Genomic DNA, 55761 nt, shown 5'->3' with positions numbered 1-55761 from the left:
ACTGTTCGAACGAGCCCGATGCGTCCGACCAGAAGCCGAACGAATGCCGCAGTCCGCAGAGCACCCCGAGCCCGCCGCCCCGCACGACGAACCCGCGTCGGCGGCGGATCTCGCGGAGCGCACCGCACGGAGCCTGCGCGATCTGGCCGGCGGCCCGATCTCCCGGCTTCCGCAGCTGCTGGAGGCGATGGTCACCGTCGGCTCCGACCTGGACGTCCACCACGCGCTGGACCGGATCGCGGAGACCGCCGCCTCGCTCACCGGCGCCCGTTATGCCGCCGTGGGCGTCCTCAACGAGGAGGGCGACGGGCTGCGCGATCTCGTCACCCACGGCATCTCCCCCGAGGAGGCGCAGCGGATCGGACGCCTCCCGGACGGCCACAGCGGGATCATCGGCGCGCTGCTGCACGGCGCGGAGGCGGTCCGGATCACCGACGTCCGCAACGATCCGCGCACCTGCGGCACGCTCCCCGAGGGGCATCCGCCGATCCGCTCGTTCCTCGGCGTCCCGATCCAGGTGCAGGGCGAGCTGTTCGGCAATCTCTATCTGGCCGGGAAACCGGACGACGGGGAGTTCAGTGAGGTCGACTTCCATCTGGCGCGGGTGCTGGCCACCGAGGCCGGTATCGCCATGGGCAACGCCCGGATGCACGCAGCCGCCCGGCAGCGCCGGCACTGGATCGACGGCGCCGCGTCGCTCACCACGGCCCTGCTGGCCGGTCCCGAGACCCACTCCACGACGGAGCACGCGCTCACCGTCGTCGCCGAGAAGGGCCGGGAGCTCGCCGAGGCGGCGACCGGGGCGGTGCTGCTGCCGCACCCCGACGGCGGGATGGAGGTCGTGGCGATCTCCACGGTGCTGTCGGATGCCGTCCGGACCGAGGCGTTCGGCGGCACGATCCCGCCGGAGAGCCCGGTCCTGCACCAGATACACGCCGGACTCGCGGTCTTCTCCGACGACTTCGCCGGCGACCCCCGCTCGATCTCCCCGCTGTCCCGCCACTACGGCCCGACGATGCTGCTGCCGCTGCGCAGCAACGGGCGGGTGCTGGGCGCGCTGGCGCTGTGCCGGATGTCCGACGACCGGCGCTTCACGCATTCAGAGCGGACCCTGGGTACCCAGTTCGCGGCCCAGGCCGCGCTCGCCCTCGTGCTCGCCGACCGCCACCGCGACCGGCGACGGCTCGCGGTCTACGAGGACCGCGACCGGATAGCGCGCGATCTGCACGACCTGGTCATCCAGCGGCTGTTCGCCACCGGCATGATGCTGGAGAGCACCCAGCGGCGGGCCGTCGTCCCCGAGGTCCGGGAGAGCGTCGTCCAGGCCGTCGACGAGCTGGACGCGACGATCCAGGAGATCCGCACCGCGATCTTCGCGCTCCAGCAAGGGCCGCCGGAGGCACCACCGGGGCTCCGCACCCGTGTGCTGCGGGAGGCCCGCGCGGCCACCGGGGCGCTGGGCGGCCGGCCGTCCGTGCAGTTCGTGGGACCGGTGGACGCCCGGATCGGCGAGGAGACCGGACGGGCCCTGGTGAAGGCGCTGCGCGAAGCCCTGGCCGGGATGGCGGAACGGGCCGGGAAACCCGAGGAGGCCGGGTCGGCGGCACCGGCCCGGATCGTGGTGGACGCCACCGCCGCGCTGGCCGACGGCCGCGACGGCGTACGGCTGACGGTGGCGCGCGGGGACGGTGCCGGTGAGCCGGTGGTGTGGGAACGGCCGCTGTAGGCACGGCCGTTCGACCCTACGCCCCGCGCCTCTCGGGGCACGGTGGGCAGTGGCGCGCGGTCCACGGCGGCGCTCCCCTTCCCTACTCGGTGCGGCGCACGAACGGCAGGTCCCGGGCCGCCACCGCTGCGCGCGGGCCCGCCGCCCGTAGCACGGTGTCCAGCGCCGCCTCCGGATCCGCGGTGTAACGGCCATTCGCCCAGGCCGCGTTGGCCTCGACGACCACCCAACGGCCTCCCGTGGGGCCGATGTCGGAGACCAGGACGACGGTGCCGGGGTCGACGGCGTCGGGGCCGGGCACCCGGTGCCGTCGGCGTAGGCCATGGCCCGGATGCCCTTGTCGTGGGGCGACTTGGCGAAGACCGGGCGGCGCGGAGCGTAGGCGTCGCGGATCGTGAGCGGGCGGATCGTGAGCGCGCGGATCTCGTGGCGTACGAGGGCACGGGGCAGTTCGGCGAGGCAGTGCGGGGGTGCTTCGAGCGGGGCGATGTCCAGGGGGGTCGGCGACGGCGTCGGCGAAGGCCGGTCCGGCGTGCAGATGGGTGGCGCGCAGTCCATCGGGGACGGAGAAGGTGGGGAGTTGGACGGTGCGCAGGCCCCCGCCGGCGGGCGGTGTCGCGGTGCTCGGTGTTCGGTGGCGGTGGTGGTGGCGAAGGCGGAGACGGTCAGGCGCGGTGGCAGCAGCAGTGTCGCGGCTCCGGCCGCCGTCGTTCCGCCGGTGTCCGCGGTGCCGCCGCGGTCGCCCCCGCGTGGCACGGCGGTCATCGTAGTGAGGGGGTGGCAGGGCGCCCTCAGGGGTGATCGATCCGGAATTCCTTGACCTCAAGATTGGTTTAGGTTCTAGGTTCTTTCTTGTCGCCGGTCACGCACGGCGATCCCGTGACGACCCCGGCAATCAGGAGGCCCGCGATGGACATGGAAGTCACCGCCTGGCGTTCACTGCACAGCACGATGACCGCACAGCAGGGCAGGCGCCGCTTCTCCCGCGGGGCGCTGCGCCGTATCACGGCCTTCGCCCGCCCGCACCGCCGCAAGCTCGGCTGGTTCCTGGTGCTCAGCACGGTCACCGCGATGCTCGCGGTCGCCACCCCGCTGCTCGCCGGGCGGGTGGTGGACGCGATCGTCGGGGGCCGCTCGGCCGGTCTGGTCCTGGGGCTCTCCGGGCTGATCGCGGCCATCGCGCTCGCCGAGGCGGGCCTGGGGCTGCTGACCCGCTGGCTGTCGGCGAGCATCGGTGAGGGGCTGATCCTGGACCTGCGGACCACGGTCTACGACCACGTCCAGCGGATGCCGATCGCGTTCTTCACCCGGACCCGCACCGGGGCGCTGGTCAGCCGGCTCAACAACGATGTGATCGGCGCCCAGCGGGCGTTCAGCGACACCCTCTCCGGGGTCGTCAGCAACATCGTGACGCTGCTGCTCACCCTCGCGGTGATGCTCAGCCTGTCCTGGCAGATCACGCTGATCGCGCTGGTGCTGCTGCCGGTGTTCGTGCTGCCCGCCCGCAGGGTCGGCCGGCGGCTGGCGGATCTGCGGCGGGAGGGCGCCGACCACAACGCCGCGATGGGCACCCAGATGACCGAGCGGTTCTCCGCGCCGGGCGCCACGCTGGTCAAGCTGATGGGCCGGCCGTCCCGTGAGTCCGCCGAATTCGCCGCCCGGGCTCGGCGGGTGCGCGACATCGGCGTCCGCTCGGCGATGGTGCAGACGTACTTCGTCACCGCGCTCACCCTGGTCTCCGCACTGGCTCTGGCCGTGGTCTACGGCCTGGGCGGGTTCCTGGCACTGCGCGGGCAGCTGGCGGCCGGCTCGATCGTCTCGCTGGCGCTGCTGCTCACCCGGCTCTACGCCCCGCTGACCGCGCTCTCCGGCGCGCACATCGAGGTGATGAGCGCGCTGGTCAGCTTCGAGCGGGTCTTCGAGGTGCTGGACCTCAAGCCGCTGATCACCGAGAGGCCGGACGCCCGCGACGTTCCCGAGGGCCCGGTGTCGGTGGAGTTCGACTCCGTCCACTTCGGCTATCCCTCCGCGGACAAGGTCTCGCTGGCCTCCCTGGAGGAGGTCGCCACCCTCGACACCCGGGGCGGCGAAGAGGTCCTGCACGGCATCTCGTTCCGCGCCGAACCCGGCCAGATGGTCGCCCTGGTCGGCTCCTCGGGTGCCGGAAAGTCGACCATCGCCCAGCTGCTGCCGCGGCTGTACGACACCGACTCCGGGGCGGTCCGGCTGGCCGGCGAGGACGTCCGCGAGCTGACCGCCGCCTCGCTGCGCGACACCCTCGGCATGGTCACCCAGGACGGTCACCTCTTCCACGAATCCATCCGGCAGAACCTGCTGCTGGCCAAGCCGGAGGCGGCCGACGACGAGCTGTGGGACGCGCTGCGCCGCGCCCGTCTGGACGCGCTGATCGCCTCGCTGCCCGACGGCCTGGACACCGTCGTCGGCGAGCGCGGCTACCGCCTCTCCGGCGGCGAACGGCAGCGGCTGACCATCGCCCGGCTGCTGCTCGCCCACCCGCGGGTGGTGATCCTGGACGAGGCGACCGCCCACCTGGACAACACCTCCGAGGCGGCCGTCCAGGAGGCGCTGACCGAGGCGCTCGACGGGCGGACCGCGCTGGTGATCGCCCACCGGCTGTCGACCGTACGGGCCGCCGACCTGATCCTGGTCGTCGAGGGCGGCCGGATCGTCGAGCGGGGCACCCACGAGACGCTGCTGGCGCAGGACGGGCGGTACGCGGAGCTGTACCGCACGCAGTTCGCCGCCGCGGAGGCCGGCGCCACGAGCCCGGCCGGCTCCCCGGTGACCGTCGACTCCCCGGTGGACACCGCGCCGGAAGCCGGTCCGGACCTGGTCACCGGGGCACCGCTGGTCAACTGACGGCGCACCGGATGGCCCCCGCCCCTTGGCGGGGGCCTCCGCATGCCGAAAACTGAGGCGATGACGCAGCGCGCGGAACACTCGACCGTCATGGACCGCCTCGCGATCGACGACCTGGTCACCGGCTACGCCACCAGCGTGGACGACGGCGACTGGCCGGGCTACCTGGCCCTGTTCAGCCGGGACGGCCGGGCTGACTACCGCTCGGCGGGCGGCATCGAAGGCACCGTGGAGGAGGTCGCGGTCTGGCTCGCCCAGATGTTGCGCCTCTTCGCCATACGGCAGCACCTGATCGTCAACCGCCGCATCACCTTCGCCTCGCGGGACGGCTCCCCCGCCGACACCGCCACCGTCCAGGCCGACTACCTCAACCCGATGCGGGTGGCCGATCCCGACCCGGACGCCGCGGGCCCCACCGCCCCCGACTACACCTGCGGGGGCCGCTACCACTTCACGGCCCGCCGCACCCCCGATGGCTGGCGGCTGACCGGCGTCGTGGTGCACGAGAAGTGGCGGGAGGTGCTGACGCCTGACCACGCTTGACGGTGACAGCACATCACGGCGAGAGGTTCACCGCGGCAGCGACAGGCGACAGGGAGCGCAGATGGACACACCGCCCGGCGGCACGGTGCCCCGGTCCCGATCCCTCTGGGCGCGGGGCCCGGCCGCGGCGCTCGCGGGGGCGCTGCCGGCCCTCGCCTTCCCCGAGCCGTCCTGGTGGTGGTTCGCGTACGTCGCCCTCGTGCCGTGGTTGCTGCTGGTGCGTTCCGCGGCGACGCCGCGCCGGGCGGCGCTCTACGGATGGCTGGGCGGCGCCGGGTTCATGCTGGCGGTGCACCACTGGCTGCTGCCGAGCCTGCACGTCTTCATCCTCGTCCTGGCGCTGCTGCTCGGGGCGCTGTGGGCGCCCTGGGGGCTGCTGGTGCGGGCCCTGCTGGCCGGCACACCCGGGGCGGGGCGCTGCGCCGCGGCCCTGGTCCTGGTGCCGTCCGGCTGGCTGATGGTCGAACTGGTCCGCTCCTGGCAGTACTTGGGAGGACCATGGGGGCTGCTCGGCGCCAGCCAGTGGCAGGTGCCGCCCGCGCTCCGGCTGGCGTCGCTCGGCGGCGTATGGCTGCTGAGCCTGCTCATCGTGGCCGTGAACACCGCGTTGGCCGAGCTGATCGCCCTGCGCACCGCCCGGCTGCCCGCCGTCGCCGGACTGCTGGGGTGCGCCCTGGCGGGCACCGCTGCCTGGTACGGGGCGCCGCTTCCCCGGCCCGCCGGCACGGTCCGCATCGCGGTCGTCCAGCCGGGCCTCGGCGGCACGCCGACCCAGCGCCTGGCCCGCAGCGAAGCGCTCACCGGTGCGCTGGCGGGCCGTGGGGTGCGCCTGGTCGTCTGGGGCGAGAGCAGCCTCTACCAGGACCCGGCGGACCATCCCGTACTGGCCGGGCACCTGGCCGCGCTCGCCCGCCGGACCGGCGCCGACCTCCTCGTCAACGCCGACGCGACGAACGCCGACGGCCCCGGCATCTACAAGAGCGCGGTGCTCATCGGCCCGCGCGGACCGACCGGCGACCGCTACTCCAAGATGCGGCTGGTCCCGTTCGGCGAGTACATACCCGCCCGCTCGGTCCTCGGCTGGGCCACCCACGTCGGCAAGGCCGCCGCCACCGACCGCAAACGCGGCACCCACCAGGTCGTGATGCCGATCCCCACCGCGGGCGGGCTGCGGATCGGCCCCCTGGTCTGCTTCGAGACGGCCTTCCCCGACATGAGCCGGCACCTGGCCCGGGACGGCGCACAGGTGCTGGTCGCCCAGTCCTCGACCTCGACCTTCCAGGACAGCTGGGCCCCCGCCCAGCACGCGTCGCTCGCCGCGCTCCGCGCCGCGGAGACCTGGCGCCCCATGGTCCACGCCACCCTCACCGGCGTCAGCGCGGTCCACGGGCCCCGGGGCGAGCAGATCGGCGCACGCCTCGGCACGGACCAAAGCACGGCCGCCGTCTACGTTCTGCCCCTGGCCACCGGCACCAGCCCGTACACCCGTTTCGGCGACTGGGCGGTGTACGGGGCGATCGCCGCGCTGCTGCTCTTCGGCGCCCGGTCCGCCGTCCGGGCCCGCGTCAGGCGGACTGCGCGACCGCTTCCCTGACCACCCGCTCGCACAGCTCATGAGTCCGCAGCGCGTCCTGGGCGGACACCCGCCGCCCGGCGCGTACGTCGTCCAGGAACGCCTGCACGATCTGCTCGATCCCCCGCTGGCGGGCCACCGGGACCCAGTCACCGCGGCGCCGGATGGTGGGCTGCCCCTTGTGGTCGACGACCTCGGCCAGGTTGACCACAAGGCGCCGGGTGTCCTGACCGGAGATGTCCAGCAACTCCTCGGTGGAGCCGCTGAGGCGGTTCATCGTGCCGATGGCCGTGAACCCGTCACCGGAGAGCTGGAGCACGACATGCTCCATCAGCCCGTGGCGCACCCTGGCCCGCACATCGATGTGGTCGATGTCGCCCGGCACCAGGAACCGCAGCGTGTCGACGACGTGGATGAAGTCGTCGAGAACCGTCGTGCGCGGGTCCTCGGCCATCCCGACGCGGTTCTTCTGCATCAGGATCAGATCGCGCGGGTGCTCCCGGCACTGCGCGTACCCCGGCGCGAAGCGGCGGTTGAAGCCGACCGCGAGCCCCACCCCGCGGTCCTCGGCGAGCTGGACGATCCGCCGGGTGTCGGCGATGTCGTAGGCGATCGGCTTGTCCACGTAGGTCGGCACGCCGGCCTCGACCAGCCGGGTCACGATCTCGGGGTGCGCCACGGTCGCGGCGTGCACGAAGGCGGCGTCCAGGCCGACGCCGAGCAGCCTGTCCAGGTCCGTGTGCAGCTGCCGCCCGGTCAGCCGGTAGGTGTCGCCGACCCGTTGGAGGGTGGCCGGGTTCCGGGTCTGGAGATGCAGTTCGAGCCCCGGCCGGGTGCCCAGTACGGGCAGATACGCCTTCTGCGCGATGTCGCCGAGCCCGATGCAGCCGACCTTCACTCGCTCTCCTCTGATGCGTCTCGGGGGTGGTGCCGGTGTGGCGTGCCGGGGTGCGGTCCCGCCGGCCGGATGGCACCTGCGTACGCACCCCGGCCCACCGCACCGCACGCCGTACCGGAAAGCCTACGGGGCCGCCGGCGGACGCCAGTCGGCGATGCCGTCGAGGCCGCGCAGCACGAGGTCCGGTGCCAGCCGGGCGGTGGCCGCCATCGCCGCGCCGCGCAGCACGCAGGCGGGCCGGGAGCGCCAGGTCGTGAGCCTGCCGATCCGCTCGGCACGGCGTACCACGTCCATGGTGCGCGGCAGCCGCTGCCCGGTGTACGCGGCGAGTGCGGCGGACAGATCCGCGTCCGGGGCGGCCTCGTGGGAGAGGACGACGGCGTCCTCGATGGCCTGGCAGCCGCCCTGGCCGAGGTTGGGCGTCATCGGGTGGACGGCGTCGCCGAGCAGCGCCACCCGGCCCCGGTGGAAGGCGGGCGGTGCGGCAGCCGCGGTGTGCACGTCGTTCCGGAGCACCGCGGCCGGGTCGACGGCGGCCAGCAGGTCGGGCACGGGGCGGTGCCAGTCGCCGAACCGGTGCAGGAGTTCGGTCCGCTGATCGGCGTCGGTCCGCTCACCCGGCGGGACGGCGGCGGTGGCATAGGCGTAGACCCGTCCGTCGTGCAGCGGCACGGAACCCCAGACGCCGCCGGGGCCCCAGGTCTCGTGCGCGGCGTAGCGGCTCCCGGCGGTGGCGGCGGGGGCCGGGACGACGAAACGCCAGGCGGTGAAACCGGCGTAGCGGGGCTCGGGGTGACCGGGGAAGAGCGTGCGGCGGACGGCCGAGTGGATCCCGTCGGCGGCGACGACGAGGTCGGCGGTCAGCTCCTCGGCGCGGCCCTCGGAGGCGGTCCCCCCGCCCTCGGGCTCCGTCGTCCGGACGCGGGCCGGGCGGTCGTCCCGCAGCGGATCGCCCTCGTCCACGAGGTGGGCCCGGGCACCGGTCCGTACGGTGCCGCCGGGCAGCCGCGCGGTCAGCAGCGCGACCAGGTCGGCGCGGTGCGCGACCACGACCGGGCCGCCGAACCGCCGGACCGCCGCGGCGTTGTCCGTACGGGCCAGCAGCCGCCCGCTGGGCAGCCGCAGCTCGCCGGCCCGCTGCGAGGCGGCCATCGCGCGGACCGCGTCGCCCGCGCCGACGGTGTCCAGTGCGCGCTGGGCGTTGGGGGCGAGCCCGATGCCCGCGCCCACCGGCTCCAGAGCGGCGGCCCGCTCCAGGACGGTGACCGACCAGCCGCGGTGGTCCAGTGCCACCGCGGCGGTCAGCCCGCCGATGCCGCCGCCGATCACGATCGCGGTCCGCTGCCGCATGTCGCCCCCCTGGCGTCCCGCGGTAACTACAGCCGTAGTCCCGCACGTTCGTCCGCGGCCCCGCTTCCCGGAACCGCCTCGCGGAGACTACACCTGTAGTTTCCGCGCTATGCTCACCGGCATGAACGCCCGCAAAAACGCCGCCGCACACGACGGCACGCTCCTCCCCAGGCACCGGCTGATCGCCGATACGGCCCTGGCGCTGCTGGCCGAGCGCGGGATGCGCGGGCTGACCCACCGAGCGGTCGACGAGACGGCCGGCCTGCCGCAGGGGTCCACGTCGAATCTCGCGCGCACCCGAGCCGCACTGCTGGAGACCGCGGTCCGACGGCTGGCCGAGCGCGAGGCGGAGGTCCTCGTGGCGGGCGAGACGGCGGACATCACCGGGCGCGCGGGGGCCGGCGACCTCACCTCGGCGGACATCGCCGACGCGCTGTCCCTCGCCCTGCACCGCTATCTGGCCGGGCACCGCCGGCTGCTCGTCGCCCGCTACGAACTCGCTCTGGAGGCCACCCGCAGGCCCGAGTTGCGGGCGGTCTACGACCGGGCGGGGCGGGCCTTCCGGGCGCCGGTGGTGGCGATGCTGCGGGCGGCCGGCTCCGCCGCACCCGAACGGCATGCGCTCAGCATGGTCGCGTGGTGCGACGGTGTGCTGTTCACCTGCATCGCCGGCCAGTTCCACGCCGCCGTCCCCACCCGCGCGGCACTGCGCGCCTCGTGCGCGGAACTTCTCGACGGAATGCTGCGGGGGTGAGGATCACCTGAGGGCAGGGCCGGGCACGGTGCAGTCTCCCTGGAGGGGGCTGGTGCCGCGGCCTTTCCGGGACGTCAGCGCCACGGGCCCGCCGCGCCGCCGATCCGCAGCTCCAGCCGGTCGATCGCGTCCTTGAGGCTCTGGCGGTATTCGCCGTCGGCGAGGGCGTTGACGGACGCCCTCGCCCGGCGGAGCTGGGCGCGGGCGTCGGCCGGGCGGTCGAGTCCGGCGTAGTCGGCCGCGAGGTTGAGATGCAGCGAGGGGAAGAACGCCCGGAGCGCGACGAGGGGATGGCGGGGCCCCGGGCCGTCCGCGACGTCCGATGCGCCGGCGGCGCTGCCGGGCTCCGCGGGGCGCTCCGTGACGAAGCCCTCCGCCGCCTCCAGGGCCCGCAGATCCCAGTCCAGTTCGTCTCTCGGGTCGTCCTGGGTGTCGGCCATGTAGTGCGCGAGGGCGCAGCGGTGGAAGGCGTCTCCCTGCGGCCCGACCTCCCGCCAGAGGTCTCCGAGGCGGTTGCGCGCCTCTTCCCGGTCACCGGCCCGGTGCAGCATGATCGCCTGGCCGATCCGGGTCAGCACTCCGTCCTCGGGCGTCGCCGCCCGCCGATTCTCCGCCACCGCGCACTCCCCGCGTTCGCTCACCGCCACCACCGGGCTTGCCTCGACGCTAACGGCGCGCGACGCGCGCGACGCGCCGAGGGAGGCCGATCGGCCCAGGCCAAAGGCCCCACCCCGGCGCGACCGGGCGCGAGCGCCGGGCCTGCGCTCGTCGCGTACGGGCCGAAGGGCCTCGGCCCGTACGGGCGGAACGGAGGGGGCAGGTTCAGCCCAGGTCGGGGATGCGCCAGTCGATCGGGGTGTGCCCCTGCGCGGCGATCGCCTCGTTGATCTGGGTGAAGGGGCGGGATCCGAAGAACTTCTTCGCGGAGAGCGGCGAGGGGTGCGCGCCCTGCACCACGGCGTGCCGCTCCTCGTCGATCAGCGGCAGCTTCTTCTTGGCGTAGTTCCCCCAGAGCACGAAGACGGCCGGGTCCGGACGGGAGGCGACCGCGCGGATCACCGCGTCGGTGACCTTCTCCCAGCCCTTGCCCTTGTGCGAGTTGGCCTCGCCCTCGCGGACCGTGAGAACGGCGTTGAGCAGCAGCACGCCCTGCTCGGCCCAGGGCATCAGATAGCCGTTGTCCGGAACCGGGTGGCCCAGTTCCTCCTTCATCTCCTTGTAGATGTTCCGCAGCGACGGCGGCGTCCTGACGCCGGGCTGCACGGAGAAGCACAGCCCGTGGCCCTGCCCCGGGCCGTGGTACGGGTCCTGTCCGAGGACGAGCACCTTGACCCGGTCGTACGGCGTCGCCTTCAGCGCCGCGAAGACCTGCTCACGGGGCGGGTAGACAGGACCGTTGGCCCGCTCCTGCTCCACGAAGTCGGTGAGCTCCTTGAAGTAGGGCTTCGCCAACTCCTCGCCCAGGACCTCGCGCCAGGACTCGGGCAGCATGTCGGTGACCACGTCAACAACCTCCGGTGTGCGTTCCGTTCTCACTGACAGAACCTACCGGCGACCACTGACAATCACGGTCCCGGGCCGGAATCCGACGGCGGCGAGCACCCCGGTTCCCGCCCCGCCCCTCACGCCGTGTCCAGCCGGGCGCGCTGGTACGGGTCCAGTACGAGGTCCAGCGCGGCCAGGCACTCGTCGAGCTGGGCCACGGAACTGACGCCGATCACCGGCACCACCGGCACCGGACCGCCCATCAGCCACGCCAGCACCACCTGGTTCGCGGTGGCCCCGCACTCCGCGGCCACCTCCGCCAGCACCCGCAGCCGCACCACCGAGCCCGGATGGTCGTAGCGTTCCGGCAGCGGCCTGTCCTCGCGGGTGTAGGCGCCCTCCATCAGGGGCGAGTAGCCGAGCAGGGTCAGATCGGGGTGCGCGGCCGTGTAGTCGAGGAGTTCCCCGTCGGTCTCCTTCTGGAGGCCGGGCGGCAGGTCCCGGCGCGGACGCAGGTAGGTGTGCCGCTGCTGTACGGCCCGGAAGCCGGGCAGCCCGCGCCCGGCGGCGATCTGCCGGGCCTCGGCGAGCCGCCAGGTCGCGTGGTTGCTGGCTCCCAGGGTGCCCACGCGCCCGTCCCGGACGAACCCGGCGAGCGTCCCGACGATCTCCTCCAAGGGGACGCGGCGGTCCTCGATGTGCGCGTAGCAGAGATCGACCCGGTCGGTGCCCAGCCGGCGGAGGCTGCCCTCGACGGCGGTGCGCAGGGCGGTCGCGCCCAGTCCCTCGGCGTTGGCGGGCCACCGGGGGCCGCGGGCCGGGTCGGGCCGGGCTCCCGCCTTGGTGGCGACCACCGTACGATCCGCCGCGCGCCGGCTGCGCAACCATCGGCCGAGCAGCACCTCGCTCTCGTCACCGGTCGCGCCGGGCACCCAGCAGGCGTAGTTGTTCGCGGTGTCGACGAAGGTGCCGCCGGCCTCGGCGAAGCGGTCCAGGATGGCGAGGGAGGTCCGTTCGTCCACCGTGGTGCCGAAGGGCATCGCGCCGAGGCAGACGGCGCTGATCCGCGGCCCCTGATCGCCGCCGAGCGTGCGGTGGTACATGGCATGCCTCCCCGGCAGGTCCGCTGACGCACGTGGTGCCGGCCCCTGAGGGACCGGCACCACGGACTCTGCCTGTTGGAGCGCACGCGAAGGCAAGCGAGGGGCCGGCAGGCGAGCGCGGTCCCGCGCCGGGCGCGACGCCCGGCGCTCGCCGGCTCAGCCCCCGCGGCCCGCCCCACCGGCGGTCGGCGACCCCGCGGCCGACCGCCTCATCGCTCGGCCTCGGCCGGGCGCCGTCCTCACACCCCGGCGTTCAGGAACAGCCCGCCGTCGACGACGAGGGTCTGCCCGGTGATCCAGCCGGCCGCGTCGGACAGCAGGAAGGCCGCGGCCCCGCCGATGTCCTCCGGGACGCCCAGCCGCCCCATGGGGTAGCCGGCCGCCGCCTCCTCCTCGCGGTTCTCGTAGAGCGCCGACGCGAACTTGGTCTTGATCACCGCGGGTGCGATGGAGTTGACCCGCACCACCGGCGCGAACTCGTGCGCCAGCTGGAACGACAGATTCACCATCGCGGCCTTGCTCATCCCGTAGGCACCGAGGAACGGCGAGGCGCTGACCCCGGCGATCGACGCGATGTTGACGATCGCGCCGCCGTTGTCCTTCTGCCAGGCGTGCCAGGTGCGCTGCGCGAAGCCGAGCGCGGAGACCACGTTGGTCTCGTACACCTTGCGCGCCACGTTGAGGTCGATGTCGGCTATCGGGCCGAACACCGGGTTCGTACCGGCGTTGTTGACGAGGTAGTCGACCCGGCCGAAGGTCTCCATCGCCCGCTCGACGGCGTCGGCCTGGTGTGCCTCGTCGTGCGCCTTGCCGGCGACGGCGAGCACCCGGTCCGCGCCCAGCGTCCCGGCGGCCTCCTTGAGGGCGTCCTCGTTGCGGCCGGTGATGACGACCCGGTCCCCGCGGGCGATCAGGGCCTCGGCGACGCCGTACCCGATGCCGCGGCTGGCGCCGGTGACCAGTGCCACCTTGCCGGAGAGTGCGGGGCGTTCGCCGTCCCGCTCGGTCATGTCGGTCATATGTGGTTCCCCTGCTCCTGTACTTCTGCGGTGGATGCGGCGGTCAGCAGAGCGGGCCGCCGGCGACGTACAGGACCTGGCCGGAGACGAAGCCGGCGTCCTCGCCCGTGAAGAAGGCGATCGCGTTGGCGATGTCCTCGGGCCTGCCGACCCGCTGCACCGGGATCTGCGTGGCGGCGGCGGCCTGGAAGTCCTCGAAGCCCATGCCGACGCGCTCGGCGGTGGCGGCGGTCATCTCGGTGGCGATGAAGCCGGGGGCGACGGCGTTCGCGGTGACGCCGAACTTGCCGAGCTCGATGGCGAGGGTCTTGGTGAAGCCCTGGAGGCCGGCCTTGGCGGCTGAGTAGTTGACCTGGCCGCGGTTGCCCAGCGCCGAGCTGGAGGAGAGGTTGACGATCCGGCCGAACTTGGCGTCCACCATGTGCTTCTGGCAGGCCCGCGACATCAGGAACGCGCCCCGCAGATGCACGTTCATGACGGTGTCCCAGTCGGTGTCGCTCATCTTGAACAGCAGGTTGTCGCGGAGCACACCGGCGTTGTTGACCAGGACGGTCGGCGCGCCGAGCTCGGACGCGATCCGCTCGACGGCCGCCGCCACCTGTTCCGCGTCGGAGACGTCGCAGCCGACCGCGATGGCCTTGCCGCCGGCCGAGGTGATCTTGGCGACGGTGTCCTTGCAGGCCGCCTCGTCGAGGTCGAGCACGGCGACGGCGCGCCCCTCGGCGGCCAGGCGTACGGCGGTGGCCGCGCCGATACCGCGGGCCGCGCCCGTCACGATGGCGACGCGCTGTTCGGTGGTGGACATGCGGGTTCTCCTCACCCTCGAATCCTCGGAACCTCGAACACCTCGACCGGCGGCCCGCCCCCCGGAGCGGGTGAGCAACCGCTTAGTAGCCTCAGCAGGGCTGACGCTAGAAGCCCGGCCACCCGCTGTCAACGCCCCACCACCGACCGGTCCGGCACGTCGGCCGCGGGCGGGCCATCCCGTACGGAACGGGGACGGGCGCCCCACGGAAGGAAGCCCGCCCCACCTCACCCCATGTCACGCGTCACATCACCCCGCCTCGCCGCACCGGCAGCCCCGGCAGGCGCTCCACCTGGGCCACGGGGGCGGCGATCGGCCCGGTGAGCGCGGTGGCGTCGGCCGGCCCGGCGGCCGTGAAGCGACCCCGGGCCCGGCCCGGGTCACTCATCCGGAGGGCCCAGGTCCTGTCGCACGGCTGCCGGAGCGGGACCAGACTGGACGGCGGGGCGCCGGTCCGCCGGGCGCGAGCCCCGCGACGGAAGGACGCACCCATGACCTCGGACGACCGCCCCGGCCCGCTGCGGGTACTGGTCTTCGGCGCCGCGCTGCGGGCGGAGTCGGCCAACGCCCGCCTCGCCTCCCTCGTGGCCCGCCTGGTCGCCGACACGGGCGCCGCCGTCGACCACGCCGCCATGCGCGACTTCGCGATGCCGATGTACGACGGCGACGTGGAGGTCGCCGAAGGGCTGCCGCCGGGCGCCCTCGCGCTGCGCGACCGGCTGGAGCGGTGCGACGCCTTCGTCCTCTCCTCCCCCGAGTACAACGGCTCGGTACCGGGCGTGCTGAAGAACGCGATCGACTGGGTCTCGCGGGTCCGGCCGCAGCCGTTCAAGACCAAGCACGCGATGCTGGTCTCCGCCTCGCCGTCGCTGGTCGGCGGCAACCGCGGGCTGTGGGCGCTGCGGGTCCCGCTGGAGCACCTCGGCACCCGCGTCTATCCGGACATGTTCAGCCTCGCCAACTGCTACTCGGCCTTCGCCGAGGACGGCACGCTCCTCGACTCCGGACTGCGGGAGCGGCTGACCGAAACGGTGGCCGGTTTCCTCAGCCTGGTGGAAGCCGATGTGCGCTATGTCTGCCTGGAGCGCCGCTGGTACGAGTTCCTGGGCGACCGCACCGAGGCGGCCGTCACCCAGCGATCCGAGCAATAGGCGTGCGGGCGGCGGCGTTTCCGGGGTACTTTTTCCTCGACGTCGCGGCGATGAGCTGAACGCGAGCGCGACGCCCCGGCCGACGGCATCCCGTCCGTACGGCCTCCGCATTCCGGTAGGGCTCGTGCTCCGCGACCTGCGTACGGATGCGCGCTCCGCCTGTACTCCCGATGCCCAACGGCCCGATGCCGTTGGGCTTTCGCCTGCTCGAAAACGATCCACCGCCCCTAGGAGGACCACATCGTGGAACCGACCACCCGGACCACACAGCGCCCGCAAAGCGCCACCGGAACCGCCAACGCGGCGGAATTTCCCCGGCAGTTCGCCCGCACCCGCCGCTTCTCCCTCGGCGTGCCGCGGCAGTTCGGCATCTCCCCGGACGGCCGGCGGGTGCTCTTCGTCCGTACGGGGTCGGGCAGCGATCCCGTAGGACGGCTGTGGCAGTACGAGGACGGCGCGGAACGGCTGCTGGCCGATCCGGCGCTCCTGGTGGGCACGGGGTCCGAGGAGTTGCCCGAGGAGGAGCGGCTGCGGCGGGAGCGGGCCCGCGACCGCACCGCCGGCGTGGTGGGCTACGCGGCCGACGACGCCGCGCGCGTCGTCGCGTTCGCGCTGTCCGGGGCGCTGTGGGCGGTGCGGACGGACGGCGGCGCGCCGTTCCCGGTGCCGGCGGCCGGTCCGGTGGTCGATCCGCGCCCCTCCCCGGACGGCCGGCTGATCGCGTATGTGAGCAACCGGTCCGTCCATGTCGTCGGACTGGACGGCGGCGACCGGCAGTTGGCGCGGGCCGAGGGGCCGGAGGTCTCCTACGGGCTCGCCGAGTACGTCGCCGCCGAGTCGATGGGCCGCACGCGCGGCCACTGGTGGGCGCCGGACGGCCGCCGCCTCCTCGTCGCCAGGGTGGACACCTCACCCGTGGAACGGCGCTACCTCGCCGATCCGGCCGACCCGGCGCGGCCCCCGCAGGTGCTTCGCTACCCGTCGGCCGGCACCGCCAACGCGGAGGTCTCGCTGCACCTGCTCTCCGTGGACGGCGAGCGGACCGAGGTGATCTGGGACCGTGCGGCGTACGAGTACCTCGTCGACGCCCGGTGGGACGCGCACGGCCCGCTGATCGCCGTGCAGAGCCGTGACCAGCGCGTACTGCGGACGCTCGCGGTCGATCCGGCGACCGGCGGCACCGAGGTGCTGCACGAGCGGACGGATCCCGCCTGGGTGGAGATCGTGCCCGGCACCCCGGCCCGTACCGCCTCCGGCGCGCTGGTGCTCCCGGAGGACGACGGCGAGACCCGCCGGCTGACCGTCGGCGGCCGGCGGGTCACACCGGCCGGACTGCAACTGCGCGAGGTCCTCGGCGTCGAGGGGGAGAGCGTGCTGTTCAGCGCGAGCGAGGACCCCGAGGAGACCCATGTGTGGCGCCATGAGCCCGGCACCGGCAACCGGCGGCTGAGCCGGCTGCCGGGACGCCACACGGGGGCGGAGCGCGGCGGGACGGCCGTCGTGGCCGGGCTCACGCCGCGGGGCGACGAGGTCGTCGTCCTACGGGACGGCGCACCCGAGCCCGCCTCCTACGAGGGCATCGCCTCGCTCGCCGAGGATCCGGTGGTCGTCCCCCGCCCGGTCCATCTCGCCCTCGGTGAACGCGCGTTGCGCGCGGCCCTCTACCTCCCGTCGTGGCACAAGGAGGGCGGCGGGCGGCTGCCCGTACTGCTCGACCCCTACGGCGGCCCGGCGATGCAGCTCGCCATACGGGCCCGGGGGTGGTTCGCCTGTGTTTCCCAGTGGTTCGCCGAGCAGGGGTTCGCGGTCCTGGTGGCCGACGGGCGCGGTACTCCGGGGCGCGGCCCGGCCTGGGAGAAGGCCGTGCACGGCGATCTGCTGTGGCCCGCCCTGGAGGACCAGGTGGCGGCTCTGCAGGCCGCCGGGGCGCGCTTCCCCGATCTGGACCTGGAGCGGGTGGCGATCCGCGGCTGGTCGTTCGGCGGCTTCCTCGCGGCGGCGGCCGTACTGCACCGCCCCGACGTCTTCCACGCGGCGGTCGCCGGCGCCCCGCCCACCGACCAGCGGATGTACGACACCCACTGGAAGGAGCGCTTCCTGGGGCACCCCGGCGCCCACCCGGAGGACTACGCGCGCTCCTCCCTGGTCGGGCACGGCCATCTGCTGCGCCGTCCGCTGCTGCTCGTCCACGGCCTCGCGGACGACAACGTGGCCGCCGCGCACACCCTGCGCTTCTCCGCCGAACTGCTCGCCGCCGGCCGGCCGCACACCGTACTGCCGCTGCCCGGCGCCACCCATCTGCCGGCCGACGACGCGGTCACCGAGAACCTGCTCCGCGTGCAGCGGGACTTCCTCAAGGAAGCGCTGCGGGATCGGGAGCAGGAGGCGGGGAAGCGGTCCACCGGGGAGTGAGGACGGGGCGCCCCGGCGCGCGGCACGGCCGGCCGCTCGCCCGAGGGGCGCCGCCCTCCCTGGTCAGCGGGCGCGGCGCGGTCGCTGCCAGCAGCTGCGCACCTCGTCGGTCGTGGTGATCGTGGCCACCAGGGCGAGGGTGTTGCGGACCATCGCGGAGGTGTACTCGGCGGGCACCCCCGCGATGGCGTCCGCGGGCACCACCGCCACATAGCCGAGGTTGACCGCGTCGAACACCGCGTTGGGGATCGCCACATTCGCCGAGACCCCGGTCACGACGAGCGTGCGGCACCCGAAGTTGCGCAGCAGCGCGTCGACTTCGGTTCCGGCGATAGGTGAGAGACCGTGCAGTCTGCGCACCACCAGGTCGCCCTCCGACACCGGTATCGGGTCGGCGATCCGTACGGCGGTGGACCCGGTGAGCTGCTGCACGGGCAGCCGCTCGGCCGCCGTGAAGAGCCGGGCGTTGCGGCTGGCCCCGCGGCCGTCGGGGCGCCGTTCGGCGACCGCGTGCAGCACCTGGACACCGGCGTCGTGCGCCGCGGCCACCAGGCGGGCGGTGTTCGTCAGCGCTCCCGATGTGCGGGCCGCTTCGGCCAGTTCGGGCAGCGCGCTGTCCGTACCGACCACGCCGCGCTGGCACTCGACGGTGAGCAGCACCGTGGAGGCCGGGTCCAGCTGCTCGACGAGCCGGGCGTCCGAAGGCATTGCCAGTCCCCTCTGCGGACGCGCGCACCGACGTTCGGGTGTGCGTCGGCGTCGCGTCCACGGATGCGTTCAGGTCCGCGTCCACGGTGCGGGCGATCCTGCCCCGTCCGTCTCCGCGGCCGCGGCGGGTGGTCGAAGACGGGCGAGGCTATCCACCATTGCGCCCGTTAGGAAGAGCCCCCATGATTTCTGACACTCTTTCAGATGCAGTGGAGGGCAGTGGGGATGACCGACACACAGCGGCGCGGGCGCCGGATCAGGCTGACCCCCGCCGAACTGGACGCGTTCCTGGCGGCGCAGCGGACCTGCCGGGTCGCGACGGTCGGCGGGGACGGCGCGCCGCACGTAGGGGCGCTGTGGTTCGTCTGGGACGGGACGGCGCTATGGCTGTATTCGATCACCCGCAGCAAGCGGTGGGCGCAGCTGCGGAAGGATCCGCGGATCTCGGTGCTGGTCGACGACGGGCACGAGTACGGGGAGCTGCGCGGCGCCGAGCTGACCGGCCGCGCGGAGTTCGTCGGCGAGGCCCCGCGGCGCGGCGACCGCTGTCCGGAACTCGTCGCTCCGGAGCGGCTGTTCGCCGGGAAGTACTTCGGAATGACGGAGATGCCGCACGACGGGCGGCACGCCTGGCTGCGCCTGGCGCCGGAGTCCGTGATGTCCTGGGACTTCCGCAAGATCCCGGGCTGAGGGCGCACGGGAACCGCGCACCGGCCGTCCGTCGGCCCCGCGGCGATCGCGTTGTCGGTGGTCTCTGCGAGAGTGGGGTAGGTCAGCCCGCTCCGCTCGGCGACGTGTGCGGGGCGGGGCAGCTCCGGCCGCCGCGGCCGGGCGCCGACGAGGACGAAGGAGATCCGGTGAACGTGCTCTTCCCCGCGCTGCGCGACGGCTCGCCCGCCCCGGCGCTGCGCTTCGGCGACCGTGCGCTGAGCCACCGCCAACTGGCCGCGGTGGCCGGCCCCCTCGCTGACCGGATCGGCGAGCGCAGCCGGACGGGCGGCGCGACCCGCACCGCGATCTGGGCGACGCCGACGCTGGAGACCGCCGTCGGCGTGGTGGCCGCGCTGCTCGCCGGAGTCGCCGCGGTCCCGGTGAACCCCAAGATCGGCGAGCGCGAGCTGGCGCACATCGTGGCGGACAGCACGCCGTCCCTCGTGCTCGCCGAACCGGGCGCCGACCTGCCGGGCCCGCTCGCCGCGCTGCCCCGCCTCGACGTCGAGATCGCCGACTTCGCAGACTCCGCCGAGGAGGCCGTGCCGGGCCTGCTCCCGCCGGAGCCGGCCGACGAGACACCGGCGCTGATCGTCTACACCTCCGGCACGACCGGGCCGCCCAAGGGCGTCGTGCTCCCCCGGCGCGCCGTCGCGCACACCCTCGACGCCCTGGAGGACGCCTGGCAGTGGACCGCCGACGACGTCCTGGTGCACGCCCTGCCGTTGTTCCACGTCCACGGCCTGATCCTGGGCGTCCTCGGTCCCCTGCGGCGCGGCGGCAGCGTCCACCACCTCGGGCGCTTCAGCACCGCGGCGGTCGCCCGGGAGCTGTCCGCGGACGGCACGATGCTGTTCGGCGTACCGACGATGTACCACCGCCTGGCGCTCGACGCCGGCCGCGACCCGGTGCTCGCCAAGGCGCTGGGCCGTGCCCGGCTGCTGGTCTCCGGCTCCGCGGCGCTGCCGCTCACCGACCACGCGCGGATCACCGCCGCCACCGGACGGCGGGTGATCGAGCGCTACGGCATGACCGAGACGCTGATGAACACCAGCGTCCGGGCGGACGGCCCGGACGCCACGGGCACCGTCGGCGTGCCGCTCCCGGGGGTGTACGTCCGGCTCGTCGACGACGCGGGCCGCGCCATCGAGGCGCACGACGGTGAGACCGTCGGCGAAATCCAGGTCCGCGGCCCGAACCTCTTCACCGAGTACCTGAACCGCCCCGACGCCACCGACGCCGCGTTCGACGGCGGCTGGTTCCGCACGGGCGACATGGCCGTCCGTGACGCCGCCGGGAACTACCGCATCGTCGGCCGCAAGGCCACCGACCTGATCAAGAGCGGTGGTTACAAGATCGGCGCCGGCGAGATCGAGAACGCCCTCCTGGCGCACCCGGGAGTCGCCGAGGCCGCCGTCACCGGCGCCCCGGACGAGGACCTCGGCGAACGGATCGTCGCCTGGGTCGTCACCGAGAGCGGCCCGGACTCCGGCCCCCCGCCCACCGCCGAGGAGCTCGCCGACCACGTCGCCCGCCAGCTCGCCCCCCACAAACGACCGCGCACCGTCCACTTCGTGGCGGCGCTGCCCCGCAACGACATGGGCAAGGTGCTGAAGCGAGAACTCCATGCATGACAAGGCGGCAGCGCCCCCGCCCAGCCAGCGGCTGACGGCCCGTCAAGCCCTGGCGGCCGTCACGGATGCGTATGTGGACCTGGCCGCGGACGGCGGCGACGTCCCACGGGCACCCGGATCGTCCGGGACAGCCCCGGCACCCGCGGTAACGCAGCCGCCCGGCGCCCCGGAGCGCGTCCCGGAGGTGGACGGCCCGCTCGGCTGGCGCGGCTACGACGCCTCGCGGGAGCGCGCACGGGCCCGGACCGGCGAGGACGAGTCGGTGATCACCGCACGCGGCACGATAGGCGGCGCCGAAGCCATCGTGCTCTCCTTCGAGTTCGGCTTCCTGGGCGGCTCACTCGGCGAACGCACCGGCGACCGGCTGGAGGCCGCCTACACCCGGGCCCGCGAGCGGCGGCTGCCCCTCGTGTCGCTGATCGCCACGGGAGGCAGCCGCATGCAGGAAGGCATGCGCGCCCTGATACAACTCCAGCGCGTGGCCCGGCAGTCGGCGCTCAACCGCGCCGCGGGGCTCCCCCAGATCGCCGTACTGCGCGATCCGACGACCGGCGGCGGCTGGGCGACGCTCGGCGCCGGAGCCGATGTGATCCTGGCGCTGCCCAGAGCCCAGGTCGGCTTCGCCGGCTCACGGGTACGCCCCTCGGACGCCGACCCCGCCGCGTACTGTGCCGAGGGGCAGCTCGCCGCCGGCCAGGTCGACGCCGTGGTCCCCGCCGACCGGCTCCGTGCCACCCTGCGGCACTGGCTCCAACTCCTCGGCGGCACCTCAGGGTTGCCCGCAGAGCCCGCCGAACCGGCCCCCGTCCCGTACGCCCTGGGCACGGCGGGCCTCCCGGCCACCGGCTGGGACGCGGTGGGCCGGGCCCGCGACGCCCGCCGGCCGCGCGCCGAGTCGTATCTGGACGCGTACTTCGACGATCGGGAGGAGATCAGCGGCGACCGGTGCGGCGGACGCGACCCCGGCATACGGTGCGGATTCGGCCACCACGCCGGCCGGACCATCGCGTTCGCCGCCCAGTGCGGCACGGCCACCCGCCCGGCGGGCTTCCGTACCGCGACCCGGCTGGTCCAGCTCGCGGACCGGCTCGGCATCCCGGTCCTCACCCTGGTGGACACCCCGGGCGCCGCCAATGACGCGGACGCGGAGCGCGCGGGCGCCGGCGCGGCCATCGCCGACACGTTCGCGGCGCTGGCCTCCGCCCGTGTGCCGGTCACCTCGCTCCTCATCGGCGAGGGCGGATCGGGCGGCGCCCTGGCGCTCGCCGCGCCGGACCGCCTCTGGGCCACCCCGGACAGCTACTTCTCGGTGATCGCCCCGGAACTGGCCGCCGCCATCCTCAAACGCGGCACCGACCAGGTCCGGGAGACCGCCGACCAACTCCGCATCCGTCCCCAGGACCTGTTGGAACTGGGCGTCGTCCGCGGCATCGTCGGCGGGAGGTGAAGGGGAGGGGCGGATCCCGCTTCTCAGGAGTCTCCGTCACCCGTCCCCGCGCCTACGCCCTCCCCTGCCGCCCGCAGCGCTCGCACGGCGGCGCGGATCGAAGGGCGGCGGTCGGCGTCCGCGCGCCAGATGGCGTAGACGTGGCGGCGCATCGTATGCCGTACGGGCACCACGCTCACCCCCGCCGGCACCGGCCCACGCCCCAGCCTCGGGGCTACCGCGACGCCCAACCCAGCCGCGATCAGGGCGAGTTGAGTGTGATGCTCCTCGGCCAGATGCGCGATCCGCGGCTCGACTCCCCTGCCGCGCAGGGTGAACATCAGCCAGTCGTGGCAGAACTCCCCCTGCGGCCAGGAGATCCATTCATCGTCCGCGAAGTCCTCCAGCTCCACCGACCGCCGTCCGGCCAGCGGATGGTCCGACGGCATCGCCACATCGGCGGGGTCGTCGAGCAGCGGAGCCTTGGCCAGCCCGTCGGGCACGGACAGCGGCCGGTTGTACCAGTCCAGTACGACCGCCAGATCGAGGTCGCCGCGTACCACGCCCCGTACCGACTCATCCGGCTCCAGCTCCGTCAGCCGCGGACGGAGCTGCGGGTGTTCGGCGCGGAGCGAGACGAGGGCGGCGGGAAAGAGACCGCGCGCCGCGGTGGGGAAGGCGCCCAGCCGCAGCTCGCCCACCGCCTGGCCGCGATGCGCCTCCAGATCGGCCTGCGCCAGCTCGACCTGGGAGAGGATGCGCCCCGCGTGATCGGCGAGCAGCCGTCCGGCGTCGGTGAGCCGCACCCCGCGCCCGTTCCTGGCCAGCAGCTGCTGACCGGTCTCGCGTTCCAACTTGGCGATCTGCTGCGAGACCGCCGAGGTCGTCACATGCAATCCGTCGGCCGCCGCACTCACCGAACCGTGCCGGGCGATCGCGGACAACGTCCGGAGGCGATCAAGGTTCAACATATAAGCAATGCTAAGCGATACCTGCCACGAATTCTCGCTTGTGCTACGTATTTGTGCCCCGCATCGTAGACGCCATGAGCACCGCCGCCGGCATACCCACCGGCTCCAGCCGCACCCCCGCCCCTCCCGCCAGGGCCACCGCGACGCCCACACCCCCCGGGGCGACCGCCGTGTCCGCGACACCCACGGCACCGGAACCGGCCGCGTCGGCCGCGACGACCACACGGCACACGACGACCGGGGGCGTGGCGGTCAACCACACCCGAGCGGGCGCGGCAACTGCCGCCAACGCCGCCGCCCCTGGCGGTGAGCGCACCCGCCGGCCAGCCTTCGGCTGGCAGCTCCGCTTCGCCTTCCTCTGCCTGGTCTGGGGCTTCAGCTTCCTCTTCATCAAGGTGGGCACCGAGGGCTTCGCACCGCTGCAGGTCACACTGGGCCGTGTGGCATTCGGCGCGCTGGTGCTGCTGGCGATCCTGGTGATCAAGCGCGAACGGCTTCCGCGGTCGGCGCGAACCTGGGGCCATCTCACGGTCGCCGCGTTCCTCCTCAACGCGCTGCCGTTCTCCCTCTTCGCCTACTCCGAGCTGACCATCCCCTCCACACTGGCCAGCATCTGCAACGCCACCTCACCCCTGTGGGGCATGGCACTCTCGGTCGTCGCGCTCTCGGAGGACCGCCCCACGCGCCGCCGGGTCGCCGGACTGGGCATCGGCTTCCTGGGCGTACTCACCGTCCTCGGCGCGTGGCAGGGGTTCGCCGGCACGGATCTGACGGGCACCGCGATGGCGCTCGGCGCCTCCCTGAGCTACCCCATAGGCTGGATCTACGTCCGCCGCACCCTGGGCGGCGGCCGGCACTCGCACCTCGCCATGTCCAGCACCCAGCTGCTGCTCGCCACCCTCCAACTCGCCGTGGTCACCCTCCTGTTCACCCCGCTGCCGACGGCGTACCCGGTCGTCCCACTGCTCGCCGTCTTCGCCCTCGGCGCCCTGGGCACCGGTGTCGCGTTCCTCCTGCAGTACGGCCTGGTCGCCGAGGTCGGTCCCACCACCGCCCAGATGGTCACCTACTTCATCCCCGTCATCGCCGCCGCCTCAGGCGTGGCCCTGCTCAACGAGCACCTCGCCTGGAACACCCCCGTAGGCGCCCTCATCGTCCTCGCAGGCGCCGCCCTCACCCAGAGCAAGCCCCGCAGCACGTAGGAGGACGGCCCCACCAACCCCCAACTGCCAGGCATCAGGCGCCAGGAGACAGAAGGCATCTCACGGTCCCCCGGTCCCAGGCCCCAACCGCCGGGCATCACGCGTCAACGCGTCACGCGCCAGGCATCAGGCACAACGTGCGAACTCCCGGCGTCAGGCACCCCTTTCACTCATACCGCCGCGCCTCCCCCACCCCCGTCGCTGCGGCGACGGCGTCGGCGAGCGGGATGACGTCGTCGGTGGTGAGCCCGGAAACGGTGATGCGTATGCCGGGCGGCGAGTGCATACGGAAGCGCGCGCCCGGTGCGACCGCCCAGCCGGAGTGCAGGAGCCGCGCCACCGCACCCGTCTCGTCCGGGACCGGTACCCAGACGTTCATGCCGCTGCGCCCGCGCGCCCGCACTCCGCGCTCCTCCAGAGCCCGTACCAGCGCGTCACGCCGCTCGCCGTACGCGCCGGCCACCGTTGGCGAGTGAATCGCGGATGTCCGCCAGAGATGCACGACCACGTCCTGGAGGAGGTGGCTGACCCAGCCGGGACCGAGGCGCTGGCGTCCGCGCACCCGGTCGATGGTCACGGCGTCGCCCGTGAACACCGCCAGTCGCAGATCGGGGCCGTACGCCTTGGCCGTCGAGCGCACCAGCACCCAGTGGTCGGTGGTCCCGGAGAGCGAGTGCAACGGAAGGTCGACTATTCCGTGGCCGTGGTCGTCCTCGATGAGGAGCACATCGGGGTGTCCGGCCAGGAGCGTGCGGAGTTCGGCGGCACGGGGTCCGCTGATGGCGGCGCCCGTGGGGTTCTGCGCCCGGTCGGTGACGACGACCGCGCGGACACCCTCGGCGAGCGCCGGGGCCAGCCGCTCGGGCAACGGCCCGTCGTCATCCACGCCGACCGGTACGGGGCGGAGCCCCAGAGCCGGGATCAGGTCCAGCAGGCTGCCCCACCCGGGGTCCTCCACCGCCACCGCGTCACCGGGCCGCAGATGCGCGGCGAGCACGCGCTCGATGGCGTCGAGCGAACCGCTGGCGACGGCCACCGGCCCCTCGGCCACCCCGTCGCGGTCGAAGGCCGAGCGGGCCAGGGCCGCCAAGTCCTCGTCGACGGCGGGCATGCCGTAGAGCACGGGGCGCCGTGCGCTGCGCGCCGCGGCCTCCGCCAGCGGCCCTTCCAGCGAGGGGAACAGCCCCGGGTCGGGATTGCCGTCGGAGGCGTCCCGGACGCCCGGCGGCACCTCGACCCGCAGCGCCTCGCGTGAGGTGCTGGCGGGCCGTGGGCGCACCCGGCTGCCGCGCCGGCCCGCGGTTTCGATCACTCCGCGGTCGCGGAGCGTGCGATACGCGGCCGCGACCGTATTGGGATTGACCTCCAGATAGACCGCCAACTCCCTGAGTGGCGGCAGTACTTCTCCTGGTTGGAGCTCGCCCGCACCGACAGCTCGCTCGACACTGGCGGCAATCTCCGATGCGCGCCGCCCTTCGATCCGATACTCTCCTAGCACAAACTTGATTATGCACTAGTGCAATGGAGACCGCAATGACGCAGGCGAAGTCTTTTGCGCCGACCGAGCGCACCACGCCCACCCGCTCCCGTGAGCGCGCGGCGTACGACGAGGCCACGGTGCACGCGATCCTCGACGCGGGATACGTCTGCCACCTGGGCTTTGTGCGCGACGGTGCCCCCGTCGTCCTTCCCACGCTCTACGGCCGCGTCGGAGACCGTCTGTATCTGCACGGTTCGACCGGCTCGCGCCCGCTGCGGATGGCCGGCGGGACGGCGGAGTCGGACCCCGGCCTCGCGGTCTGCGTCACCGTCACGCACGTCGACGGCCTGGTCCTGGCCAAGTCCGCGTTCCACCACTCCGTCAACTACCGCAGCGTCGTGGTGCACGGCGTCGCCCACCAGGTCGTCGACGAGGACGAGAAGGCCGCCGCCCTCGACGCCCTGGTCGAGCACGTCGTGCCCGGCCGTGCCGCTGACTCCCGGCGGGCGAACGCGAAGGAGCTGGCCGCCACGGCCGTGATCCGCCTCGATCTGCGAGAGGTCTCCGCCAAGATCCGCACCGGCGGCCCGAACGACGACCCCGAGGACCTCGCGCTCCCCCACTGGACCGGTGTGCTGCCCGTCGCTCCCGTATACGGCGCCCCCATACCGGCCGACGACCTGGCTCCCGGCACCTCCGAGCCGGCCTACCTCTCCGCCCGCTGAGGAGCGCCGATGCTGATCCACCCGTGGGACGCACCGACCGACGACGCTGAGTGGCAGGAATGGCTCGCCGCCCATGACTTCGGCCAGCTCGCCGCCAACGGACTCCCCGGCGAGGCCCCGCTGCTGCAACCGCTGCACTTCGCCTACGATCCCGCCCGCCGCGAGGCTGTCACCCACCTCGCCTGCCCCAACCCCATATGGTCCGCGCTGGAGGAGCGCCCGACGGTCCTGCTGAGCGTGGTTGACGACTACACCTTCATCCCCGGCCCCTGGCAGGCGAACGAGGACCAGCCGCCCGAGCACGGCGTCCCCACCAGCTTCTACGCCGCGGTCCAGCTCACCTGCACCGCCCATGTCGTGGATGCGCCGGAAGCCAAGGCCCGGCTGCTGCAACGCCAGATGACGCACTTCCAGCCGGAGGGCGGCTCGGCCCCGGTCGCCGCGGGCGAGGCGCCGTACGGGCGCCTGCTGTCCGGCATCCGGGGCCTGCGCCTCGAAGTGCACGACGTCCACGCCAAGTTCAAGTACGGCGGCAAGCGGAGCGAGTCGGTCCAGCACCGCATATCCGAGCGTCTCGCCGAGCGCGACGGCCCGGGTGACGCATCGGCCCGCCGCCATCAGCAGCGCCGGCTGGCGGCCTCCCGCGGGTACGCGCCACGCGAAGGGGGCGCGCCGGCGAACTCTCCGTGGTGAGGCGCTGAACCGCCCGGCGAGGAGAGCCCGAGTCCGCCCACCGCCTCTGGCCGACCGGCGAGAAACCCGGGTCCGCCGGCGGCGGGTGGCAGGGCCTCCGGGTGGACGGAACCCCCGCTCACCCGGCTACCCCCTCACCCGGCTCCCCGTCGTCCCCGGCTCCCCCGTCAGTCGGCTCCCCCATCACGAGCCGGAGCCGTGGACCGCGTCGGAGCCCGCGCCGAAACCCACACCCGTACCGGTTCCGGTACCGACCGAAGCGGTCGAGTCGGGTGCGGCAGGCACCTCAGCCTCACCTGTCGCACCCGCCGCGTCCCCCACCATCGCCGAGACCGCCGGCGAGCCCGCCGGCGAGTGCGCCGACTCCCCCGCCCGGTGGGCCGCCACAGCGCACTCGGTCTCCTCCTCCACCAGGTCGTGGTTCATGGCGAACGCGGCCGCCGCCCCCATCCCGGCCGCCGTCACCACCTGCGCCCGCGGATCGGCGACGTTCCCCGCGGCCCACACCCCGCGCACGCCGGTCCGGCCGGACGCATCGGTGATCACCCAGCCGCCCTCGTCCCGTTCACAGCCCAGCTCCGTCAGCAAGGCGTCCCGCGGCACCATCCGCGGGAAGACGAACACCGCCGCGCGCGGCACCACCTGCCCCTCGGCGAGTTCCACGCCCCGCAGCCGGTCGTCCGCCGCCACCAGGCGCTCGACCACACCCTCCGCGATCCGCACACCGCGGGCCGCCAGCCGCTCCCGCTCCTCACCGGTCAGCTCCAGGGTGTGCGGGAAGAGCACCACGTCGTCCGACCACTGCCGCAGCAGCAGGGCATGGGCCACCGCGCCCGGATGGGTGCCCAGCACCCCGAGCGGCTGGTCACGAACCTCGTAGCCGTGGCAATACGGGCAGTGCAGCAGGTCCCGGCCCCACCGCTCCCGTACGCCGGGGACACCGGGGAGTTCGTCGCGCAGCCCGGTCGCCACCAGCACCCGGCGGGCCCGCAGCGCCGGACCACCGGCCAGATGCACGGTGAAGCCGGGAACGAGGCCCCCCGGCCGGTCCCCCATGCCCCGCCCCGCCGCGCCGCGGCCGCCGCCCCGGCCCTGGTCCCCGGCGCGCGCCGCCCGGCCGTGGTCCTCGATGTGGTCCACCTGCCCGTTGATCAACTCCACGCCGTACCCGGCGAGTTCCTCCCTTCCCACCTCCAGCAGGGCCGCCGGCGGCATCCCGTCGCGGGACAGAAAGCCGTGCATATGGGCGGCCGGCGCGTTCCGCGGCGCCCCGGCGTCCACCACCGCCACCGACCGGCGGGCCCGAGCCAGCACCAGCGCCGCGTTCAGCCCGGCCGCCCCCGCCCCGACGACCACCACGTCCGTGACACCGCGGAGACCGCCGACACCGCCCGCCTCCTTCGCGTCCGTCACGCCCTCCTTTTCCCTTGCGTCCTCCCTGTCCATCACGTCCTTCACGCCCGACACGTCCGTCACCTCCCGCACGTCGTTCCCGGCCCTCGACTCGCCCATCGCGCTCACCTCACCTGCCGCGTCTGAGTCGCCCATCGCGATCACCTCCACCCGCAGGCTGCGCCACCGGCTCCCCGGGCAGCAATCTTTGTTGCCGTTTCCGGGAAACCTGCGGTGCAATGGACACCGTGGAACACTCGCCCGCCATCACCCAGGCCCTCGCCGAGGTCGGCCCCCGCCTCAAGCGGCTGCGTACCGAGCGCGGGGTGACCCTGTCCGCGCTCGCCGAGGCCACCGGCGTCTCCAAGAGCACCCTGTCCCGCCTGGAGTCCGGCCAGCGGCGCCCCAGTCTGGAGCTGCTGCTGCCGATCGCCCAGGCTCATCAGGTGCCGCTGGACGAGTTGGTCGGCGCCCCCGAGGTCGGTGATCCCCGCGTCCGCCTCAAGCCGCAGCATGTGCACGGGAGCACCGTGCTGCCCCTGACCCGCCAGCCCGGCCCGCTCCAGGCGTTCAAAATGGTCATCCCGGTCTCCCGCAGCACCCCGGACCCGTGCACCCACGAGGGCTACGAGTGGCTGTACGTCCTCGCGGGACGGCTGCGCCTGGTCCTGGCCGATCACGATCTGGTCCTGGGGGCGGGCGAGGCAGCCGAGTTCGACACCCGGCTGCCCCACTGGTTCGGCAGCACCGGCGACGGGCCCGTCGAAGTCCTCAGCCTCTTCGGCCGGCAGGGCGAGCGCATGCACGTACGCGCCAAGCCCCGGTCCCGGTCGGCGAGTTCACCCGACCGCTGACCTCGCCGCGCACCGCACCGCCCCGGCCATCACCCGTCGGACAGGTCCTGGAAGCGGCTCACGCCCGCCGCGCCCCCGCCACGACGCCCCGCGCCTCGGTGACGGCGAGCGCGGCAACGGCCGTCAGCAGCACGGCCGTTCCGACGGCCGTGGCCGTCGTGAGCCGCTCCCCGAGGAACAGCACGGCGATGGCCGCTGCGGACACCGGCTCGATGAGGGAGATCACGGAGGCGGTCGCGGCCCGTACGGCGGCCAGGCCGGCGAAGTAGAGGCCGTAGGCCAGGGCCGTCGGTACGGCGGCGATGTAGGCGATCAGAACGAGGCTGCGGCTCAGGTCATGGGCGTGCGGCCACAGTCCCTCAGCCGCCGCGAGGGGCAGCAGGCACAGTGCGCCGACGGCGAACGCGCTGAGCGTGGAGGCGTACGGATCGCCGTCGCCGCCCTGGTTTCCCAGGCGGCGGGTGGTGAGGGTCATCGCGGCACAGCCGGCGGCGGACAGCAGGGCGTAGCCGACGCCGGCCGGGCGGACGGTGGCGGTACCGCTGTCGCCGAGGACGAGGATCAGCAGGCCGGCGAGTGCCCCGGTGACGGCCAGGATGCCGCCGGCGCCGAGCCGTTCGCCCATGAGGAGGCGTGCCCCGATGGCGATGAGGACGGGTCCTGCCCCCATGGTGATGACGGTGCCGACGGCGAGTCCGGTGGTTTCGACGGCCTCGAAGTAGGCGGCCTGGAAGACGGCGAGGGCGACGCCGGTCACCAGGATGCGGGGGACGGCGGTGCGCGTCGCGGCGGTGCGCAGGTCCGTGATCCGGGTGCGGCGGCGGCTCGTCTCCTGGGGACGCGGGGAGGGGGCAGCCATGCCGGCGGTGGCCGCGGTGGCGGTGCGGCGCCGCCGTACCGCGCGTACGGCGAGCAGGATCAGCAGACCGCCGACGGTGCGCCAGAAGGTGAGCGCGATCGGGCCGAGTCCGCTGCCGCGGTAGAGGAGGGCGGCGGCTGCCCCGGCGGTGCCCCAGGCGGTCGCGGCGAGGGTGACGTAGGCGAGCCCCCGGCCCACGGGCAGGGCGGAGGTAGGAGTGGTGTGCATGGGAGATGTGCTCCGGGAAATCCAGGACGGCGCACTGCGCCGCGGAAGGGTCGCGTGGTCCCGTGTGCAGACAGCGACGACCGGCTCGGGAGCCTTCCCGGGCCGGGGTTTCCTCGGAGGCCGCCGCCCGCCTTACGCGGCGGGAGGGGGCAGCACGGTCGCATGCATGATCGCGAGCCTACGGCGCGCGCGTACCGGCCGACAAGTCGTCTCCGGAGGCCGGTGCCGCACCGCCCTGCGCGGCACCGGCCGCGTCGTCCTGCGCCACCACCGCCGGCGCTCCCCCGGCCGCCACCGTGACCGTTTCACCGGGCTTCGCCGCCGGCTTGGCCGACTGCGCGATGAACGCGCCCACCAGGACCACGACTCCACCCCCGATCTGCGGTGCGGAGAGGTGCTCGCCGAGCAGCACCCAGGCCAGCACCGTCGCGATCACCGCCTCCAGGCACGCGACCACTCCGGCCACCTGCGGGGAGAGCCGCCGGATCGACACGACTCCGGTGAGATAGGCGGCCACCGTCGCGACCAGCACGATCCAGGCGAGCAGCAGGACGGCCGGGACGTGGCTGCCGTTCATGTCGGCGGTGCCGCGGAGCACCGACCAGCGCATGTCCCACGGGCGGGCGATGGCGGTGACGATGACCGCGCCGGTCAGCAGCCCGTAGGCGATCACGCCGAGCGGGTCGGCGGCGTCCTCGCCCTCGCCGTCGCTGCCGTGGTCGGAGAGGACGAAGTAGCCGACCTGGCAGCAGGCCGCGCCGAGCGCGAGGGCGAGGCCGATGGGGTCGAGACTCAGTCCGGACCAGACCTCGACGACGCAGGCCAGCCCGCCGACGGCCAGGACGACGCCGACGGCGGCGGCGCGGGTGACCGGTCGTTTCTGTACGAAGCGCACCCAGCCCAGGACGAGGGCCGGGGCGAGGTATTCGATGAGCAGCGCGACGCCGACGGGGATACGGGAGAGCGCGGCGAAGTAGCACGCCTGGACGCCGGCGACGGCCAGCAGGCCGAAGCCCAGCAGCAGGGCGGGCCGGCGCCGGGGCAGATCGCGGTGGCGCCAGGCGACGGGGAGCATGACCAGCGCGGCGCCGGCCACCCGCAGCCAGGTGACGTGCAGCGGTGCGAGTCCGGCGGCGATCAGGGGTTTGGCGGCGACGCCCGAGCCGCCGAACGCGAGGGCGGAGAGCAGTGCGATGCCGAGACCGGCGCCGCGCCCCCTGGGGGCGCCGTCGCGCTCCGGGCCGCGGGCCGTTGGCGGCCGCTGGGTCGCCAAGGCCCCGGGAGTTGCCTGGCCCGGTCCGGTCGTGTGACCTGCCGGGCTCCCCGAAGACGCGTGCATCGGGCCATCATGGCAGCCGAGGTCAGGGGCGTCACCCCTGCTTGCCCCTGTCTCAACTGGCGATACGGGCGGGCGCCCCGGCCCGCCGGGTCAGTCGCATACGGGGCGCTGTTCCCCGTCGAGGCGGGCGGCGAGCCGGGCGGTGTCGACGGAGGCGCGGCGCAGCACTTCGACGGCCCGGGATTCCGGGTCGTCGACCAGGGCGGCGAGGAGGTCGAGGCAGCCGGCGCGGGTGGCGTACCGGGCGTGCGCGCGGTCCAGGGCGCCGTCCATCGCGGCGGCCGCGGCCGGTGACCAGCCGGGGACACCGCCCTCGGCGACGACGGGGACGGAGCCGGAGTCCTCCACGGTGCCGTGCCACTGGAGGCCGTAGCCGATGCTGCGCTGGACGAGGTAGCCGAGCAGCCGGGCGACCTGGGGGCCGCCGTCGAAGGCTTCGCGTACCGCGGGGTCCCACTCCAGGAGGCCGTGCAGCAGATGGGCGGTGTCGACCTGCCGGTCGCCGTCCCGGGTGGCCCGCCTGCGGGCGGCGGAAACCACCGACGCGAGCTCCACGGTGAGCTGGGTGTCGAGGTCTTCCTGGGCGGATCCTTCGCCGCCGCTGTACGCAGTACGGTTTTGCACAGTCCCCACCCCACCAGTCCCTCAGAGCCGGAGCATCCCCGGCGGGAAGCATTTGCGCATCCCACCCTGGTTGGGGACACCCGCGGGGGATCTCATCCTTGCGGAGGATATGCGAAGGGATCATGGAGGGCGGGCATCCCCACGGAAACGGGTGCACACGGTACGGCTCCGCCGGTGTCGCCCCGCCCTGGTCACCGCACCGCGTCCCGGGGCAGGCACCAGTGCCGCACCGGGCCGCACCGCCGACCGGGGGCCGGCGCTCCGGTCACGTCGCCGCTCCCGTATCGCGCCCCGTACGGAAACCGGCGGCGCCCCACCGCACGTCCTCCCCGGCAAGCGCGATCCGGCCGCGCCCGCATGCCTCCCCAGCCGCCCCCCTGTTCACCGACCGCGCCCACTCCCACCCCCGCTCCTCCGTGGCGAAGGATCCCGATGGCCACCCGTCCGCTGCTCTTCCTCGACGTCGACGGCGTGCTGAACCCGGTACTGCCGTCGCCGGGTTTCACGGCGCACGATCTGCTCGACCACACCGTGCTGCTCTCCGCCGACCACGCCGGCTGGCTGCGCGAGCTGTCCGCCGCCTACGAGCTGGTGTGGGCCACGACGTGGGAGCACCACGCGAACACCCATATCGCGCCGCTGCTGGAGCTGCCCGCGCTGCCGGTCGTCGAGTTCAGCGGCTATCGCAGCCGGCCCGGCGATCCGCGGTTCGCGGGGCCGGAGAGCCTGCTGGCCCGGAAGTGGGCGCCACTGCTGCGGTACGCCGGCGGGCGGCCGTTCGCCTGGGTCGACGACGTCATGCCCGACAGCCTGGTGCGGCGCAGCCGACGGTGGGCGGACCGGCTGCTGGTCCCGGTCGATCCGGCGCGCGGGCTGCGCCGGCACCACGTGGACCAGCTGCTGACCGGCCCGCCGCGGCGGCGCCTCCGCCGGAATCTGACGAGACATCAGCGATGAGTGCGCCGCGGTATTGAACCTTCGCCCCCGTGCGGCTACCTTCCGCGGCACCGGCCGACGCCCCGCCCCGAGCGGCGACGGCAGCCGCACCGCGACCACCACCGGCCGGGGACCGCCGCGGCCGGCGAGGGAACGTCACCGAAGGGGTGATCGCATGGCCGAAGTCACCGCCCGGGCCCGTATCGAGGCACCGGCCGAGAAGATCTGGGACCGGCTCACCGACTTCGACTCCCACGGGCGGTGGAACGCCACCCACACCGACTTCCCCGACGGCGGCCCGCGGCCACTGGAGGTGGGCGCGGCCTACGCGGAGAACATGAAGCTGATGGGCTTCCCGGCGGAGGTGACCTGGACCGTACGGGAACTGACGCCGGGCCGACTGCTCGACATCGCGGGCAGGGGCCCGATGGGCGTCAGCCTCGGGATGCGCTACGAGCTCACCCCCGACGGCGGAGCGACCGCGGTCCGGATCGACGGGACGTTCACCGGTGCCGCGGTCTCCCTGATGGCGGCCAAGCTGAAGGACTCGGCGAGCGGCGCGCTGAACGAGTCCCTGCGCAGGCTCGCCGGGCTGGTGGTCTGAAGCGGCAGGCGCGACCGCACCCCGCTCGGCCACGCCGCTCCGCCCCGACCTCGACTGCCCTCAGCCGGCGCCGTTCCACTCGGCGCCTCAGTCCTCCTCGGCGAGGATCAGATACAGCTCCTTGCGGGCCTTGTTGACCACCGCCATGGCCTTCTCCCGCTGTTCGGGACTGCCGGTGGCCCACACCTGGCGGAACGCCTCGACCAGGCCGCCGCCCGCCTTGCGTATCTCGTTCATCGCCTCCCAGTCGACACCGCGGCCGGCGTCCTCCCAGGGGGCGTCGGAGCCGCTGTCGGCTTCGGCGCGGCCGGCGTCGGTCAGCGAGAACAGCTTCTTGCCGCCCTCGCTGGCGCTGGTGATCAGCCCCTCGTCCTCCAGCAGTTGCAGGGTCGGGTAGACCGAGCCGGGGCTGGGCTTCCAGGCGCCGCCACTGCGCTCGGCGATCTCCTGGATCATTTCGTAACCGTGCATCGGGCGGTCCTTGAGGAGCGCCAGTATCGAGGCCCGCACATCGCCGCGCCGTGCCCGGCCGCGCGGTCCGCCGCGCCCCCGGCCGCCACCGAAGGGCGGGCCCCCGAAGGGCGGGCCGAAGCCGCCGAAGGCGGAGCGCCGGCGCTCGAAGCCGCCGCCGAACTCCCCCCGGCCGCCGCGCCCTTCGGGACCGCAGTACTCGTGCCGACGCTCGTGGCCGTGTTCGTGTCCTTGGGAACGCATGATGACGTCCCCCCTCTCTGTCCGTTGATCGTTCACTTACTATCGCTCGCGATCGTTGACCGATCGCGATGCCTCAACGATATATCGGGACTGTTCGCCGAGCAAGGCTTCGGGTCCAGTTTTTCGAGATTGGCCTTGGCCTGCGGCTTTGCGCCGCTCCTACGCTCCCGGCCATGAGGATTCGCATCGTCGACGCCTTCAGTGAGCGTCCGTTCACCGGCAACCCCGCGGGAGTCGTCCTGCTCGACTCCGACGCCTTCCCGGACGACACCTGGCTCCAGCAGGTCGCCACCGAGGTCAATCTCTCCGAGACCGCCTTCGCTCATCCGCTGCCCCAAGGCGGCGACGCCGACTGGGCGTTGCGCTGGCTCACCCCCGCCGCCGAGGTCGACATGTGCGGCCACGCCACCCTGGCCACCGCGCACGTCCTGCACACCGCCGGCACGGCCACCGGCACCGTCCGCTTCCGCACCCGCAGCGGCGTGCTGATCACGACCGCCGACGACAGCGGCTCGATCACGATGGACTTCCCGACCGCCCCGCTGATCCCCGTAGAAGTGCCCGGCACCGTCGCCGAGGCGCTCGGCGCCGAGATCCTCTCCGCCCACGACACCGGCCCGCACGTCGGCGATCTGCTCGTCGAGCTGGCCGACGAGAAGTCCGTCCGGGACCTGTCACCGGACTTCAAGGCGCTGGCCGGGCGCGTTGGCCGCGGGGTGATCGCCACCGCGCCCGCCCAGGACCCCGCCGCCGGCTACGACTTCGTCTCGCGCTGCTTCTTCCCCTACGTGGGCGTCGACGAGGACCCGGTGACGGGCAGCGCGCACACCGCGCTCGCCCCGTTCTGGTCGGCGCGCCTGGGCCGCGACGCCCTGGTCAGCCTTCAGGGCGGTGCCCGTACCGGCTTCGTACGGACCGAGCTGCGCGGCGACCGGACGCTGCTGACCGGCTCGGCGGTGACTGTCATCGACGGCGAGCTGCTGGCCGCCGGCTGACCCGTCACGGCGCCGCGCGGACGCCCCGCCGGGCCCGTCCGGGTACGCGAAGGGGCGGGAGCGCCAAGGCCCCGCCCCTCCTGTCCGTTCACCCGGCGCTCACCCCGTGGGCAGCCACCCCACCCGTCCGGCGAGCAGCGCATAGCCCAGGAACGCCACGATGTCGATCAGGGCGTGCGCGGCGACCAGCGGCCCGACCCGGCCCCACCGCCGGTACAGCAGGGCGAAGACCACGCCCATCACCATGTTGCCGAAGAAGCCGCCGATGCCCTGGTAGAGGTGGTACGAACCACGCAGCACCGAACTGGCCGCCACCGCGGTCGCCGGTGTCCACCCCAACTGCCCCAGCCTGCGTAGCAGGTAGCCGACGACGATGACCTCCTCCAGGACGGCGTTCTGCACCGCGGAGGCGATCAGTACCGGGATCTTCCACCACACGTCGGGCAGCGCTTCGGGCACCACCGTCAGATTGAGTCCGGCCGTCCGCGCGCCCAGGTAGAGCAGCAGACCGCTGCCCCCGATGACGGCCGCCAGCGCGGCTCCCCTGCCCAGGTCGAATCCCGGCCGCCGCCGGTCGAAGCCGATCGCACGCAGCCCGCCGGCCCGTTCCCGCAGCAGCAGATGCGCCACCAGCACGACGGGCACCAGCGCGGTCGCGATACCGAACAGCTGCCAGGTGAGATCCAGCCACGGCCGGCCGGGCGCATGCGAGGCGTTGAGCGTCGCCGCCTGGTGCTTGAGGCCGCCGGGCTTGGTCAGCGACCCGACGAAGCTGATGAGCGCCGAGACCGCGCTGGCCCCCAGGGACAGCGCCAGCACGATCAGCGTCTCGTTCCGCAGCACCCGCCGGGGCGGCTCGCCGGCCGCCTCCCGGGAACGCCCCGAACCGGCTCCTTCACCTGGAACGTCCGCGTCCGCCACGGGGCTTGTATCCGACTGCAAGGCTTTCCTCCACTTCTGCAATACCGCCACTCCGCCGCCATCGCACCGCTAGGGTCTCGAAAGCAGTTACGAAGATCGCGCGCGACAGGCCGGGGACGGGCGCCATCCACGTGGCGCGGTGACGTCCCCACGGATCCCGATGGAGATCCGGAACTCCGGACTCCGAGTATCAGGAGAGGCGCTACCGCAATGGGACATCACAGCTTGCCCGACGACTCCGCACGGGCGGGCACGGGGGCCCGGCCCCGGAGGCGCCGCCGCACCGTCGCCGTCGCCACCGCCGTCGTCCTCGCGGTCGCCGCCGGCTCCGCCGTGGCGCTGCGCACCGATCTGCTCCCCTTCGGAGGACCGTGCGACGGCAGCTCCGTGGAGGTCGACGTGGTCGCCTCCCCCGACATCGCCCCGGCGCTGCAGACGGTGGCCGAGAAGGCCCGCGACGACGCGACCCGCACCGACGGCAAATGCCTGGACGTCAGGGTGCGCGCCCGGCCCGCCGACGAGGTCGCCGACTCGCTCGCCCAGCGGCCGGCCAACCCGGAGTTCCAGGTCTGGATACCCGATTCGAGCCTGTGGGCGGAACGGGTCGCCGACGAGGGCGGGTCGTCCCTGACCGCCGCCGGCACCATCGCCTCCTCCCCGATCGCGCTGGGCGCCGTCCCCTCCGCCGCCAAGGCGCTGGGCTGGCCGGACAAGACCTACACCTGGACCGCGCTGGCCCGGGCCGCGACCTCCGGCTCCGGGCTGCACCTGGGCGTCGCCGACCCCACCCGCAGCGCCACCGGACTCCTGGCGCTGGCCCGTACGGACACCGCCAACCGCAAGGAGGCGAAGGACGGCGACAAGGCCGCCGGCCGCACCGCAGCCACCGCCAAACTGCTCTACGAGCGGGTCGCGGACGGCGACGGCCAACTGCTCGCCACCCTGCCCCACGACGGCTCCGGCGCCGAGCAGCGCAATCCGCGCCGCAACCAGGCGCTGCTGCTCTCCGAGCAGGCCGCGTACGCCCACAACACCACGGCCGGCGGGCCCGCCCTCGACCTCCTCTACCCCGAGGACGGCGCCGCCGAGCTCGACTACCCGTACACCCTCGTGAACGACCAGGAGCTGACCGCCGACCAGAGCCGCGCCGCCAACCGCTTCCTGACGCTCCTCGACGACACCGACGGCCAGCACACCCTGCGCGGCCACGGCTTCCGGTCCAGCAGCGGCAGCGCCGACCCGAAGCTGGTCGGCGCGGCCGGCGGGCGCGAACCGCAGCCGTACGCGACCGCCACCACCAACCCGCCGTCGGCCGAGGAACTCAAGGCGCTGCTGGGCATGTGGACCACCACGGTGCAGAGCACCCGCATCACCCCGGCCGTGGACGTCCCCGTGTCGACGGCCCTCGCACATCCGGGCCAGGGCGGCCGGTCCCGGCTGGACCTCGCCGAGGACTCCCGGCCACAGGCGCTGGACACCTGCACACCCGAGGACGAGGTCGGGCTGTGGAAGTTCGCCGCCCACCTGGACGGCACCAAGGGCTACGTGGAGCTGACGCCCACCGGCCGGCTCGGCGACCGCGGCGAGAAGGGCCGCGCCCACCGCGACGAACTCGCCACCGCCTTCCGGTCGTTGCCCCCCGTGCCCCGCGCCAGCGGCCCGTACGCCACCGCGCTCGCCGCGTACCGGCAGGCCCGTGCGACGTGAAATCCCGGCCCCGGGGCACTCCCCACCGGGCCGCCCTCCGGGAGAACCCCCTCCGCCGAGGGCCTCAGCGCCGGCGCTGCCCGACGGTCGGCCCGGAGATCCGCACCGACTGCGGCACCGGTGTGAGCCGACGCCCCCGCGCGGCCCCCGCTACACCCCGTCCGGCGCGGCCCGCCGCTGCGCCGGGACGGTGGCCTCGCCGACCGGCCAGGCCACCGGCCAGGTGTGCACCGGCTCCCCGGTGTGCATCAGCTCGCTGTAGCGCCGGGTCATCGCGGCCAGTGCGGCCTCCCGCGCCAGGCCCTGCCGCCGTGCGTGGTGGAAGGCCGCGGCCTGCCAGGACGCACCGTTCACCCGGCGGACGCAGCGGGCTTCGATGATGCCCAAGTAGTGGTCGCGGTCGGCCGGTTCGACACCCCAGGCGTCCAGCCCCGCCGCCGCCAGCGGCAGCAGCTCCTGCCGTACCAGCCGTACGGCCGGTATCTCGGCGATACCGCCGGCCCGCCCGGACCGCGGCCAGCGCAGCACGGCGTCGATGCCGTGGCGGCAGGCGGCGTCGAAGTTGCCGGCCGCGGCGGCGAACGGCAGCCGGGTCCACACCGGGCGGGGCTGTTCGGCCAGCGCGCGCACCAGGCCGTAGTAGAAGGCGGTGTTGGCGACGACATCGGCGACGGTGGGGCCGGCCGGCAGGACCCGGTTCTCGACGCGGAGGTGCGCCACGCCGCCGGCGACGGCGTAGACGGGGCGGTTCCACCGATAAATCGTTCCGTTGTGCAACACCAGTTCGGCGAGGGTGGGCACGCCGCCCTCATCGAGGACACGCAGCGGCTCCTGCGGGCCGCACAGCGGCAGCAGCGGCGGGAAGAACCGGAGGTTCTCCTCGAACAGTTCGTCGACGGACTCGACCCAGCGCTCACCGAACCAGGTCCGGGGGCGCACGCCCTGCGCCTGGAGTTCGGGCGCCCGGGTGTCGGTGGCCTGCTGGAAGACCGGTGGCCTCGACTCGCGCCACAGCTCCCGCCCGAAGAGGAACGGCGAGTTGGCGCCGACCGCGATCTGGACGGCGGCGATCGCCTGAGCCGCGTTCCAGACCGCGGCGAACCGGCCGGGCGTGACCTGGAGGTGCAGCTGGACGGAGGTGCACGCCGCTTCCGGAGCTATCGACGGCGAGCGGGACACCAGCCGCTCCACACCCTCGATGTCGATGGCGAAGTCCTCCCCGCGGGCCGCCCGCATCTGCTCGTTGAGCAGCACGTAGCGGTCGTTCGCGGAGAGGCTGGAGGCGGTGAGGTCACTGGCGTGCAGGGTCGGCAGGATGCCGATCATCACGATACGGGCGGCGAGCTCGCGAGCCTTTCTTTCCGCATAGCCGAGGCCCGTGCGGAGTTCCTCGGCGAGTTGGTCCAGAACACGTCCGGACAATCGGTGCGGGGTGATGTTGACCTCAAGATTGCACTGGGCGAGTTCAGTCTGGAAATCGCCGCTGGCGATGCGTTCCAGCACCTGCGAGTTCAGCATGCGCGGCAGCCCGTCGGCGCCCGCGAGATTCAGCTCGATCTCCAGCCCCATGAGATTCCTGGGTCGATCGAACCGCTTCTCCGCCAGCATCCTGCGCAATCCCGCCAGACAGTCGTGCAACTTTCTTCGATAACGCTCCCGGTCCGCCAGGTCGATCCCGTCCGCGGCGACCTTCTCCCCCATCGAAGGGTCCCTTCTAGAGTGAACGACCCGCTGCCACGGGCTGCTTGGGGCCGCCCCCGGCACCCCGGGGCACGCGCTACGGTCGATGATGCCCCGGCAATCTGATCGATAACGCCTCACGACCATGACGGTACGGTTAGTCTGACGAGTACCGGGCGCCGGGCATTTTCCTCGGGCATATCTCCATGGCCAGCGCCCGCCGCAATTCGCTCGTAAAAAACACCGACGTGATCCGGCCTACCGCATCACCGAGGAATTACGAGGTGGCATCTCCCCGGCCCGGCACAAAGCGGCGGAAACCACCCGGAGCAAGGGGCCGGATTCCGCCTTGCCGGAAATCCGCAAGGCGAGTAGCCGAAACACTTCCAGAACATACGTCGTATAAACTTCGCTGGCGAGGCAGAGATTTGGCGCCAGCGTGGCGGTGTTCCCACCGGTACTCCGGCACCGCGGCCGGCCGTGCCGGTCCGCAGCCGCGGTCAGCCCTGCTCTGACCCCGCCCGCAGACAGCGACGTCCGCACTTCCCCGCTCCACCGTGTCTCCGAAGCGAGAGGCGACCCGCCATGCCGCTGCACATCCCGCCTGCCCCTGCGCCCGCCCTGCGCAGCATCCTCACCGCCCTCAGCTCCCCCACCGCCATCCGCGAGGCCCCCACCCCCGCGCTGCGCGCCCATCAGGGACCGCTGAGCCCCGACCACCCGTTGCCCGTGCACGTCTGGGACGACATCAGCCAGGCAGGCCCGCCGCGCACCCGCCTCGCCGGCTGGCGCTTCCTGGTCCGCGGCGGGGAGCGCGCCCTGGCGACCGCCGAGGCCCGGCTCACCGCGGACGGCTGGACCTTCTCGCGCTTCTGCGACGGCCCCTATGTCGTCGCGACCGAACGGGCCCTGCAGCAGTCGGAGTCGCTCGCCGCGCCGTACCAGCCGCGGCTGCTGTCCGTCCCGGAGCTGTACATGCTCACCCTGTGGCTGCACCACGACACCACCGCGGACGGCGCCGACGGCATGCCCGCCCCCGGCGACCTCCTGGTGCCGCTGGCCCCCGCCCCGCCGGGGATCGCCCCGCACCTCCCGCAGCGCCTGGCCGACCTGCTCCCCCGCCTCGCCCGCCGCCTCGCCCCCACCCCGCTGCTCCGCGAGCCGGCCTGACCGCCGCACCCCCCTCGTACGCCCGCGTACACCCGCACCGCCGCCCTGCGCCCCGTGGCCCTTCCCTGCCGCGGGGCGCACCGCGCTGCCCACCCGCGCGGGCCCGCCCGCCGATACCACTCCCAACCCCCTGGGAGTCGCGCTCATTTGGGAGCAACCGCCCGCACGGGTGATGCGTCAGTATCGAGTGTGTACCGCTGCTGCGAAATCCCTGCGGAAACACCTCCGTAGGGCAAGACTGGGACCGACAGGAAACGGGGGAGCGGCCATGACCACCTCATCCAGCCGCACGACGTTCACCACACCGCAGCGAAAGACAATTCCCATGTGCCAGCATCAACCGCCATGCCCGTCAGCGGAATCCACCGACCGGGAGGCCGCCCAACTGGTGGCGCACCATCCCGAGCAGGGCTGGAGCCTGCTCTGCAACGGCGTCCTGCTCTTCGAGGACACCGGTGAGCTGCTGCCGGACGGCCAGGTCATCGCCCCGCACCGGCCGCTCGGCTCCGCCCGGGTCACCGCCGCCGCCTGATCCGCGGCCACCCGACACGTACCACGCACGTACAACAGGGCCCCCGGCATCGCGCCGAGGGCCCTTGATGTTGCCTGGATCAGCCGTCGTACTCGTCCAGCGGGGGGCAGGAGCAGACGAGGTTGCGGTCCCCGAAGGCACCGTCGATCCGGCGCACCGGCGGCCAGTACTTGTCCGCGGCGTCCACCCCGGCCGGGAAGACGGCTTCCTCGCGGCGGTAGGCGTGGCTCCACTCGCCGGTCAGCGCGCCCGCGGTGTGCGGGGCGTTGCACAGCGGGTTGTCGTCCTTGTCCCACTCCCCCGAGCCGACCTTGTCGATCTCCGCGCGGATGGCGATCATCGCGTCGCAGAAGCGGTCCAGCTCGCCCAGGTCCTCGCTCTCGGTCGGCTCGATCATCAGCGTGCCGGCCACCGGGAAGGACATCGTCGGGGCGTGGAAGCCGTAGTCGATGAGCCGCTTGGCGACATCGTCGATGCTCACGCCGGTCGCCTTGGTCAGCGGCCGGACGTCGATGATGCACTCGTGCGCGACCAGCCCGCCGGGGCCGGTGTAGAGCACGGGGTAGTGCGGTTCCAGGCGCTTGGCGACGTAGTTGGCGCTGAGGACCGCGACCTGGGTGGCGCGCTTGAGGCCCTCGCCGCCCATCAGCCGGACGTACGCCCAGGAGATCGGCAGGATGCCGGCCGAGCCCCAGGGGGCGGCGGAGATCGGCCCGACACCGGTCTCCGGGCCCGCGGTGGGCTGCAGCGGGTGGTTGGGCAGGTACGGCGCCAGGTGGGCGCGGACGCCGACCGGGCCGACGCCGGGGCCACCGCCGCCGTGCGGGATGCAGAACGTCTTGTGCAGGTTGAGGTGCGAGACGTCGCCGCCGAACTTCCCCGGCTCGGCGAGGCCGACCAGGGCGTTGAGGTTGGCACCGTCCACGTAGACCTGACCGCCGACCTCGTGCACCGCCGCGCAGATCTGGGTGATGTGCTCCTCGAACACGCCGTGGGTGGACGGGTAGGTGACCATCAGGACGGCCAGCTCGTCGCGGTGCTTCTCGATCTTGGCGTGCAGGTCGTCGCTGTCGACCTCGCCGTCGTCGCCGGTCTTGACGACGACGACCTTCATGCCGGCCATCACGGCGCTGGCGGCGTTGGTGCCGTGCGCCGAGGACGGGATCAGGCAGACGGTGCGCTGCTCGTCGCCGTTGGCACGGTGGTAGGCGCGGACGGCCAGCAGCCCGGCGAGTTCGCCCTGTGAGCCGGCGTTGGGCTGGATGGACACCTTGTCGTAGCCGGTGACCGTGGCCAGCCGCTCCTCCAGCTCCTGGATGAGCGTGAGGTAGCCCTGCGCCTGGTCGGCCGGCGCGAAGGGGTGCAGCTGCCCGAACTCGGGCCAGGTGACCGGCTCCATCTCGGTCGTGGCGTTCAGCTTCATCGTGCAGGAGCCGAGCGGGATCATGCCGCGGTCCAGCGCGTAGTCCTTGCCGGCCAGCGTCCGCAGGTAGCGCAGCATGGCGGTTTCGGAGCGGTGCTGGTGGAAGACGGGGTGGCCGAGGTAGTCGTCGGTGCGCAGCAGTGGCTCCGGCAGCGTCTCGGTAACCGTGGCGTCCAGCCGCTCGATGTCGCCCTGCACCCCGAAGGCGCCCCAGACGCCGGTCAGCTGGGCGCGCCCGGTGGTCTCGTCGCAGGCGATCCCGACCAGGTCCGCGTCGACCTGGCGGAGGTTGACCCCCGCCTCGCGGGCCGCGGCGACGACCTCGGCGGCCCGGCCGGGAACCCGCGCGGTCAGCGTGTCGAAGTACGCGTCGTGGACCAGCTCCACCCCGCCGGCCCGCAGGCCCTCGGCCAGGATGGCCGCGTAGCGGTGGGTGCGCCAGGCGATCGCCCGCAGCCCGTCGGGCCCGTGGTAGACCGCGTACATCCCCGCCATGACGGCGAGCAGCACCTGGGCGGTGCAAATGTTGCTGGTGGCCTTCTCCCGGCGGATGTGCTGCTCACGGGTCTGCAGCGCCAGCCGGTACGCCTTGTTGCCGTCCGCGTCGACGGACACCCCGACCAGCCGGCCGGGCAGGCTGCGGGCGAACTGCTCGCGTACGGCCATGAAGCCGGCGTGCGGGCCGCCGAAGCCCATCGGGACGCCGAAGCGCTGGCTGGTACCGACCGCGATGTCCGCGCCCAGCTCACCCGGCGAGGCCAGCAGGGTCAGGGCCAGCAGGTCGGCGGCGACGGTGACGACCGCCCCCAGCTCGTGAGCCTGCGCGATCACGGCCCGCGGGTCGCGCACCGCGCCGGACGCGCCCGGGTACTGCAGGAGCACGCCGAAGACCCCGCGCTCGGCGATCTCCGCCGGAATGCCGCCGGACAGGTCCGCCACGACGACCTCGACACCGGTCGGCTCGGCACGGGTCCGGATGACGGCGACGGTCTGCGGCAGGCAGTCGGCGTCGATCAGGTAGACGCCCTGCTTGACCTTGCCGACCCGGCGGGAGAGGGCCATCGCCTCGGCGGCAGCGGTGCCCTCGTCCAGGAGGGAGGCACCGGAGGTGGGCAGCCCGGTCAGCTCGGCGACCATCGTCTGGAAGTTCAGCAGCGCCTCCAGCCGGCCCTGCGAGATCTCCGGCTGGTAGGGCGTGTACGCCGTGTACCAGGACGGGTTCTCCATCACGTTGCGCAGGATCACCGGCGGGGTGAACGTGCCGTAGTAGCCGAGTCCGATCATGGACGACAGGACCTGGTTGCGGTCGGCCAGACCGCGCAGCTCCTCCAGGACCTCGGCCTCGGTACGGGCGTGCGGCAGGCCCAGCGCCTCCGCGCTCTTGATCACGTCCGGGACGGCGGCGGCGGTCAGCTCGTCCAGCGAACCGAAGCCGACCTGCGCGAGCATTTTGGCCTGCGCCTCGTCATCGGGTCCGATGTGCCGACGCTCGAAGGGGGTGCCGCGCTCCAGCTCGGTCAAGGAGATGCGATTGGTGGTCATCTGCGGGGGCCTCCTGGTCAATGCGACCTACGAGGGGCACCACGGCGCTGGTGCCCGGACGGCCTCCCCCTCTGTCATCTCAACCTGAGAGCTTCACCGGTTCGCGGGATGCGGCCCGGTTTTCACCGTCGGTGAGGAGGGGTTCCGGCATGGTGGCTGACCGTGACCCGCCCTGCTTTCCAGAGTGACCTCGCCCACGCGGTACGTGTGCCTGAGAGATTCCGGGGAGGATTTGCTCCTTCGGCGCCCTGGTCGCGAACGACAAAGGACTCTCCCGCATGGGTTCTGCGGCCAATCGCCAGCCTACCAGCGCACTGCTGGAACGATCCTTCGAGTGGCCGAGGCATGAAATGTGCCGTTTCGTAGTTGTCACAAGGCAGTTGCGACCAATTGGAGGGACCGTGCAAGCCGATATCGATCCCCGGAGCCTCATCGGCCGCAAAGCGTTCGACCGGAACGGCGCGAAGATAGGCACCATCGACGAGGTGTACCTCGACGATGCGACGGGTGAACCGGAGTGGGCGGCGGTGCGCACCGGCCTCTTCAGCCGCGATGCGTTCGTCCCCCTGGAACCCAGCGAAATGGTCGGCGACAGCCTGCGCATTCCCTATGACCGCAAGCTCATCAAGGATGCCCCGGACTTCGGCGTCGGCCGGCATCTCTCCCCCGAGCAGGAACTCCAGCTCTACCACCACTACCGCCTCGATATCTCCTCCCCGGTCTCGGACTCGCTGTCCTCGGCCGGCGACTCGGACTTCGGGCGGATCGCCGGCGCCGACGACTGATCCGGGCCGCCCGGCAGCGGCAGCGGCTCCCCCGGCCGCAGCGCCGGATCGTCGACGGCGAAGGTCCGCACCCGCCCGGGTGCGGACCCCGGCGTCTCGAACCGTACGGTCACCCGCCCCACCCCGCTGCCCTGCACCCAGCCGGCGCCGAACTCCTCGTGGACCACGTCCAGCCCCGGGTGCCACCGCCGCGGCAGCTCCTCCCCCGGCTCCGGCGCCGCCTCCGGCTCGGCGGGCCCGGCATGCTCCTCCGCCTCCCGCTCCGTGGCGATCTGGGCGAAGAGGTCCTCCTGCGTGAAGTCCGCCAGCCCGCTCACCCCCACGCCCAGCAGGCGCACCCCACCGGTGGTGTCCACCGTCTCCAGCAGCCGCACGGCCGCCTCCCGCACGACCGCGGGGTCGTCGGTGGGCCCGCGCAGCGTCTCGGACCGGGTGAGCGTCGAGAAGTCGTAGTTCCGCACCTTGATCACCACCGTGCGCCCGGACCGCCCGGCGGCCCGCAGCCGCTCCACGCACCGGTCGGCCAGCCGCAGCACCTCGTTCCGCACCCGCGTCCGGTCCGTCAGGTCGACCTCGAAGGTGTCCTCGACCGACACCGACTTCGCGTCCCGCTCGGCCACCACCGGCCGGTCGTCCTGCCCCAGCGACATCGCGTAGAGCCCCGTGCCGTGCGCCCTGCCCAGCAGCCGCACCAGCTCCGCCTCACCGGCCTCCGCGGTCTCCGCGACCGTGTGGATACCGCCCCGGCGCAGTGCCTCGGCCGTGGCCGGCCCGACCCCCGGCAGCGCCCGCACCGGCATCGGCCCCAGCAGCTCCCGCTCCGTGCCGGGCTCGATCACCACCAGGCCGTCCGGCTTCGCCTGCTCGGACGCGATCTTGGCGAGCATCTTGGCGCCCGCCAGCCCCACCGACCCCGTCAGCCCCGTGGCCGTCCGGATGTCCCGCCGCAGCTGCGCCCCCACCGCCCGTACCGCGGCCGTCTCCGGCGCGACCCCACCCGCCTCCAGGTCCACGAAAGCCTCGTCCAGGCTCAGCGGCTCCACCAGTGGCGACAACGCCCGCAGCAGCTCCATGACCGTTTCACTCACCTGGCGGTACAGGGTGAATCGCGGGCTGAGATAGGCGGCGTTGGGGCACAGCCGGCGTGCCTGCGCCGTCGGCATCGCCGAGCGCACCCCGAAGACCCGGGCCTCGTACGACGCCGTAGCCACCACGCCGCGCGGCCCGATCCCACCGACGACCACGGGCTTTCCCCGCAGGCTCGGCTTGGCCGCCTGCTCGGCGGAGGCATAGAACGCATCCATGTCCAGATGCAGGATCGTCGGCGCACGTCTCACACCACCGATGCTGCCGCACACCACTGACAATCGGCCCGACCCGGGCCCGGAACCCCGTACGCGCCGTCAGCCGGCCCGGTTGCGCCGCCGCGCCAGCTCGTCATGCGGGTTCTTCCCGACCAGCGTCTCGCCGGTGTCCACACGCTCTCCGTGGAGCTGTGACAGCGCGCCCTCCACGTCCCGCCACACCACGCCGACCGCGATGCCGAAGACCCCCTGGCCCCCCTGGAGCAGGTCGACGACCTGGTCGGGCGAGGTGCACTCATAGACCGTCGCGCCATCGCTCATCAGCGTCATCCGCGTCAGGTCCGCCAGCCCCCGCGAGCGCAGGTGCTGCACCGCGGTGCGGATGTTCTGGAGCGAGACCCCGGTGTCCAGCAGCCGCTTGACGATCTTCAGGACGACGACGTCCCGGAAGCTGTAGAGCCGCTGCGTGCCGGACCCGTACGCGGGCCGGATGCTGGGCTCCACCAGACCCGTCCGCGCCCAGTAGTCGAGCTGCCGATACGTGATGCCCGCTGCCGCACATGCGGTCGGTCCGCGGTAGCCGATGTTCTCCGCCTCGCGGTCCCCCGACATCGCGGCGGCCTGTACGGGACCGCGGTTCGCTGCCGCGCCCGAGTGGAGCGGCAACGCCCCTTCCGCCGCCGTACCGTCGCCGGTGATTGCCACGCCGCCCTCCGTCCTCCACGTCCCGGACGGGACCTGCCCTATCGACGGTATGCAGTCACCCGGGGTGCGTCAACGATCGCCGCGCTCGCCACGCCGAGTGATAATCACCCTACGAGTGGTTTCTCGTGACTTGCCACGGGGAAGGGATTGCAGGTTGGCCGGAAACAGACGTTCGACTGGCCGAGTCACTGGTTGCTGGTGCCGAAGTCCTCGGGCGAGATCTGGTCGAGGAACTCGCGGAACTTCTCCACCTCGTCCTCCTGCTCGTCCGGAATCGCGATCCCCGCGTCGTCGAGCACACCGTCGGTACCGAAGATCGGCGTTCCCGTGCGCAGCGCCAGCGCTATGGCGTCGGACGGCCGGGCACTGACCTCGACGCCGCTGGCGAAGACCAGCTCGGCGTAGAAGACCCCTTCGCGCAGATCCGTGATGCGGACCTGCGTCAGCTCCTGGCCCACCGCTTCGAGCACGTCCTTGAAAAGGTCGTGCGTCAGCGGCCGGGCAGGGACCATGCCCTGCTGGGCGAAGGCGATGGCGGTGGCTTCCCCTGGCCCGATCCAAATGGGCAAGTAACGGTCGCCTCCCACCTCCCGCAGGAGCACGATCGGTTGGCTGGAAGGCATTTCCACCCGGACACCCACGACGTCGAGCTCGTTCACACAGTAACCCTAGGACGTGCCCGGCAGGTTTGGGTAGTCGGGCAGTCGTTTGCTCACGGCAGACGGACCCGCAGAGCGCTCTGCACCAGCGCCGCGTGAAGCCGTACGGACAGCGTGGCCAGCTCTCTGACGGTGGCCTCGGCATGCGCCCGGGTCTGAGGGTTGCGGTGCCGCCGAAGGGGTGCAACGACCTGCTCGACCAGACCGGCCTCGCGCTCGGCCGCCGCCTTCACGGCACGCAGATGCCGCGGCTCCAGACCGAAGCGGCCCAGCTCCGCGACAAGTTTGGCGACGGCGACGGTCTCGATGTCGTATCCGCCGTCGTCATGGGCGACGATGAGTCCGTACGACTCCCAGTCGGCGAGCGCCGCCTCGTCCACGTCAGCGGCGGTCAGCAGCTCCGCCCGGCCGATCCGGGCCGCCGGCGGGACCTCCTCGTCCGGGTCGGACACGCCCTCGACCAGGTCCCGGGACGGCGCCGGAGCCGGGAGCGGCACCTGCTCCCCGCGCTCCAGGGCATCCAGATGCTCCCGGATGACCTTGAGCGGCAGATAGTGGTCCCGCTGCATGCGGAGCACGCTCGCCAGGCGCTCGACGTCGGCCGCGGTGAATTTGCGGTACCCGGAAGGCGTGCGCTTCGGCTCGACGAGCCCCTCGGCCTCCAAGAAGCGGATCTTGGAGATCGTGACCTCGGGGAACTCCTCGCGCAGCGCGTTGAGCACCGTGCCGATGCTCATCGGCTTGCGGTCCGAGGAGGCGGTGCCGGCGGAACCGGCACCGCCTGCCGGTGTATGGCGCATATGCCTTCCCTGGCGGTCAGATACCGACGCCCCGCTGGCTCGCGTAGAAGACCAGGCGGTACTTGCCGATCTGCACCTCGTCGCCGTTGGCGAGGACGACCGAGTCGATCCGCTCGCGGTTGACGTAGGTGCCGTTCAGGCTGCCGACGTCGGTGACCGTGAAGCGGCCGTCCGGGCCGCGGCGGAACTCCACGTGGCTACGGGAGACCGTCACGTCGTCGAGGAAGATGTCGCCCTGCGGATGCCGGCCCGCCGTCGTCAGCTCGCCGTCCAGCAGGAAGCGGCTGCCGGAGTTCGGCCCCCGGCGGACGACCAGCAGCGCCGAACCCAGCGGAAGGGCATCGACGGCCGCCTGCGCCTCAGGGGACAGCGACGGCGACAGATTCTGCCCCGTCGCCTCCGCGTCGTACGCCTCGATCCCCGAGATGGAGATCGTCGAGGTCGTCTCGGACGCGCGCTCGGGCTGTGCGCCCGGACGCAGCGGCGCACCGCAGTTGGAGCAGAACCGGCTCGCCTCGGCGTTCCGGTGCCCACACCTTGTACAAACCGGCAAGGCCAACCCTCCACCCGTGCGTGAGGTTGATGGTTCCTGGGAACCTATGCGGCCGGACCCGGAGGGGTCAACAGAACCCGCGCCGTGCCCCCCGGACGGACCGCCGACCTCATCACGGAAGAGCGGACGGTCCTCGGCCGCGCCGCTCTCCTCGGGCTGGCGCGTCGCGCGATGCCGCGCGGAGCCGCTGCCACCCTCCTGGCGGGCGCTCTTGCCGAACAGCTTTGCAAACAACTTCACGGGCGATTCCCCTTGTACGAAACAGACCCGCCCGTGGGGCAGGACGAACCCTCGATGCACACACCGGCCGATCCGGACATCCTGTGAACGTCCGTGGCCTTCAGACAGTTTCCCTCACACACCACACGCACGGTGCGTCGACCCCCCGCTACGTCATGCCCTCCCCGGGCCATCACCATACGTAGATGCCTCACTGCGATGACGACCGAGCGTAGTCAGGCCGCTTCGCCTCCCGCAAGGCGTCCACAATGATCTTCTCCTCACGGGTCACAGACACCTTGGCCTGCTCCTTTTCCAGTGTCTGGACCACCCCGCCAGGGATGTTCAGCGCCGGCTGCAGGTCCTCCGGCTTCCCGATGACCTTGAATCGGTACGGCTGTGTGACGCGCTTTCCGTCGACCTCCACCCCGCCCCGGAGGTCCGAGAAGTAGGTGTTCGCCACGACCCGTACACCATTGACCTGGATGGCCTCGGCTCCGGCTGCCCGCAGCTCCTGGATGGTGTCGAGCAGCTTGTCCGCCTCCACGGAGTGGTGCGGGTCGTCGATGGTCAGGTTGATGCCGGGACCCTGCGTCGCGACGGTCCCAGCCAGCACGCCCAGCTGCGCTTCCTTCTCCACGGTCTGCTTACGGGCCTCCTCGGCCTGGTCCGAACTGTTCTCCAGTTCGGTCTTCTGCCCTTCCAGGCGCCGCTGCTCATCCGTCAACCGTTGGGAGCGGTTGTCCAGTTCGTCCAGGATGCGCACCAAATCCTCTTGGCGCGCGCCCCGCAGCGCACTGCTGTCACTCGTGGAACGTACCTGAATCGCGAGGCCGAGACCGAGAATGAACAGGAGCAACGCAACGATCAGTTGAGCCCGCGTCAGCCGCGGCGGCCACAGACCGGCCACGAGACGCTGCCGGCCGGTCAGCGGCTCCGACGGATTCCCGTCGTCCGCCGAGGCGCCAGAGGCGGCCCCATTTGCCGGTTTGGCACCACTCTGCCTCACCTCGTCCGATTCGCCGTCGGAGCCCCGGTGTTCGGCCCCCGCACCCGCCTCCCCCGTGGGCGTGCGGGGGCTCTCCGGCGGCATCGGGCGCCGGTCGGCGGGACCGCGCTCCGGACCGGCCTCGCGCTCGGGATGCGGCTCGGACTTCTTCTCCGGCTCCGGCGTCTCCTCCGTACCCATCCGCCTCACGCCCTGAAGACGTGCCGGCGGATCGCGGCGGCGTTGGAGAAGATCCGGATACCCAGCACGACAACGACACCGGTGGAGAGTTGGGCACCGACACCCAGCTTGTCGCCGAGGAAGACGATCAGCGCCGCGACCACCACGTTGGACAGGAAGGAGACGACGAAGACCTTGTCGTCGAAGATGCCGTCCAGCATCGCGCGCAGACCGCCGAACACGGCGTCCAGCGCTGCCACGACGGCGATCGGCAAGTAGGGCTCGACCACCGTCGGCACCACAGGTCGAACCACGAGTCCGACCACGACTCCCACGATGAGGCCCAGTACGGCGATCACGATGTGCCCTTCCCTGTGTCGGCGCCGTCCGCCTTCGCGGCACCGGCCTGCGGCTTAGCTGTACGTACGGTCAAACTGGGCGCGGGCGGCAGCGTGACCTGGCTCTCGGCGGAAATCTTGGTGCGTACGCCGTAGTTCTCCTGCAGCACATGCAGATACTGGCCGTCGGCACTGTCCTGGAACGCGGTGCTGAGCCGCTGCCCGTCCCCCACCGCCAGCACCGTATACGGCGGCACCAGTGGCTTGTTGTCGACCAGTATGGCGTCTCCCGCGGCCCTGATCGCCGAGAGTGACGTAAGCCGCTGCCCATTGACAGCTATGGCCTCCGCGCCCGACTGCCAGAGCCCGTTGACGACCCGCTGCAGATCACGGTCCCGCACCCGCCCGGTGTCCGAGAAGTCGCTGCTCTCCCGCGGCCCGCCGGCACTGCTCTCCGCGCCCTTGGCATCGTCCACGACGAGCTTCACCCCGGGCCCGGTGACCTGCGTCGAACCGGCCAGCAGCGCCAGCAGTTCGGCCTTGTCACCACCGTGCTTCTTCAGCGCCTCACGCTGCATCCGGTCGACGGCGTCCCGCGTCGCGTCGACCCGCTGCTGCTGTGTGTCGGCCTCGGCGGTGCCCTTCTGGATGCGGTGGATCAGCTCCTCGCGCTCCTTGGCGAGCGTCGGCGCCGACACCCGCGCCTGCGCTGCCCCCACCGTCACCACCAGCGCCGCCAGCACCAGCCCGGCGGCCAGGCCCAACTTCGCCCGCAGCGTGCGCGGCAGACCGCGCACGCCCGCCTCGGACCTGCGCGCGGCGGCCTCCGCGTATCCGTCGTCGAGGCTGTGATCCATCACGTTGGTCAGCAGCGACATGGACGCATCGGGACGCGCGGCCGGTCTCCGGGTGTTGCTCCGATCGGGGCGCTGCTGCGACATGCCGCACATCGTCGCATGTCGGCGGCGCGGTCTCCCAATGGCCCCACCGGCGTGCCGGAGCAACGGCACGCCGGTGGGATCGGGTCAGCGACCCGCGCTGTCCACCACGGCCGACCACTCGTCCAGCAACTGCTGCGCCGAGGCGTCGTCCGGTCCTTCCGCCCACAGATGCGTGACCGCCTCGGCCGGGTCGGGCAACACCAGCACCCACCGCCCGTCGGCCTCCACGACCCGCACGCCGTCGGTGGTGTCCACGTCCCGGTCGCCCGCCGCCTCCACGACATGCCGCATGACCAGCCCCTTGACCGCCCACGGCGTCGCCAGATCACGGCGCTGGACGTGCGCCCGCGGGATCCGCGCGTCGATCTGGCTGAGCGTGAGCTGCGTACGGGCCACCAGGCCGATCAGCCGGACGAACGCCGCCGCGCCGTCGAAGACGCTGCTGAACTCCGGGATGAGGAAGCCGCCGAGACCGTCCCCACCGAAGATCGTGCCGTCCATCCGCCCGACCCGCGTGAGGTCGTCCGGTGACGTCGTCGTCCACTCCACCTGGGTCCCGTGGTACGCCGCCACCTGCTCGGCGATCCGGGTCGTGGTCACCGGCAGCGCCACCCGCCCGCTGCGCCGCTCCGCGGCGACCAGGTCCAGCATCACCAGCAGCGCACGGTCGTCCTCGATGATCCGTCCGCGTTCGTCCACCAGGGACAACCGCTCGCCCACCGGATCGAAGCGCACCCCGAACGCGGCCCGCGCCGAGGCCACGATCTCGCCGAGCCGGACGAGCCCGGAGCGCCGGGCGTCGGCGGTCTCCGTCGGCCGGGACTCGTCAAGACCGGGATTGATGGTCAGCGAGTCGACGCCGAGGCGGCCCAGCAGGCTGGGCAGCACCAGTCCGGCACTGCCGTTCGACGCATCGACGACGACCTTCAGCCCGGAGTCGCTGATGCCCGTGGTGTCCACGGCCCGCAGCATGGCTCCCGTATAGGAGTCGAAGACGCTGGCCGGGAAGTGCAGATCGCCGATCTCCCCGGGGAACGCCCGCCGGTACTCCTGGCGCGCATAGACCCGGTCGAGCTTGCGCTGCCCGGCCTGCGAGAGATCCGCGCCCCGCTCGTCGAAGAACATGATGTCGACGGAGTCCGGCACACCGGGCGTGGTGCGGACCATGATGCCGCCGGCGCTGCCCCGCGCGGTCTGCTGCCGGGCGACGGGCAGCGGGACGTTCTCCAGGTCGCGTACCTCGATGGCGCTCGCCTGCAGCGCGGAGATCACCGCACGCTTCAGGGCCCGCGCACCGCGGGAGTGGTCCCGGGCGGTGGTGACCGTGGAGCCCTTCTTGAGCGTCGTGGCGTACGCCCCCGCGAGCCGCACGGCGAGCTCCGGGGTGATCTCGACGTTGATGATGCCGGACACCCCGCGCGCCCCGAACAGATGCGCCTGTCCCCGGGATTCCCAGATCACCGAGGTGTTGACGAACGCACCGGCCTCGATGGTCTTGAACGGATAGACCCGCACATTGCCCTGGACGATGGACTCTTCACCGATCAGGCATTCATCGCCGATGACCGCGCCGTCCTCGATCCGCGCGGCCCGCATGATGTCGGTGTTCTTCCCGATCACACAGCCGCGCAGATTGCTGTGCTGACCGACGTAGACGTTGTCGTGCACCACCGCCCGATGGAGGAACGCACCGCTCTTGACCACGACGTTGGACCCGACGACGGTGTGCTCGCGGATCTCCACGTCCGCTTCGACCTTGGCGTAATCGCCGATGTACAATGGCCCGCGCAGTACCGCGTCCGGATGCACCTCGGCGCCTTCTGCCACCCACACTCCCGGCGAGATCTCGAAGCCGTCGATCTCCACATCGACCTTGCCTTCGAGTACGTCGGCCTGCGCCTTCACATAGCTCTCATGTGTGCCGACGTCCTCCCAGTAGCCCTCGGCGACATAGCCGTAGATCGGCTTGCCTTCCTTCATCAGCTGCGGGAAGACATCCCCGGACCAGTCCACCGGAACATCGGGCTCAAAATAGTCGAAGACCTCCGGCTCCATGACGTAGATGCCGGTGTTGACGGTGTCCGAGAAGACCTGGCCCCAGGTCGGCTTTTCCAGGAATCGCTCGACCCGGCCGGCCTCGTCCACGATGGTGATGCCGAATTCCAGCGGGTTGGGGACCCTCGTGAGGCAGACGGTGACGAGGGCACCCTTTTCCTTGTGGAACCGAATGAGGTCGGTCAGATCGAAGTCGGTCAGCGCGTCACCGGAGATGACGAGGAAGGCGTCGTCTTTGAGCGCTTCCTCTGCGTTCTTCACGCTGCCGGCCGTGCCGAGTGGCTTCTCCTCATTGGCATAGGTGAGCTCCATACCGAGCTCTTCCCCGTCCCCGAAATAGTTGCGAACGAGCGAGGCCAGGAATTGCACGGTCACGACCGTCTCACTGAGACCGTGCCTCTTCAGCAACCGCAGTACGTGTTCCATGATCGGCCTGTTGACCACGGGAAGCAGCGGCTTGGGCATGCTGGACGTCATGGGGCGAAGGCGTGTGCCTTCACCACCGGCCATCACAACGGCCTTCATGTCGGAAGCGTCCTCCTCTAAGAGACGACGGTTCTTGCCGACTTCACTTGTCCGGTTCGCCCACTGTTTTCCGCACGGGCCCTGGACCTCGGCACGTTCTGCCGGTTAGGCGAGCTCAGTCGGCTGTGGCGTCCGCCCTGATGATCCGGCGGACCTGGACCACGTAGAGGATCCCTGCCCACCAGTACAGCGCCGTACCCCACCCTGCGAACGCCCATCCGAAAATAGCAGCGAGTGTGTGAAGCCAGCCACTTCCATCGCTCAGTAGCAGCAACGGGAAGGCGTACATCAAGTTGAACGTAGCCGCTTTGCCCAGGAAGTTCACCTGGGGAGGCCCATAGCCGTGGCGACCGAGGAATCCGACCGCGATCAGCAGCATCAGTTCCCGGGCCAGCAGCGCCGCGGTGAGCCAGACCGGCAGGATCTCACGCCACGTCAGACCGACGAGGGTGGAGAGGATGTAGAGACGGTCGGCGGCCGGGTCGAGGATCCGCCCCAGGCTGCTGATCTGGTTCCAGCGCCGGGCGAGCTTGCCGTCCAGGTAGTCGCTGACACCGCTCAGCGCAAGGACCAGCAGCGCCCAGCCGTCAGCCTTCGGACCACCGAATTCCGGCCAGAGGATCAACCACAGGAACACGGGCACGCCGACCAGGCGCGCCATGCTCAGAATATTCGGGATGGTGAGGACACGATCTGTCTGGACCCGCGTCTCCTGGACCTCCACGCGGAAGCCTCCTGTGGGAAATGTGCCAATGATGCCCCCGACTTTACCTGCCCGGCCGGCCCCGCCGCGCCCCGGGTCCCGGGTGCTGGAACGCAAAAAAGCCCCGCCGGGAACCGAAGTTCCCGACGAGGCTTTTTCAAAGATTGTTCGGCGGCGTCCTACTCTCCCACAGGGTCCCCCCTGCAGTACCATCGGCGCTGAAAGGCTTAGCTTCCG

The 55761-nt window shown here is 72.6% G+C and carries 51 protein-coding genes, 1 rRNA gene and 2 riboswitches; of the genes, 21 read left to right on the top strand and 31 right to left on the bottom strand.

What is annotated here, in order from left to right:
* The first annotated feature begins 43 nt into the window (after positions 1 to 43).
* On the top strand, positions 44 to 1726 hold the full coding sequence (locus tag ACO1BR_RS06560) for a GAF domain-containing protein (protein ID WP_426794055.1): 1683 nt from the start codon (positions 44 to 46) through the stop codon (positions 1724 to 1726).
* 82 nt (positions 1727 to 1808) lie between these two features.
* On the opposite strand, the gene ACO1BR_RS06555 is transcribed toward ACO1BR_RS06560, so the two are convergent.
* Positions 1809 to 2027, bottom strand: coding sequence for a hypothetical protein (locus ACO1BR_RS06555; RefSeq protein ID WP_426794054.1), 219 nt, complete (start codon positions 2025 to 2027; stop codon positions 1809 to 1811).
* A 608-nt stretch (positions 2028 to 2635) separates the two neighbouring features.
* On the opposite strand from ACO1BR_RS06555, the gene ACO1BR_RS06550 reads away from it, so the two are divergent.
* From ACO1BR_RS06550 to lnt, 3 genes are all read left to right on the top strand, one after another.
* Complete coding sequence (locus ACO1BR_RS06550; RefSeq protein WP_426794053.1) at positions 2636 to 4606, top strand: ABC transporter ATP-binding protein; 1971 nt, start codon at positions 2636 to 2638, stop codon at positions 4604 to 4606.
* Between the two features lie 60 nt (positions 4607 to 4666).
* The gene (locus ACO1BR_RS06545) at positions 4667 to 5149 is read left to right on the top strand and encodes a nuclear transport factor 2 family protein (protein ID WP_426794052.1); all 483 of its coding nucleotides are present in this window, start codon (positions 4667 to 4669) and stop codon (positions 5147 to 5149) included.
* Positions 5150 to 5210: 61 nt separating this feature from the next.
* A complete protein-coding gene (gene lnt, locus ACO1BR_RS06540) occupies positions 5211 to 6743 on the top strand; it encodes an apolipoprotein N-acyltransferase (protein ID WP_426794051.1) in 1533 nt (510 codons plus the stop codon).
* Here the strand turns inward: lnt and ACO1BR_RS06535 are convergent.
* Positions 6715 to 7620 (bottom strand): Gfo/Idh/MocA family protein, encoded by a 906-nt coding sequence (locus ACO1BR_RS06535; RefSeq protein WP_426794050.1) that lies wholly within the window; start codon positions 7618 to 7620, stop codon positions 6715 to 6717. The genes lnt and ACO1BR_RS06535 overlap by 29 nt on opposite strands.
* A gap of 123 nt (positions 7621 to 7743) precedes the next feature.
* Entirely contained in the window at positions 7744 to 8970 is a 1227-nt protein-coding gene (locus ACO1BR_RS06530) for an FAD-dependent monooxygenase (protein ID WP_426794049.1), read from the bottom strand.
* A 121-nt stretch (positions 8971 to 9091) separates the two neighbouring features.
* On the opposite strand from ACO1BR_RS06530, the gene ACO1BR_RS06525 reads away from it, so the two are divergent.
* Entirely contained in the window at positions 9092 to 9724 is a 633-nt protein-coding gene (locus tag ACO1BR_RS06525; RefSeq protein WP_426794048.1) for a TetR/AcrR family transcriptional regulator, read from the top strand.
* A gap of 74 nt (positions 9725 to 9798) precedes the next feature.
* Here ACO1BR_RS06525 and ACO1BR_RS06520 read toward each other — a convergent pair whose 3' ends face one another.
* The 6 genes from ACO1BR_RS06520 to ACO1BR_RS06495 form a co-directional block, all read right to left on the bottom strand.
* Positions 9799 to 10341: a hypothetical protein gene (locus ACO1BR_RS06520; RefSeq protein ID WP_426794047.1), complete on the bottom strand. Its 543-nt coding sequence runs from the start codon at positions 10339 to 10341 to the stop codon at positions 9799 to 9801.
* Between the two features lie 205 nt (positions 10342 to 10546).
* The gene (locus ACO1BR_RS06515; RefSeq protein ID WP_426794262.1) at positions 10547 to 11215 is read right to left on the bottom strand and encodes a uracil-DNA glycosylase; all 669 of its coding nucleotides are present in this window, start codon (positions 11213 to 11215) and stop codon (positions 10547 to 10549) included.
* A gap of 131 nt (positions 11216 to 11346) precedes the next feature.
* Positions 11347 to 12312, bottom strand: a complete 966-nt coding sequence (locus tag ACO1BR_RS06510; protein WP_426794046.1) for an aldo/keto reductase — start codon at positions 12310 to 12312, stop codon at positions 11347 to 11349.
* A 239-nt stretch (positions 12313 to 12551) separates the two neighbouring features.
* A complete protein-coding gene (locus ACO1BR_RS06505; protein ID WP_426794261.1) occupies positions 12552 to 13322 on the bottom strand; it encodes an SDR family oxidoreductase in 771 nt (256 codons plus the stop codon).
* Between the two features lie 52 nt (positions 13323 to 13374).
* Positions 13375 to 14136 (bottom strand): 3-oxoacyl-ACP reductase FabG, encoded by a 762-nt coding sequence (fabG, locus tag ACO1BR_RS06500; RefSeq protein ID WP_426794045.1) that lies wholly within the window; start codon positions 14134 to 14136, stop codon positions 13375 to 13377.
* A gap of 244 nt (positions 14137 to 14380) precedes the next feature.
* Positions 14381 to 14524 (bottom strand): hypothetical protein, encoded by a 144-nt coding sequence (locus ACO1BR_RS06495; protein WP_426794044.1) that lies wholly within the window; start codon positions 14522 to 14524, stop codon positions 14381 to 14383.
* Positions 14525 to 14627: 103 nt separating this feature from the next.
* Here ACO1BR_RS06495 and ACO1BR_RS06490 point away from each other — a divergent pair, with 103 nt between their 5' ends.
* A complete protein-coding gene (locus ACO1BR_RS06490; RefSeq protein WP_159505104.1) occupies positions 14628 to 15287 on the top strand; it encodes an NADPH-dependent FMN reductase in 660 nt (219 codons plus the stop codon).
* A gap of 243 nt (positions 15288 to 15530) precedes the next feature.
* Complete coding sequence (locus tag ACO1BR_RS06485; RefSeq protein WP_426794043.1) at positions 15531 to 17699, top strand: prolyl oligopeptidase family serine peptidase; 2169 nt, start codon at positions 15531 to 15533, stop codon at positions 17697 to 17699.
* Between the two features lie 63 nt (positions 17700 to 17762).
* Here the strand turns inward: ACO1BR_RS06485 and ACO1BR_RS06480 are convergent, their stop codons facing one another.
* A complete protein-coding gene (locus ACO1BR_RS06480) occupies positions 17763 to 18407 on the bottom strand; it encodes a cysteine hydrolase (RefSeq protein ID WP_426794042.1) in 645 nt (214 codons plus the stop codon).
* A 225-nt stretch (positions 18408 to 18632) separates the two neighbouring features.
* Between ACO1BR_RS06480 and ACO1BR_RS06475 the strand changes: the two genes are divergently transcribed.
* The 3 genes from ACO1BR_RS06475 to ACO1BR_RS06465 all read left to right on the top strand — a co-directional run bounded on the left by ACO1BR_RS06475 (position 18633) and on the right by ACO1BR_RS06465 (position 22199).
* Entirely contained in the window at positions 18633 to 19097 is a 465-nt protein-coding gene (locus ACO1BR_RS06475) for a pyridoxamine 5'-phosphate oxidase family protein (RefSeq protein ID WP_426794041.1), read from the top strand.
* 167 nt (positions 19098 to 19264) lie between these two features.
* Entirely contained in the window at positions 19265 to 20752 is a 1488-nt protein-coding gene (locus ACO1BR_RS06470; protein ID WP_426794040.1) for an acyl-CoA synthetase, read from the top strand.
* A complete protein-coding gene (locus tag ACO1BR_RS06465) occupies positions 20745 to 22199 on the top strand; it encodes a carboxyl transferase domain-containing protein (RefSeq protein ID WP_426794039.1) in 1455 nt (484 codons plus the stop codon). The genes ACO1BR_RS06470 and ACO1BR_RS06465 overlap by 8 nt, the downstream gene beginning before the upstream one ends.
* Before the next feature lie 23 nt (positions 22200 to 22222).
* On the opposite strand, the gene ACO1BR_RS06460 is transcribed toward ACO1BR_RS06465, so the two are convergent.
* Entirely contained in the window at positions 22223 to 23149 is a 927-nt protein-coding gene (locus ACO1BR_RS06460; RefSeq protein ID WP_426794038.1) for a LysR family transcriptional regulator, read from the bottom strand.
* Positions 23150 to 23223: 74 nt separating this feature from the next.
* Here ACO1BR_RS06460 and ACO1BR_RS06455 point away from each other — a divergent pair, with 74 nt between their 5' ends.
* Complete coding sequence (locus ACO1BR_RS06455) at positions 23224 to 24351, top strand: DMT family transporter (protein WP_426794037.1); 1128 nt, start codon at positions 23224 to 23226, stop codon at positions 24349 to 24351.
* A gap of 166 nt (positions 24352 to 24517) precedes the next feature.
* Here the strand turns inward: ACO1BR_RS06455 and ACO1BR_RS06450 are convergent, their stop codons facing one another.
* Complete coding sequence (locus tag ACO1BR_RS06450; protein WP_426794036.1) at positions 24518 to 25849, bottom strand: aminotransferase class I/II-fold pyridoxal phosphate-dependent enzyme; 1332 nt, start codon at positions 25847 to 25849, stop codon at positions 24518 to 24520.
* 35 nt (positions 25850 to 25884) lie between these two features.
* Here ACO1BR_RS06450 and ACO1BR_RS06445 point away from each other — a divergent pair, with 35 nt between their 5' ends.
* Positions 25885 to 26556: a pyridoxamine 5'-phosphate oxidase family protein gene (locus ACO1BR_RS06445; protein WP_426794035.1), complete on the top strand. Its 672-nt coding sequence runs from the start codon at positions 25885 to 25887 to the stop codon at positions 26554 to 26556.
* A gap of 9 nt (positions 26557 to 26565) precedes the next feature.
* Complete coding sequence (locus tag ACO1BR_RS06440) at positions 26566 to 27249, top strand: FMN-binding negative transcriptional regulator (protein WP_426794034.1); 684 nt, start codon at positions 26566 to 26568, stop codon at positions 27247 to 27249.
* Positions 27250 to 27432: 183 nt separating this feature from the next.
* Here ACO1BR_RS06440 and ACO1BR_RS06435 read toward each other — a convergent pair whose 3' ends face one another.
* Entirely contained in the window at positions 27433 to 28698 is a 1266-nt protein-coding gene (locus tag ACO1BR_RS06435) for an NAD(P)/FAD-dependent oxidoreductase (RefSeq protein WP_426794260.1), read from the bottom strand.
* A gap of 182 nt (positions 28699 to 28880) precedes the next feature.
* Here ACO1BR_RS06435 and ACO1BR_RS06430 point away from each other — a divergent pair, with 182 nt between their 5' ends.
* Complete coding sequence (locus ACO1BR_RS06430) at positions 28881 to 29495, top strand: helix-turn-helix domain-containing protein (RefSeq protein ID WP_426794033.1); 615 nt, start codon at positions 28881 to 28883, stop codon at positions 29493 to 29495.
* Positions 29496 to 29553: 58 nt separating this feature from the next.
* Here the strand turns inward: ACO1BR_RS06430 and ACO1BR_RS06425 are convergent, their stop codons facing one another.
* The 3 genes from ACO1BR_RS06425 to ACO1BR_RS06415 form a co-directional block, all read right to left on the bottom strand.
* Entirely contained in the window at positions 29554 to 30582 is a 1029-nt protein-coding gene (locus ACO1BR_RS06425) for a DMT family transporter (RefSeq protein WP_426794032.1), read from the bottom strand.
* A 178-nt stretch (positions 30583 to 30760) separates the two neighbouring features.
* Positions 30761 to 31921 (bottom strand): EamA family transporter, encoded by a 1161-nt coding sequence (locus ACO1BR_RS06420; protein ID WP_426794031.1) that lies wholly within the window; start codon positions 31919 to 31921, stop codon positions 30761 to 30763.
* 90 nt (positions 31922 to 32011) lie between these two features.
* Complete coding sequence (locus ACO1BR_RS06415) at positions 32012 to 32545, bottom strand: Clp protease N-terminal domain-containing protein (protein WP_426794030.1); 534 nt, start codon at positions 32543 to 32545, stop codon at positions 32012 to 32014.
* A gap of 432 nt (positions 32546 to 32977) precedes the next feature.
* Between ACO1BR_RS06415 and ACO1BR_RS06410 the strand changes: the two genes are divergently transcribed.
* Entirely contained in the window at positions 32978 to 33502 is a 525-nt protein-coding gene (locus tag ACO1BR_RS06410) for an HAD domain-containing protein (RefSeq protein WP_426794029.1), read from the top strand.
* A 154-nt stretch (positions 33503 to 33656) separates the two neighbouring features.
* Complete coding sequence (locus tag ACO1BR_RS06405; protein ID WP_426794028.1) at positions 33657 to 34085, top strand: type II toxin-antitoxin system Rv0910 family toxin; 429 nt, start codon at positions 33657 to 33659, stop codon at positions 34083 to 34085.
* Between the two features lie 87 nt (positions 34086 to 34172).
* On the opposite strand, the gene ACO1BR_RS06400 is transcribed toward ACO1BR_RS06405, so the two are convergent.
* Positions 34173 to 34799, bottom strand: a complete 627-nt coding sequence (locus ACO1BR_RS06400) for a PadR family transcriptional regulator (protein ID WP_426794027.1) — start codon at positions 34797 to 34799, stop codon at positions 34173 to 34175.
* A 173-nt stretch (positions 34800 to 34972) separates the two neighbouring features.
* Between ACO1BR_RS06400 and ACO1BR_RS06395 the strand changes: the two genes are divergently transcribed.
* A complete protein-coding gene (locus ACO1BR_RS06395; protein ID WP_426794026.1) occupies positions 34973 to 35794 on the top strand; it encodes a PhzF family phenazine biosynthesis protein in 822 nt (273 codons plus the stop codon).
* Positions 35795 to 35893: 99 nt separating this feature from the next.
* Here the strand turns inward: ACO1BR_RS06395 and ACO1BR_RS06390 are convergent, their stop codons facing one another.
* Positions 35894 to 36736 (bottom strand): CPBP family intramembrane glutamic endopeptidase, encoded by an 843-nt coding sequence (locus ACO1BR_RS06390; RefSeq protein WP_426794025.1) that lies wholly within the window; start codon positions 36734 to 36736, stop codon positions 35894 to 35896.
* Positions 36737 to 36925: 189 nt separating this feature from the next.
* Here ACO1BR_RS06390 and ACO1BR_RS06385 point away from each other — a divergent pair, with 189 nt between their 5' ends.
* Entirely contained in the window at positions 36926 to 38422 is a 1497-nt protein-coding gene (locus ACO1BR_RS06385) for a substrate-binding and VWA domain-containing protein (RefSeq protein WP_426794024.1), read from the top strand.
* Between the two features lie 150 nt (positions 38423 to 38572).
* On the opposite strand, the gene ACO1BR_RS06380 is transcribed toward ACO1BR_RS06385, so the two are convergent.
* Positions 38573 to 40123 (bottom strand): glutamate-cysteine ligase family protein, encoded by a 1551-nt coding sequence (locus tag ACO1BR_RS06380; RefSeq protein WP_159505085.1) that lies wholly within the window; start codon positions 40121 to 40123, stop codon positions 38573 to 38575.
* A 564-nt stretch (positions 40124 to 40687) separates the two neighbouring features.
* On the opposite strand from ACO1BR_RS06380, the gene ACO1BR_RS06375 reads away from it, so the two are divergent.
* On the top strand, positions 40688 to 41272 hold the full coding sequence (locus ACO1BR_RS06375; RefSeq protein ID WP_426794023.1) for a hypothetical protein: 585 nt from the start codon (positions 40688 to 40690) through the stop codon (positions 41270 to 41272).
* 325 nt (positions 41273 to 41597) lie between these two features.
* Positions 41598 to 41804, top strand: a complete 207-nt coding sequence (locus tag ACO1BR_RS06370; protein WP_043263307.1) for a DUF5999 family protein — start codon at positions 41598 to 41600, stop codon at positions 41802 to 41804.
* A 79-nt stretch (positions 41805 to 41883) separates the two neighbouring features.
* Here ACO1BR_RS06370 and gcvP read toward each other — a convergent pair whose 3' ends face one another.
* Entirely contained in the window at positions 41884 to 44769 is a 2886-nt protein-coding gene (gcvP, locus tag ACO1BR_RS06365) for an aminomethyl-transferring glycine dehydrogenase (protein ID WP_426794022.1), read from the bottom strand.
* Between the two features lie 61 nt (positions 44770 to 44830).
* Positions 44831 to 44958: riboswitch (glycine riboswitch) on the bottom strand.
* A riboswitch (glycine riboswitch) is annotated at positions 44959 to 45056 on the bottom strand. It lies immediately after the preceding riboswitch.
* Between the two features lie 102 nt (positions 45057 to 45158).
* On the opposite strand from gcvP, the gene ACO1BR_RS06360 reads away from it, so the two are divergent.
* On the top strand, positions 45159 to 45554 hold the full coding sequence (locus tag ACO1BR_RS06360) for a PRC-barrel domain-containing protein (RefSeq protein WP_201305173.1): 396 nt from the start codon (positions 45159 to 45161) through the stop codon (positions 45552 to 45554).
* On the opposite strand, the gene ACO1BR_RS06355 is transcribed toward ACO1BR_RS06360, so the two are convergent.
* From ACO1BR_RS06355 to rrf, 11 genes are all read right to left on the bottom strand, one after another.
* On the bottom strand, positions 45464 to 46891 hold the full coding sequence (locus ACO1BR_RS06355) for a DNA polymerase IV (protein WP_426794021.1): 1428 nt from the start codon (positions 46889 to 46891) through the stop codon (positions 45464 to 45466). The genes ACO1BR_RS06360 and ACO1BR_RS06355 overlap by 91 nt on opposite strands.
* A gap of 66 nt (positions 46892 to 46957) precedes the next feature.
* A complete protein-coding gene (locus ACO1BR_RS06350) occupies positions 46958 to 47563 on the bottom strand; it encodes a MerR family transcriptional regulator (protein WP_426794020.1) in 606 nt (201 codons plus the stop codon).
* Positions 47564 to 47748: 185 nt separating this feature from the next.
* Positions 47749 to 48222, bottom strand: coding sequence for a bifunctional nuclease family protein (locus ACO1BR_RS06345; protein ID WP_043263312.1), 474 nt, complete (start codon positions 48220 to 48222; stop codon positions 47749 to 47751).
* 53 nt (positions 48223 to 48275) lie between these two features.
* The gene (locus ACO1BR_RS06340) at positions 48276 to 49022 is read right to left on the bottom strand and encodes a MerR family transcriptional regulator (RefSeq protein ID WP_426794019.1); all 747 of its coding nucleotides are present in this window, start codon (positions 49020 to 49022) and stop codon (positions 48276 to 48278) included.
* Between the two features lie 16 nt (positions 49023 to 49038).
* Positions 49039 to 49875: an FHA domain-containing protein gene (locus ACO1BR_RS06335; protein ID WP_426794018.1), complete on the bottom strand. Its 837-nt coding sequence runs from the start codon at positions 49873 to 49875 to the stop codon at positions 49039 to 49041.
* Between the two features lie 130 nt (positions 49876 to 50005).
* Entirely contained in the window at positions 50006 to 50983 is a 978-nt protein-coding gene (locus ACO1BR_RS06330; protein ID WP_426794017.1) for a DUF881 domain-containing protein, read from the bottom strand.
* 5 nt (positions 50984 to 50988) lie between these two features.
* The gene (locus ACO1BR_RS06325) at positions 50989 to 51321 is read right to left on the bottom strand and encodes a small basic family protein (protein ID WP_003984969.1); all 333 of its coding nucleotides are present in this window, start codon (positions 51319 to 51321) and stop codon (positions 50989 to 50991) included.
* Positions 51318 to 52241: a DUF881 domain-containing protein gene (locus ACO1BR_RS06320; RefSeq protein WP_426794016.1), complete on the bottom strand. Its 924-nt coding sequence runs from the start codon at positions 52239 to 52241 to the stop codon at positions 51318 to 51320. Before ACO1BR_RS06320 ends, ACO1BR_RS06325 begins: the two co-directional genes overlap by 4 nt.
* An 84-nt stretch (positions 52242 to 52325) precedes the next feature.
* Entirely contained in the window at positions 52326 to 54821 is a 2496-nt protein-coding gene (locus ACO1BR_RS06315) for a mannose-1-phosphate guanyltransferase (RefSeq protein WP_159505075.1), read from the bottom strand.
* A 115-nt stretch (positions 54822 to 54936) separates the two neighbouring features.
* On the bottom strand, positions 54937 to 55545 hold the full coding sequence (locus tag ACO1BR_RS06310) for a CDP-alcohol phosphatidyltransferase family protein (RefSeq protein WP_159505074.1): 609 nt from the start codon (positions 55543 to 55545) through the stop codon (positions 54937 to 54939).
* Between the two features lie 145 nt (positions 55546 to 55690).
* Positions 55691 to 55761, bottom strand: a 5S ribosomal RNA gene (rrf, locus tag ACO1BR_RS06305); the annotation flags it as partial.

This window comes from Streptomyces sp. YGL11-2 (assembly GCF_050054615.1).
GTDB lineage: Bacteria > Actinomycetota > Actinomycetes > Streptomycetales > Streptomycetaceae > Streptomyces.
The sequence above is the reverse complement of the archived record's forward strand: the minus strand, read 5'-3'. Positions and strand labels throughout refer to the sequence as shown.

Excerpts from the sequence above, each read along its gene's own strand:
- ACO1BR_RS06385 (WP_426794024.1), top strand. The coding sequence starts at position 36,926 with ATGGGACATCACAGCTTGCCCGACGACTCCGCACGGGCGGGCACGGGG.
- ACO1BR_RS06455 (WP_426794037.1), top strand. The coding sequence starts at position 23,224 with ATGAGCACCGCCGCCGGCATACCCACCGGCTCCAGCCGCACCCCCGCC.
- ACO1BR_RS06460 (WP_426794038.1), bottom strand. The coding sequence starts at position 23,149 with ATGTTGAACCTTGATCGCCTCCGGACGTTGTCCGCGATCGCCCGGCAC.
- ACO1BR_RS06475 (WP_426794041.1), top strand. The coding sequence starts at position 18,633 with ATGACCGACACACAGCGGCGCGGGCGCCGGATCAGGCTGACCCCCGCC.
- ACO1BR_RS06545 (WP_426794052.1), top strand. The coding sequence starts at position 4,667 with ATGACGCAGCGCGCGGAACACTCGACCGTCATGGACCGCCTCGCGATC.
- ACO1BR_RS06340 (WP_426794019.1), bottom strand. The coding sequence starts at position 49,022 with ATGCGCCATACACCGGCAGGCGGTGCCGGTTCCGCCGGCACCGCCTCC.
- ACO1BR_RS06515 (WP_426794262.1), bottom strand. The coding sequence starts at position 11,215 with ATGCTGCCCGAGTCCTGGCGCGAGGTCCTGGGCGAGGAGTTGGCGAAG.
- ACO1BR_RS06490 (WP_159505104.1), top strand. The coding sequence starts at position 14,628 with ATGACCTCGGACGACCGCCCCGGCCCGCTGCGGGTACTGGTCTTCGGC.
- ACO1BR_RS06550 (WP_426794053.1), top strand. The coding sequence starts at position 2,636 with ATGGACATGGAAGTCACCGCCTGGCGTTCACTGCACAGCACGATGACC.
- ACO1BR_RS06510 (WP_426794046.1), bottom strand. The coding sequence starts at position 12,312 with ATGTACCACCGCACGCTCGGCGGCGATCAGGGGCCGCGGATCAGCGCC.
- ACO1BR_RS06375 (WP_426794023.1), top strand. The coding sequence starts at position 40,688 with ATGCCGCTGCACATCCCGCCTGCCCCTGCGCCCGCCCTGCGCAGCATC.
- ACO1BR_RS06530 (WP_426794049.1), bottom strand. The coding sequence starts at position 8,970 with ATGCGGCAGCGGACCGCGATCGTGATCGGCGGCGGCATCGGCGGGCTG.
- ACO1BR_RS06370 (WP_043263307.1), top strand. The coding sequence starts at position 41,598 with ATGTGCCAGCATCAACCGCCATGCCCGTCAGCGGAATCCACCGACCGG.
- ACO1BR_RS06480 (WP_426794042.1), bottom strand. The coding sequence starts at position 18,407 with ATGCCTTCGGACGCCCGGCTCGTCGAGCAGCTGGACCCGGCCTCCACG.
- ACO1BR_RS06425 (WP_426794032.1), bottom strand. The coding sequence starts at position 30,582 with ATGCACACCACTCCTACCTCCGCCCTGCCCGTGGGCCGGGGGCTCGCC.
- ACO1BR_RS06430 (WP_426794033.1), top strand. The coding sequence starts at position 28,881 with ATGGACACCGTGGAACACTCGCCCGCCATCACCCAGGCCCTCGCCGAG.
- ACO1BR_RS06315 (WP_159505075.1), bottom strand. The coding sequence starts at position 54,821 with ATGAAGGCCGTTGTGATGGCCGGTGGTGAAGGCACACGCCTTCGCCCC.
- ACO1BR_RS06395 (WP_426794026.1), top strand. The coding sequence starts at position 34,973 with ATGAGGATTCGCATCGTCGACGCCTTCAGTGAGCGTCCGTTCACCGGC.
- ACO1BR_RS06560 (WP_426794055.1), top strand. The coding sequence starts at position 44 with ATGCCGCAGTCCGCAGAGCACCCCGAGCCCGCCGCCCCGCACGACGAA.
- ACO1BR_RS06400 (WP_426794027.1), bottom strand. The coding sequence starts at position 34,799 with ATGCGTTCCCAAGGACACGAACACGGCCACGAGCGTCGGCACGAGTAC.
- ACO1BR_RS06405 (WP_426794028.1), top strand. The coding sequence starts at position 33,657 with ATGGCCGAAGTCACCGCCCGGGCCCGTATCGAGGCACCGGCCGAGAAG.
- fabG (WP_426794045.1), bottom strand. The coding sequence starts at position 14,136 with ATGTCCACCACCGAACAGCGCGTCGCCATCGTGACGGGCGCGGCCCGC.
- ACO1BR_RS06505 (WP_426794261.1), bottom strand. The coding sequence starts at position 13,322 with ATGACCGAGCGGGACGGCGAACGCCCCGCACTCTCCGGCAAGGTGGCA.
- ACO1BR_RS06330 (WP_426794017.1), bottom strand. The coding sequence starts at position 50,983 with ATGGGTACGGAGGAGACGCCGGAGCCGGAGAAGAAGTCCGAGCCGCAT.
- ACO1BR_RS06380 (WP_159505085.1), bottom strand. The coding sequence starts at position 40,123 with ATGGGGGAGAAGGTCGCCGCGGACGGGATCGACCTGGCGGACCGGGAG.
- lnt (WP_426794051.1), top strand. The coding sequence starts at position 5,211 with ATGGACACACCGCCCGGCGGCACGGTGCCCCGGTCCCGATCCCTCTGG.
- ACO1BR_RS06320 (WP_426794016.1), bottom strand. The coding sequence starts at position 52,241 with ATGTCGCAGCAGCGCCCCGATCGGAGCAACACCCGGAGACCGGCCGCG.
- ACO1BR_RS06420 (WP_426794031.1), bottom strand. The coding sequence starts at position 31,921 with ATGCACGCGTCTTCGGGGAGCCCGGCAGGTCACACGACCGGACCGGGC.
- ACO1BR_RS06525 (WP_426794048.1), top strand. The coding sequence starts at position 9,092 with ATGAACGCCCGCAAAAACGCCGCCGCACACGACGGCACGCTCCTCCCC.
- gcvP (WP_426794022.1), bottom strand. The coding sequence starts at position 44,769 with ATGACCACCAATCGCATCTCCTTGACCGAGCTGGAGCGCGGCACCCCC.
- ACO1BR_RS06410 (WP_426794029.1), top strand. The coding sequence starts at position 32,978 with ATGGCCACCCGTCCGCTGCTCTTCCTCGACGTCGACGGCGTGCTGAAC.
- ACO1BR_RS06440 (WP_426794034.1), top strand. The coding sequence starts at position 26,566 with ATGCTGATCCACCCGTGGGACGCACCGACCGACGACGCTGAGTGGCAG.
- ACO1BR_RS06495 (WP_426794044.1), bottom strand. The coding sequence starts at position 14,524 with ATGAGTGACCCGGGCCGGGCCCGGGGTCGCTTCACGGCCGCCGGGCCG.
- ACO1BR_RS06465 (WP_426794039.1), top strand. The coding sequence starts at position 20,745 with ATGCATGACAAGGCGGCAGCGCCCCCGCCCAGCCAGCGGCTGACGGCC.
- ACO1BR_RS06445 (WP_426794035.1), top strand. The coding sequence starts at position 25,885 with ATGACGCAGGCGAAGTCTTTTGCGCCGACCGAGCGCACCACGCCCACC.